Annotated in this window: 53 protein-coding genes and 1 tRNA gene (1 of these 54 cut by a window edge); 17 read left to right on the forward strand and 37 right to left on the reverse strand. The window is 63.5% G+C overall.

Annotated features, from left to right (window positions below):
• Nucleotides 1-92: 92 nt before the first annotated feature.
• From S4A8_RS17065 to S4A8_RS17100, 8 genes are all read right to left on the reverse strand, one after another.
• The gene (locus S4A8_RS17065) at nt 93-1,253 is read right to left on the reverse strand and encodes a sulfotransferase (protein ID WP_353221054.1); all 1,161 of its coding nucleotides are present in this window, start codon (nt 1,251-1,253) and stop codon (nt 93-95) included.
• Nucleotides 1,250-1,966, reverse strand: a complete 717-nt coding sequence (locus S4A8_RS17070; RefSeq protein WP_353221055.1) for a hypothetical protein — start codon at nt 1,964-1,966, stop codon at nt 1,250-1,252. The genes S4A8_RS17065 and S4A8_RS17070 overlap by 4 nt, the downstream gene beginning before the upstream one ends.
• A 57-nt stretch (nt 1,967-2,023) precedes the next feature.
• A complete protein-coding gene (locus S4A8_RS17075) occupies nt 2,024-2,323 on the reverse strand; it encodes a hypothetical protein (protein WP_353221056.1) in 300 nt (99 codons plus the stop codon).
• A gap of 10 nt (nt 2,324-2,333) precedes the next feature.
• Complete coding sequence (locus S4A8_RS17080) at nt 2,334-3,665, reverse strand: arylsulfotransferase family protein (RefSeq protein ID WP_353221057.1); 1,332 nt, start codon at nt 3,663-3,665, stop codon at nt 2,334-2,336.
• A gap of 175 nt (nt 3,666-3,840) precedes the next feature.
• Nucleotides 3,841-4,281, reverse strand: a complete 441-nt coding sequence (locus tag S4A8_RS17085; RefSeq protein WP_353221058.1) for a hypothetical protein — start codon at nt 4,279-4,281, stop codon at nt 3,841-3,843.
• Nucleotides 4,282-4,385: 104 nt separating this feature from the next.
• Nucleotides 4,386-5,087, reverse strand: a complete 702-nt coding sequence (locus S4A8_RS17090) for a 7-cyano-7-deazaguanine/7-aminomethyl-7-deazaguanine transporter (RefSeq protein ID WP_353221059.1) — start codon at nt 5,085-5,087, stop codon at nt 4,386-4,388.
• Nucleotides 5,088-5,152: 65 nt separating this feature from the next.
• The gene (locus tag S4A8_RS17095) at nt 5,153-6,442 is read right to left on the reverse strand and encodes an ABC1 kinase family protein (protein ID WP_353221060.1); all 1,290 of its coding nucleotides are present in this window, start codon (nt 6,440-6,442) and stop codon (nt 5,153-5,155) included.
• Nucleotides 6,432-7,847, reverse strand: coding sequence for an SDR family NAD(P)-dependent oxidoreductase (locus S4A8_RS17100; protein ID WP_353221061.1), 1,416 nt, complete (start codon nt 7,845-7,847; stop codon nt 6,432-6,434). Before S4A8_RS17100 ends, S4A8_RS17095 begins: the two co-directional genes overlap by 11 nt.
• Nucleotides 7,848-8,007: 160 nt before the next feature.
• Here S4A8_RS17100 and S4A8_RS17105 point away from each other — a divergent pair, with 160 nt between their 5' ends.
• From S4A8_RS17105 to S4A8_RS17120, 4 genes are all read left to right on the forward strand, one after another.
• Nucleotides 8,008-10,173 carry a bifunctional metallophosphatase/5'-nucleotidase gene (locus S4A8_RS17105; RefSeq protein WP_353221062.1) on the forward strand — a complete coding sequence of 722 codons (2,166 nt, stop codon included), beginning with the start codon at nt 8,008-8,010 and terminating at the stop codon, nt 10,171-10,173.
• A 384-nt stretch (nt 10,174-10,557) separates the two neighbouring features.
• Nucleotides 10,558-11,544, forward strand: coding sequence for a helix-turn-helix transcriptional regulator (locus S4A8_RS17110; protein ID WP_353221063.1), 987 nt, complete (start codon nt 10,558-10,560; stop codon nt 11,542-11,544).
• 94 nt (nt 11,545-11,638) lie between these two features.
• Nucleotides 11,639-12,316 carry a hypothetical protein gene (locus S4A8_RS17115; protein ID WP_353221064.1) on the forward strand — a complete coding sequence of 226 codons (678 nt, stop codon included), beginning with the start codon at nt 11,639-11,641 and terminating at the stop codon, nt 12,314-12,316.
• A 33-nt stretch (nt 12,317-12,349) separates the two neighbouring features.
• The gene (locus S4A8_RS17120) at nt 12,350-12,907 is read left to right on the forward strand and encodes a SprT family zinc-dependent metalloprotease (RefSeq protein ID WP_353221065.1); all 558 of its coding nucleotides are present in this window, start codon (nt 12,350-12,352) and stop codon (nt 12,905-12,907) included.
• A gap of 920 nt (nt 12,908-13,827) precedes the next feature.
• On the opposite strand, the gene S4A8_RS17125 is transcribed toward S4A8_RS17120, so the two are convergent.
• The 7 genes from S4A8_RS17125 to ettA form a co-directional block, all read right to left on the reverse strand.
• Nucleotides 13,828-14,721, reverse strand: coding sequence for an ATP-binding protein (locus S4A8_RS17125; protein ID WP_353221066.1), 894 nt, complete (start codon nt 14,719-14,721; stop codon nt 13,828-13,830).
• Nucleotides 14,722-14,913: 192 nt separating this feature from the next.
• A complete protein-coding gene (locus S4A8_RS17130; protein ID WP_353221067.1) occupies nt 14,914-15,252 on the reverse strand; it encodes a CRISPR-associated endonuclease Cas3'' in 339 nt (112 codons plus the stop codon).
• 105 nt (nt 15,253-15,357) lie between these two features.
• Nucleotides 15,358-15,669, reverse strand: coding sequence for a type II toxin-antitoxin system RelE/ParE family toxin (locus S4A8_RS17135; RefSeq protein WP_353221068.1), 312 nt, complete (start codon nt 15,667-15,669; stop codon nt 15,358-15,360).
• Nucleotides 15,657-15,842: a hypothetical protein gene (locus S4A8_RS17140; RefSeq protein ID WP_006915305.1), complete on the reverse strand. Its 186-nt coding sequence runs from the start codon at nt 15,840-15,842 to the stop codon at nt 15,657-15,659. The genes S4A8_RS17135 and S4A8_RS17140 overlap by 13 nt, the downstream gene beginning before the upstream one ends.
• Before the next feature lie 172 nt (nt 15,843-16,014).
• The gene (locus S4A8_RS17145) at nt 16,015-17,196 is read right to left on the reverse strand and encodes a zinc-dependent alcohol dehydrogenase (RefSeq protein WP_353221069.1); all 1,182 of its coding nucleotides are present in this window, start codon (nt 17,194-17,196) and stop codon (nt 16,015-16,017) included.
• A complete protein-coding gene (locus tag S4A8_RS17150; protein ID WP_353221070.1) occupies nt 17,193-17,948 on the reverse strand; it encodes an SRPBCC family protein in 756 nt (251 codons plus the stop codon). The genes S4A8_RS17145 and S4A8_RS17150 overlap by 4 nt, the downstream gene beginning before the upstream one ends.
• Nucleotides 17,949-18,488: 540 nt before the next feature.
• Complete coding sequence (ettA, locus tag S4A8_RS17155) at nt 18,489-20,150, reverse strand: energy-dependent translational throttle protein EttA (protein ID WP_353221071.1); 1,662 nt, start codon at nt 20,148-20,150, stop codon at nt 18,489-18,491.
• Between the two features lie 243 nt (nt 20,151-20,393).
• On the opposite strand from ettA, the gene S4A8_RS17160 reads away from it, so the two are divergent.
• Nucleotides 20,394-21,023: a phosphoadenosine phosphosulfate reductase domain-containing protein gene (locus tag S4A8_RS17160; RefSeq protein WP_293627772.1), complete on the forward strand. Its 630-nt coding sequence runs from the start codon at nt 20,394-20,396 to the stop codon at nt 21,021-21,023.
• Between the two features lie 200 nt (nt 21,024-21,223).
• On the opposite strand, the gene mltF is transcribed toward S4A8_RS17160, so the two are convergent.
• A complete protein-coding gene (mltF, locus tag S4A8_RS17165; RefSeq protein WP_353221072.1) occupies nt 21,224-22,702 on the reverse strand; it encodes a membrane-bound lytic murein transglycosylase MltF in 1,479 nt (492 codons plus the stop codon).
• Between the two features lie 182 nt (nt 22,703-22,884).
• Between mltF and S4A8_RS17170 the strand changes: the two genes are divergently transcribed.
• From S4A8_RS17170 to S4A8_RS17190, 5 genes are all read left to right on the forward strand, one after another.
• A tRNA-Ser gene (locus S4A8_RS17170) sits at nt 22,885-22,976 on the forward strand.
• Between the two features lie 31 nt (nt 22,977-23,007).
• Nucleotides 23,008-23,385 carry a DUF1820 family protein gene (locus S4A8_RS17175; RefSeq protein WP_353221073.1) on the forward strand — a complete coding sequence of 126 codons (378 nt, stop codon included), beginning with the start codon at nt 23,008-23,010 and terminating at the stop codon, nt 23,383-23,385.
• 22 nt (nt 23,386-23,407) lie between these two features.
• Nucleotides 23,408-24,196 carry an MBL fold metallo-hydrolase gene (locus S4A8_RS17180; protein WP_353221074.1) on the forward strand — a complete coding sequence of 263 codons (789 nt, stop codon included), beginning with the start codon at nt 23,408-23,410 and terminating at the stop codon, nt 24,194-24,196.
• Nucleotides 24,172-28,083, forward strand: coding sequence for a phosphoribosylformylglycinamidine synthase (purL, locus tag S4A8_RS17185; protein ID WP_353221075.1), 3,912 nt, complete (start codon nt 24,172-24,174; stop codon nt 28,081-28,083). Before S4A8_RS17180 ends, purL begins: the two co-directional genes overlap by 25 nt.
• A gap of 5 nt (nt 28,084-28,088) precedes the next feature.
• The gene (locus tag S4A8_RS17190) at nt 28,089-28,526 is read left to right on the forward strand and encodes a GNAT family acetyltransferase (RefSeq protein ID WP_353221076.1); all 438 of its coding nucleotides are present in this window, start codon (nt 28,089-28,091) and stop codon (nt 28,524-28,526) included.
• Here the strand turns inward: S4A8_RS17190 and S4A8_RS17195 are convergent.
• The 4 genes from S4A8_RS17195 to S4A8_RS17210 form a co-directional block, all read right to left on the reverse strand.
• Nucleotides 28,523-30,082, reverse strand: coding sequence for a class I adenylate-forming enzyme family protein (locus tag S4A8_RS17195; protein WP_353221077.1), 1,560 nt, complete (start codon nt 30,080-30,082; stop codon nt 28,523-28,525). The genes S4A8_RS17190 and S4A8_RS17195 overlap by 4 nt on opposite strands.
• Nucleotides 30,083-30,616: 534 nt before the next feature.
• Entirely contained in the window at nt 30,617-31,522 is a 906-nt protein-coding gene (locus S4A8_RS17200) for an HpcH/HpaI aldolase/citrate lyase family protein (protein ID WP_353221078.1), read from the reverse strand.
• Nucleotides 31,519-31,983 (reverse strand): MaoC family dehydratase, encoded by a 465-nt coding sequence (locus S4A8_RS17205; RefSeq protein ID WP_353221079.1) that lies wholly within the window; start codon nt 31,981-31,983, stop codon nt 31,519-31,521. Before S4A8_RS17205 ends, S4A8_RS17200 begins: the two co-directional genes overlap by 4 nt.
• 14 nt (nt 31,984-31,997) lie before the next feature.
• A complete protein-coding gene (locus tag S4A8_RS17210; RefSeq protein ID WP_353221080.1) occupies nt 31,998-33,197 on the reverse strand; it encodes a CaiB/BaiF CoA transferase family protein in 1,200 nt (399 codons plus the stop codon).
• A gap of 161 nt (nt 33,198-33,358) precedes the next feature.
• Between S4A8_RS17210 and S4A8_RS17215 the strand changes: the two genes are divergently transcribed.
• The 4 genes from S4A8_RS17215 to S4A8_RS17230 all read left to right on the forward strand — a co-directional run bounded on the left by S4A8_RS17215 (nt 33,359) and on the right by S4A8_RS17230 (nt 37,970).
• Entirely contained in the window at nt 33,359-34,096 is a 738-nt protein-coding gene (locus S4A8_RS17215; RefSeq protein ID WP_353221081.1) for an IclR family transcriptional regulator domain-containing protein, read from the forward strand.
• 46 nt (nt 34,097-34,142) lie between these two features.
• Nucleotides 34,143-35,345 carry an acyl-CoA dehydrogenase family protein gene (locus tag S4A8_RS17220; protein WP_353221082.1) on the forward strand — a complete coding sequence of 401 codons (1,203 nt, stop codon included), beginning with the start codon at nt 34,143-34,145 and terminating at the stop codon, nt 35,343-35,345.
• Nucleotides 35,346-35,378: 33 nt separating this feature from the next.
• Nucleotides 35,379-37,352: an acetoacetate--CoA ligase gene (locus tag S4A8_RS17225; protein WP_353221083.1), complete on the forward strand. Its 1,974-nt coding sequence runs from the start codon at nt 35,379-35,381 to the stop codon at nt 37,350-37,352.
• Nucleotides 37,353-37,718: 366 nt separating this feature from the next.
• Complete coding sequence (locus S4A8_RS17230; RefSeq protein WP_353221084.1) at nt 37,719-37,970, forward strand: hypothetical protein; 252 nt, start codon at nt 37,719-37,721, stop codon at nt 37,968-37,970.
• A gap of 494 nt (nt 37,971-38,464) precedes the next feature.
• On the opposite strand, the gene S4A8_RS17235 is transcribed toward S4A8_RS17230, so the two are convergent.
• From S4A8_RS17235 to S4A8_RS17310, 16 genes are all read right to left on the reverse strand, one after another.
• Complete coding sequence (locus S4A8_RS17235; RefSeq protein WP_353221085.1) at nt 38,465-38,764, reverse strand: STAS domain-containing protein; 300 nt, start codon at nt 38,762-38,764, stop codon at nt 38,465-38,467.
• A 24-nt stretch (nt 38,765-38,788) separates the two neighbouring features.
• Nucleotides 38,789-39,406 (reverse strand): MlaC/ttg2D family ABC transporter substrate-binding protein, encoded by a 618-nt coding sequence (locus tag S4A8_RS17240; protein ID WP_353221086.1) that lies wholly within the window; start codon nt 39,404-39,406, stop codon nt 38,789-38,791.
• 107 nt (nt 39,407-39,513) lie between these two features.
• Nucleotides 39,514-40,038 (reverse strand): outer membrane lipid asymmetry maintenance protein MlaD, encoded by a 525-nt coding sequence (gene mlaD, locus S4A8_RS17245; RefSeq protein ID WP_353180621.1) that lies wholly within the window; start codon nt 40,036-40,038, stop codon nt 39,514-39,516.
• Nucleotides 40,039-40,047: 9 nt separating this feature from the next.
• Complete coding sequence (gene mlaE / locus S4A8_RS17250) at nt 40,048-40,833, reverse strand: lipid asymmetry maintenance ABC transporter permease subunit MlaE (RefSeq protein WP_353180620.1); 786 nt, start codon at nt 40,831-40,833, stop codon at nt 40,048-40,050.
• Nucleotides 40,830-41,660, reverse strand: a complete 831-nt coding sequence (locus S4A8_RS17255) for an ABC transporter ATP-binding protein (protein WP_353180619.1) — start codon at nt 41,658-41,660, stop codon at nt 40,830-40,832. The genes mlaE and S4A8_RS17255 overlap by 4 nt, the downstream gene beginning before the upstream one ends.
• A gap of 51 nt (nt 41,661-41,711) precedes the next feature.
• Nucleotides 41,712-42,368, reverse strand: coding sequence for a lipoyl(octanoyl) transferase LipB (lipB, locus tag S4A8_RS17260; protein ID WP_353221087.1), 657 nt, complete (start codon nt 42,366-42,368; stop codon nt 41,712-41,714).
• Nucleotides 42,369-42,370: 2 nt separating this feature from the next.
• Nucleotides 42,371-42,637 carry a YbeD family protein gene (locus S4A8_RS17265; RefSeq protein WP_353221088.1) on the reverse strand — a complete coding sequence of 89 codons (267 nt, stop codon included), beginning with the start codon at nt 42,635-42,637 and terminating at the stop codon, nt 42,371-42,373.
• Nucleotides 42,630-43,475 carry a D-amino acid aminotransferase gene (locus S4A8_RS17270; RefSeq protein ID WP_353221089.1) on the reverse strand — a complete coding sequence of 282 codons (846 nt, stop codon included), beginning with the start codon at nt 43,473-43,475 and terminating at the stop codon, nt 42,630-42,632. The genes S4A8_RS17265 and S4A8_RS17270 overlap by 8 nt, the downstream gene beginning before the upstream one ends.
• A gap of 26 nt (nt 43,476-43,501) precedes the next feature.
• Entirely contained in the window at nt 43,502-44,647 is a 1,146-nt protein-coding gene (locus S4A8_RS17275) for a D-alanyl-D-alanine carboxypeptidase family protein (RefSeq protein WP_353221090.1), read from the reverse strand.
• A 76-nt stretch (nt 44,648-44,723) separates the two neighbouring features.
• On the reverse strand, nt 44,724-45,722 hold the full coding sequence (locus S4A8_RS17280) for a septal ring lytic transglycosylase RlpA family protein (protein WP_353221091.1): 999 nt from the start codon (nt 45,720-45,722) through the stop codon (nt 44,724-44,726).
• Nucleotides 45,719-46,738 carry a lytic murein transglycosylase B gene (gene mltB, locus S4A8_RS17285; RefSeq protein WP_353180613.1) on the reverse strand — a complete coding sequence of 340 codons (1,020 nt, stop codon included), beginning with the start codon at nt 46,736-46,738 and terminating at the stop codon, nt 45,719-45,721. Before mltB ends, S4A8_RS17280 begins: the two co-directional genes overlap by 4 nt.
• On the reverse strand, nt 46,735-47,853 hold the full coding sequence (rodA, locus tag S4A8_RS17290; protein ID WP_353180612.1) for a rod shape-determining protein RodA: 1,119 nt from the start codon (nt 47,851-47,853) through the stop codon (nt 46,735-46,737). Before rodA ends, mltB begins: the two co-directional genes overlap by 4 nt.
• A complete protein-coding gene (gene mrdA / locus S4A8_RS17295) occupies nt 47,850-49,733 on the reverse strand; it encodes a penicillin-binding protein 2 (protein ID WP_353221092.1) in 1,884 nt (627 codons plus the stop codon). Before mrdA ends, rodA begins: the two co-directional genes overlap by 4 nt.
• A 140-nt stretch (nt 49,734-49,873) precedes the next feature.
• Nucleotides 49,874-50,359 carry a rod shape-determining protein MreD gene (gene mreD / locus S4A8_RS17300; RefSeq protein ID WP_353180610.1) on the reverse strand — a complete coding sequence of 162 codons (486 nt, stop codon included), beginning with the start codon at nt 50,357-50,359 and terminating at the stop codon, nt 49,874-49,876.
• On the reverse strand, nt 50,356-51,279 hold the full coding sequence (gene mreC / locus S4A8_RS17305; protein ID WP_353180609.1) for a rod shape-determining protein MreC: 924 nt from the start codon (nt 51,277-51,279) through the stop codon (nt 50,356-50,358). Before mreC ends, mreD begins: the two co-directional genes overlap by 4 nt.
• A 106-nt stretch (nt 51,280-51,385) precedes the next feature.
• Nucleotides 51,386-52,426 (reverse strand): rod shape-determining protein, encoded by a 1,041-nt coding sequence (locus S4A8_RS17310; RefSeq protein ID WP_006915356.1) that lies wholly within the window; start codon nt 52,424-52,426, stop codon nt 51,386-51,388.
• 249 nt (nt 52,427-52,675) lie between these two features.
• Here S4A8_RS17310 and gatC point away from each other — a divergent pair, with 249 nt between their 5' ends.
• The 3 genes from gatC to gatB are packed head-to-tail and all read left to right on the forward strand — an operon-like array spanning nt 52,676 to nt 55,874.
• Nucleotides 52,676-52,963, forward strand: coding sequence for an Asp-tRNA(Asn)/Glu-tRNA(Gln) amidotransferase subunit GatC (gatC, locus tag S4A8_RS17315; RefSeq protein ID WP_353180608.1), 288 nt, complete (start codon nt 52,676-52,678; stop codon nt 52,961-52,963).
• Nucleotides 52,960-54,423: an Asp-tRNA(Asn)/Glu-tRNA(Gln) amidotransferase subunit GatA gene (gene gatA, locus S4A8_RS17320; protein ID WP_353221093.1), complete on the forward strand. Its 1,464-nt coding sequence runs from the start codon at nt 52,960-52,962 to the stop codon at nt 54,421-54,423. The genes gatC and gatA overlap by 4 nt, the downstream gene beginning before the upstream one ends.
• Nucleotides 54,423-55,874: an Asp-tRNA(Asn)/Glu-tRNA(Gln) amidotransferase subunit GatB gene (gene gatB, locus S4A8_RS17325; RefSeq protein WP_353221094.1), complete on the forward strand. Its 1,452-nt coding sequence runs from the start codon at nt 54,423-54,425 to the stop codon at nt 55,872-55,874. The genes gatA and gatB overlap by 1 nt, the downstream gene beginning before the upstream one ends.
• 233 nt (nt 55,875-56,107) lie before the next feature.
• On the opposite strand, the gene S4A8_RS17330 is transcribed toward gatB, so the two are convergent.
• Nucleotides 56,108-56,155: the 3' end of a hypothetical protein gene (locus tag S4A8_RS17330; RefSeq protein ID WP_353221095.1), read on the reverse strand. The gene runs 147 nt beyond the window's last position; only the last 48 of its 195 coding nucleotides appear in the window; its start codon lies beyond the right edge, outside the window; it ends in the stop codon at nt 56,108-56,110.

Consider the following 56,155-nt stretch of genomic DNA (forward strand, 5'->3'; position numbering starts at 1 on the left):
GACAGCGCCTACTTCTTCCTCAAGATCCGAGACGCATTTCCCGGTAATGTGCGATGAACCTTTTTTATGTCCGCGGTTGATGCCCGCGCGGGTCAGCGATAGCCGTAACGCGCGGCAACCGGGCCGGTTATATCGTGAATCAGGCGCAATTCGGCATCGCTGAAGGCCGGTTTGTAATAGCCCGGCAGGCGCAGGCGCTCGGCCGCGCGTTCGAACGTGCTGTTGTCGATATCCAGCCCGCAATGCGCATAGAACCGTTCGAGCACGGCGCGCGAATCGCCACATAAATCTTCATAGCGAATGACCAGCGCCGCGTCTGCGAGTTGTGGATCGCGCGCAAGGCGTGCATCGACATCGGCATAGATCATCGCCCAGTAGCGCGCCCAGCCCTCGACTTCCTCACCGTCGGCCCAGAGCTGACGGATATGGTCGATCGTGTCGTCGTCGCCGGTATGGATCGGGCGTCGGTCGAGGCCGAACTCGAAATGGCCGACACGTCGCATATGTTCCAGCGCACGCGGATGCGCGGTTTCGCCGGCTTCGAACAGGGTCTGCTGTTTCATCAGCGAGGCGATATGCCAGACCGGGTCGCGTATCGGCAGCACAAAGCGTGCATCGGCAAAAATCGATTGCAGATACTGCAGTCGCATCAGGTTGTAATTGCCCTTGGCGGCATAACGCGTACGCCCGCGAATCGCCAGTAGCTTGCGAATATGGTCGCGATAGAACTGTTCGAACTCGGGATTGCGGGTGTCGGCATCGAGCACGCTGCTATGCGCGCTATCGTGGATATGCTCGAAAAACGCCATCCACAGCACTTCCTCGAAGGCTTCCGGACTTTGTGAGGTCACCGCGATGCCGTCGCCATGCGCGCGTTCGGTGGCCGTTTCGGCGTTCTGCGGTACCCGTGCCAGCCAGCGATCCCACAGCCAGGGCGTGAACACCGGCGGGAAGTCGCGGTAGCGGTGGGTGGCCACCTGCGGGTGCTCGGCCAGCAATTCGAGCAGAATGGTCGTGCCCGAACGCGCCAGCCCGGCGACATAGATGGGTGCCACGATCGTGATGTCCTCGATCGCCTCGGCGGCCATGCGGGTATCGAAATTGCCCAGCTTGATGGCGGCACGCGGATGCCGATGTTGCCAGCCGCCCACGCGGTGCATCCAGGTGGGCACGGCAAAGCCGGCAATGGCGGCTTCGCTGGGCTGCGAGCGCGCGGTGCGCGCCGTGTCGTTTGTCTGTGGGATCGTGCTCATTCGATTTTTGCCCATTTGTAGATCGCGAGTGAGACGATGAACATCACGGGAATGAATACGAACAGCCAGGAATGCATCCAGGCCGGACCGAAGGGGATGACCTCCAATACGGGCAGATCGATACGAATCTGTTCGACCGGCGCGTCCTCGGGCAGATAGCCCAGGGGGTTCTCGGCCAGCCAGTGCCACCAGGGCTGTTTGGTGACGATGCCCACCGGCGCGGTCATATCGAATTGCGCGATCGGCGCGCCCGCGTCGCCGACGCTGAGTTTCGCCGGCTGGGTGCGGTCGTCCCAGTGCGTGGCCACGCCCTCGGGAACAGTCGTGATCGTCGGTGCCTCGCCAGGCGCGGGCAGGGTATGGCCGTAATGGGTTTCGGCCCAGAGCAACAGGGCCAGTAACGGCAGAATCGCCAGTAGCGTGCCCGGCACGACGAGCCCGACATGGCGGAACGCGGTCGTGAACTGCTTCTTGATCAAGGGCCCGGCGTCGGCGAAATCGCCGTCGAATGCGTTCAGGCGCTGACGTGCCGCCTTGGCGTCGCGCTTGGCCTGGCCGATGCGTGCCTGCGGCGAACACAGCTTGTACAAAAACATGGTCAGCACCGAGCCCAGAACGGCCCAGATCGCCAGACGCAGGGCGGCGGGCATAAAGCCCGCCATGGCTGCATCCAGGCTGTTGAACAACGGTGCCGGTAGATCGAATAGACCCATGTGCTGTCCTTTTCGTCATGGCCCGACCGCATTCGCGCGGCCGGGCCATCGCGATGGCTAAGAGCGGCCCGGGCCGTTGCCGGCTTCGTTGCCGTGCGTCGACGCGGTGGCCTGTTCGCTGCGGGCCGCGGCCTCGGCTTTCTTGCGCCGGCGCATGCGCCGTATCGGCCACAACACGACGAACAGCAAAGCGGCACCGATGGCGGCGACTACGCCCCAGAGCGCGCCCAGCAGACTCAGGCCCGCGCCGGGCCCGACATAGGCCTGGGCGGCGGCGAACGGGGCGAGCATGAGCGCTAGCGCCAGGCTCGAGCGCAGCAGCGGTGCGGTTGGGATACGGGTTTCGTGTTTATCCATGACAGACCTCCTAGGGCGTTTGGATGCTTTCGCGAAAAGCCGGCTCCAGATCTTCGGCGCGCAGCCGCTGACCGGAGGAGACGACCGGGATGTACTGGTTCTGGTCGCCCCCGCGTACCGGATTGATGAACTCCCACACGATGTCGCCGTTGGGCGCGACTTCGAACAGTCGGCCGCCGTCGGACTCGGTGATCAGACGATTGCCGTTGGGCAGGGTCGTCATCGCGCCGCGCAGGCGGCTGGCGAAGGGATGCTCGGCATTGCCCTCGTAGCGCCACACGATCTGTTCGTTTTCCGGGTCGACTTCGAGCGCCCGGGTCATGTTGTCGGCCTGGAAATGGCCGTAGTTGTCGAACAGGGTGAAGTGGCCGTTGGGCAGTACGCGGGCGAAATGCTGGCCCAGCCAGGAGCCGGCCATCGCCCAGGTCAGCTGCCCGGTATTCAGATCGATCAGCGCCGGCGTACCCGGATGTCGAAACGACACCAGCACCTGGTTGCCACGGCCCTTGGCCGGGGCGAAGTTCTTCGCCAGTTCGTCATCGATGAACTGCACGCTGTTGGTATGCAGCGGGTCTTCGAGGGCGAAATGGGCGATATTGGTCAGCAGCGGCTGATAGCGCGACTCGTAAAACGCCTCGAACAGCGGGATCTTGGCCTGTTCTTCGCCTGTGTTGCCGTCGAGCACCACCACGTAATCGTCGAGAAACGGCTTGGCCAGCGCCGGGAAATTCTCGAAGCGCTTTTCGCTGAAGGCGTGGGTGAGCACGAGCACGCGCCCGTCCGGGGCGATATCGATATCGTGATGGGTCGCGCCGTGGTATTTCCACAGGACATTGGAATCGGCATCGAGCTTGACCAGGCCATAGCCCCAGGGCGTATCGCCGGCAGCGATATAGATCGCCAGCAGATCGCCATTGGGGTACATGATGGCCTTGCGCCAGTACATGAGCGCGTCATCGCGCGCGCCGCGCCCGTCCGGCGCGGTGTCCCAGAGCTTGCTGTAGTCCAGCTGCCAGCGATGGACTTCGTTGCCGTCCATATCCACCAGCGACGCATAGGGCGCGCCGCCCGAGGTATACAGCGTATAGCCGTTATAGGCACGCGCGGGGTCGTTGATGGTGACGCCGCGCTTGTCGGTACGTGCGCTACGCCACTGGTCGGTCTGTGTGTACCGGTCGTGGATCGAGTCCTGAACGATAAGCGCATGACCGGCCTTGTAGGCGTCATTGAGCCATTCGTAAGGAAACACCTTGGCGAGCACGACCAGCGTACCGCCGAGAAAGGCGAGAAAGAGACAGGCCACGAAAAACGCCGCAAAACCGGCGCGATCCGCTTTATCCATTGTTGAACCCTAGCTAAGGGTCCCATACGAACGCTTCGACACTCGAAGCATCCGCCCTCGGCCTGACTAAGACCGTAGCACTTTCCTGAAGTTTCCGTCAGGACTGCATTAAATTATTTTCATTCCCGGATGCGGGGCGCTAAGTCTCTGAACGCGCACGCCCTGGTCGGTTCGATTAATTGCGATCCACGCGCACGAATACGGCGTCGGTGCCGGTATCCGAGTCGGTATTCACGGCGACGCGCTTCCACTCGCCCGCGCGCATGAGCAGTCGTGTCTGGGCATGGAGCTGGCCCTGGGCGATGGCATAGGTAAAGTCGACCGACAAGGCCATATCACCGGAATCGCCAGTCGCGTCGAACCAGTAATCGAGTACGGCGTCGCGGGTTTCTATATGTCCGCTATCGAGTTCGGCCACGGTGGTCTCGATACGTCGTGGCTTGGATCCACCCGTGACGGTGGCCGCCGGATCGGCGTTATTGCCGTAGCGAACCTTCAGCGTGAACGGTTTGTGCGTGTTTACGATCGCCGACTGGGCATGGGCCGCGATGGCCGCGCCGCCGACCAGGACCCCTATCGCCAGCCAGACAGCCAACACGCGATTGCGATTGAACATGGCGTTTCTCCCCCGACAAACCGTTTGTTGTGTGCCCCATGCCGGACGTGTTGTGGGTCTGCACATACTTATAGCACGTGGCCCTTCGGGGCAGGGCCCGCGGGCTAGCGGCTATAGCTTCCTGCGTGCGTCTGTCGCTGCGTCGTGGCGGTCGCGGCATTGGCCGTTGCCGTGAGCAGATAACGCGACAGCACGGCCAGTAATGCGCCGTAGAGCGGCAGGAACAGACACAGGCTGATCAGCAGCTTGAACGCATAATCCACACAGGCGATTTCCAGCCAGTGCTCGGCCATGAACGCATTCGACGAACCCGCGAATGCGATCGAGAAAAACAGCAGCGTATCCAGCGCGTTGCCGAATACGGTCGAGGCCGTGGGTGCAACCCACCATTGGCGTAGCGCCCGCAGGCGTTGAAATACGCCAATATCCAGCAACTGGCCGAACAGATAGGCACAAAAGCTCGCCAGTGCGATGCGCGCGACCAGCGTATTGAATTCGCCGAGCGCCTCGACACCGGCGAAGCGCCCATCCACATAGAGCACGGACAACAGATACGACACGACCAGTGCCGGGCCCATGGCCGCGGCCACCACGCGCCGCGCCGTGGGCGCGCCGAGCAGACGCACGGTCAGATCGCTGACCAGGAAGATGAACGGAAAACTGAACGCGCCCCAGGTCGTATGCCAGCCCAACAGCGTGAATGGCAGCTGCACCAGATAGTTGCTCGCGGCGATGACCAGCACATGCAGCCCCGCGAGTACGATCACGATCCGGCGCCACTGCGCCGCTGATAATGATAACGACATGCCTGCTTTTCCTTTTTCGTGACGGGGTGAGGGAACCCGTGGCGTGATCGGACCGCCTGAATCGCTCAGGCCGGCGGCTCGTTGACAGGCGGCGGATCGTAGTCGCCCGCCGCGATCTTTTGCAACTCGGCATGCAGATCGGCTTCGGCGTGGATATTACGCAATATCCAGTACAGCCCGCTGAGCGTGCGCATCAAGAACACCAGCTGCGGGGCGGCATTGAACAGTTTCCAGTGGCGTAGCGATGCACGCACTTCGGCGCGTATGGATTCGATCAGCCCGTCGTCGGTAAACACATAGGGCGATTGGTGGCGAATGGGTTCCAGCGATGCGGTGGCGTGGCTGGCATAGATCTGGGCATAGGTTTCGCCGTGCTGTGCCCAGCTGTCGGGTGGCACCACGCCCAGGCGTTCCAGCGCGTGATGCAGATCCTGCCAGCGGCCGTCGAGGGCGGCGGCCACGACGTCGCGCAGTCCGCGGCGGGTGTCGATATCCAGCGTTTTCGCACAGCCGAAATCGAACAGGGCAATGGAGCCGTCCGCGGTCACCCCGAAATTACCGGGATGCGGATCGGCATGCAGGATGCCGTGGGTAAACACCTGCAGGTTGATCGCCTGGACGATGGCATGACCGCGTTCGGGCGAGGCCTCGTCGACGGGCCGTGCATCGACATAGGTGGTCACCAATACCGCATCGGTGCATAGCTCGGGCACCGGCTCGGGCAGTACGAAGCCGGGCAGCTCGATCGCCCGCAACGTCTGCAGGTGGGCAAGCTCCTGTACGTAGTTGGTTTCCTCGATGAAGCGTTCGCGCAGTTCATCGAGCACGGCATCGATATCGCTGCCACGGATCGGTAGAAAACGCGACAGCTTGAGCAGGCGGCCGAGATTGTCGATATCGGCATCCACGGCGTCGGCCACGCCGGGGTAGCGGATCTTGACCACTACTTCACGCCCGTCCACCAGCCGTGCACGATGCACCTGGCCGATGGAGGCCGCGGCCATGGCTTGTTCATCGATCTCGGCGATCAGCGCGCGTTGTTCGTCGTTCCAGGCTTCATCGAGCACGGGTTCGAGCCGTTCGAATGCCCAGGGTTCGGCGTTGCGTTGCAGGCGCGAGAGCTGTTCGACCAGCGGTTCCGGCAGAAAATCGCGATACTGGGACGCGATCTGGCCCAGCTTCATGGCTGCGCCCTTGAGCCCGCCGAGGGTGTCGAACCAGTCCTGGCCGGTTTTCTGCCAGCTCTTGGCGCGATCGTAGCCGGGCATGGTCTGGAGCACGCCACGACCGAGGCTGCGCATGCCGGCGCCGAGAATGCGCCGACGCCGGGTACGTTGTTCGCGCTTATCCGACACCGTGAACCTCGATGCCCGTTTCGTTGCGCAGCCAGCCATAAAGCGTTTGCGCTTCGCTCGGGCGTACCGCCGTATTCGGCAATACGGCGGTGGGATGGGGGGTTCGATCGAGAAAGAACTGGCCCTGGCAATTACGCGCCGCGCGGGCCGAACCCAGCCACACGGCGGTATCGGCGCCCATGCGCGCATCGCGCAGCACGCGCCCCATGACCTTGTCGAAGCCCGGCAGCGATTCGGTCACCCCGGGCGTGGCCACCCAGCCCGGGTGCATCGCATTGAAGTGCAAGCCTGCATCGCCGTAGCGGCGTGCCCAGTGGCGGGTCAGGGCGACGAGGCCGCGTTTGGCACGGGCATAGGCCTTGTTACCGCTAAAGGTTTCGTTCTCGAAATTCAGGTCGTCGAGCACCAGCGGCTGCAGATACATGCCGCCGCTGGACATATTGATCACCCGCGCCTTAGCCGCAGCGAGCGCTGGCAACAGCGTTTCGGTGAGCACGAACGGCGCGACCAGATTGATCGCCAGGCTGCGCTCGAAGCCGTCGCCGGTCAGTGCATGTTCGTGGAATAGGGCGCCGGCGTTATTGACCAGCACATCGATTTTCGGAAAACGCGCGGTCAGCCGCTCGCCGAGCGCGCGCGTGGCCGCGACATCGAGCAGGTCGGCCTGTTCGGTATGAATACGTTCTATCGCCTGGCCGGCGAAGTCGTGTACATGCTTGCGCGATGCCGCGAGCTTGCCGGTATCCCGGCCCACCAGCACCACGGTCGCGCCCAGGCGCGCATATTCGGCAGCGATCGCTTCGCCAATGCCGCTGGTCGCACCGGTGACCACGGCCACGCGTTCGTCCATGAATTCGCTATGGGCCTTGTCGTCAAGCGCGAGATAGCCGCGTTCGGTAAACGCCGGAGCGGCCAGCAACAGGCTGCGATCGGCCGCATAGCTCACCCAACCCTGGCGCGGGGCTTCGGTATCAATCGTCAGCGCACTGGCAAGCCCGGCCACTGCCTTGCGCCCCATGCGCTTGAATACGGGCTTGAGCGCGAGTTCGCTGACCCGCAGGACGCCCGAGAGCGAAAAATCCGCGCGATAGTCGATCGTCGTATCGCCGGCGGGGCTCTCTTCGAAACGAATGGTTTCGACCGATGTAAGACCCGGGCCCCGCATTTCCAGCGCGATATGTTGGTCGGGGGCGAGTTCGGTGATCCGATAGGTCAGCGTGGTACGCCGGCCAAACATCTGCACGGTCACGTCGAATTCGCTACCCACGGCGGGTGCCCCCGGGGTGCGCTTGCGGGCGCGATAGACACCCGGGTCCCATTGCTCGCAGGTGGAGAAATCAGCCAGATAGCGATAGCAGTCGGCGGGGCTGCGCGCGACACGGACGGTTTCGTGGAGTCGGATCATGGAATCCTTAAGCTGCGACCAAAGTCGAGTTATACGCCAGTCTGGCCGTGGCGGTTGAGGCGTTGCAACCGTCACGGGTCTGTCAGTGAATTGTCATCGTGCCGCCTTATGCCCCCGCTAGCCTGCGCGTCGACTTTAACCGACACTTCCCGGGGGACCCATGAACAAGACGCGATCCGTCTGGCGACGACTGCTGCTGACACTCTGTCTGACCGCGGCGATTGCCGGCTGTTCCGACAGCGATTCCAACGACAACGACGACAACAATAACGGTGATGGCCAGCAAACGGCCGCCTATCGTCTTCAGCTATTGCATTTCGCGGATATGGACGGCTCCACCGCGGCGCTTGATTACGTCTCCAACTTTTCCAGTCTGGTCAACGCGTTCGCCATTGTCGATACGCTCGCGAACAATACGCTCGTGCTGTCGTCGGGCGATAACTTCATTCCGGGACCGCGATTTTTCGCTGCGGGCGCGCTGGCCGATGAAGACGTGCCCGAAGCGCTGGGCGCCGCCGGCAATGGCCGCGCCGATATCGTGTTCGTGAACCGTTTCGGCACGTCCGCCTCGGCACTGGGCAATCATGATCTGGATGCCGGCACGTCGGCCTTTGCCGGTTTGGTCGCGGGTGACGGCGAGAGCGATGGCTATGCCGGCGCCGCCTTCCCGTATCTGTCCTTCAATGCCGATTTTTCGGGCGACAGCAATCTGTCGGCCCTAGTCGCCGAGAATGGCCAGCCCTCGGCCCAGGTGGCCGGGCGTGTGGCAGGCTCGACCACGGTGAAGGTCGGCGGCGAAACCATCGGCGTGGTCGGTGCGACCACGCCGCTTCTGGCGAGCATCACCTCGACCGGCGGAATCGATATGTCGCCGGACGGGTTTGCCATGGACGATGCCGGCTACGACGCGCTGGCGGCAGCGATCCAGCCCGGCGTGGACGCGCTCGTCGCCCAGGGCATCGACAAGATCGTGCTGGTTTCCCATATGCAGCAGATCGCGATCGAAAAAGCCCTGGCCACCCGTTTGAACGATGTCGATATCATCATCGCCGGCGGCTCGAACACGCTGCTGGCCGACAGCAACGACGTCCTGCGCGACGGCGACAGCGCGGCTGACACCTATCCGCTGGCCTTCGCGGGCCCGGATGAGACGCCCACGCTGGTGGTCAACGTCGACGGCGATTACAAATACCTTGGCCGTCTCGTGGTCGATTTCGATGCCAATGGCGTGCTGCTGACCGATTCACTGGACCCGGTCGCCAACGGCGCCTGGGCCAGCACCGATGCCATCGTCGAGCAACTGGCCACCCGTGGCCTGAATACCCAGGCCGACTCGGATGTACTGGCCGTACAGTCCGCGCTGCAGAACGTGCTCGCCGAGCAGGACGGCAATGTCCAGGGCATTACCGATGTCTATCTCGACGGGCGCCGCACGCAGGTGCGTACCGAGGAGACGAACCTTGGCGACCTTACCGCCGATGCCAATCTCTACTACGCGCGCCTCGTCGAGCCGGGCGTGCAGGTGTCGCTCAAGAATGGTGGTGGTATCCGCGACGCCATCGGTCAGTCGGTTGTCCCGCCCGGCGGTACCGGTGAAGCCGAACTGCGCCCGCCGCAGGCCAATGAATCCATCGGCAAGCCGGAAGGGGGCGTGTCGCAGTTCGATATTGCCGGCGCGCTGCGCTTCAACAACAGTCTGACGATCATCAGCGTGACCGCGGCGGAGCTGCGCGACATCATGGAACATGCCGTGGCCGCCACCACCGATGGGGCTACGCCCGGCCAGTTCCCGCAGATTGGCGGTATGCGTATCGCCTTCGATGTGGACGAAACCGCGCGTACCGGCGGGCAGATGAATCTGGGTACGGCCACCACCGGTAACCGTATCCGCAGCCTCGAGCTCATCGATGCCAACGGCGATACCACCGATACGCTGGTGACCAACGGCGTCCTCCAGGGCGACGCCAGCCGCGAGATTCGTATGGTGTTGCTCGCCTTCACCGCAGCTTGTGTGCCGGGCGACAACTACGATGCCGGCAGCAATGATTGCGGCGATGCCTATCCGTTGAAGAATTTGTCCGATCCGCAGCGTGTCGATATCGACCCGACCACCGACGGCGTGATCGATGCTTCGCAGATCGGCACCGATTACGATCCGGGCCTGGCGATGTTCGCCGCCACCGGCACCGAGCAGGATGCCTTTGCCGAATATCTGCAATCGCGCTACAACCCCGACAACGGCGGCACGGCATTCGATATCGCCGAAACACCGGCCGCGCAGGACACGCGTATCGTCAATCTCGAGGCACGCCGCGCCGCGCCTTGATTGACTGATCGCAACGCGCAGGGAAAAGGGGCCGCGCTGGGGTTCAGCGCGGCCTTTTTCGTGGGCGGGTTTGAAACGAGGCGCCAGGCAAGCGCTGCATACGCGCTCGCGGATCGCGTTCGAGTCTTCACAGACGATGCGGCAAGGCGCCCTGCCGCAGCGCCTGCCTTGCTGGCAGGTCAAGCCTGGCAACGCCGCCGCGGCGTCTGTACGGCCGAACCGCTGAGCGGCCGGGGCTTTGCGCGCGCTTGATCGGCGTCAGTATTCGCGACCGTGCAACTTGTTATTGGCTTGGGCACGCTACGCTGTCACGTGTCTGTGAATCACGCGCAAAGGGCCCGGCGCGACCGTGACAGGTTGTGCGGAGCTTCCTAAACTCGTCGCATGAATGTCTTCGACCGTATCTACGCCCTGCACAAGCAGCTGGCTGGCGCGCGCCGGCCCATTCCCAAGGCCACGCTGGAAGCACGACTGGAATGCTCGCCGGCGACGGTCAAGCGCATCATTCGCGATATGCGGCTCTATCTCGATGCGCCCATCGAATACGACCGCGAATACAACGGCTACTATTACGCCAGCGCCGATGGCAGCACGCCCGAAGCCCAGTTCGAGCTGCCCGGGCTGTGGTTCAACGCCTCGGAGCTGATCTCGCTACTGGCCATGGACCAGCTACTGGAAACAGTCCAACCGGGCCTGTTGGCGGTGGACCTCGCGCCGGTACGTAAGCGTCTGGAACGCATTCTCGAAAGCCGGGCCATGGGTACCGGCGAGCTTGCCCGGCGCACCCGGATTCTGCGCGCGAGCGCGCGCCGACCCGGCCCGGCCTTTGCCGAGGTCGCCGGCGCCATGGCCATGCGTCGACGGCTGCGGATTCGCTATCACGGGCGGGCTCGCGATACCGAAAGCCAGCGCACCATCTCCCCGCAGCGGTTGGTCTATTACCGCGACAACTGGTATCTGGACGGCTGGTGTCACGATGCCGACGGCCTGCGCAGTTTTTCGCTCGACCGAATCCGCGCGGCCGAAACGCTCGACGAAGCCGCGATCGATATGGACAGCGACGCTCTCGAAGCCGAGCTGGGCGGCGGCTACGGCATTTTTTCGGGTACGCCCGAGAACACGGCAGTCATCCGCTTTTCGCCCCAGGCCGCACGCTGGGTGGCCGACGAGCAATGGCATCCCGATCAACAGGGCCATGCGCTCGACGATGGCGGCTATGAACTGCGGGTGCCGTATTCGGCCAGCGCCGAATTGCTGGCCGACGTGCTCGCCTACGGTCCGGAGGCTGAAATCATCGCGCCGGAATCGCTGCGCCGGGCCGCCGCTGAGCGCCTGCGTGCGGCGGCGGCGCACTACGCCGAATACGTTTAATGTAAATTCATACAGCCCAGGGTCGTTGTTTGACCCACCGCCACCGGCAAGCTCTCCCACGTTGACGACATCACGTGGACAAGGGGAGCGACCCATGAGCGAAACAATGGCCCAACGACTGATTCATCCGGCCCATGCCCAGCTGGTGGAGGCTGCACGCGCCGAGCGCCGTGCGCTCGTACGGGCACTGGCCATCGAAGCCGACTGGCGTTTCCACGACGGCCCCGAATGGGCGGCGCGCTACTGGGCTGCTTTCGGTGATCTGCGTCGCGACGTGGACAGCGCGCCGGAACTGCGCCTGGGCGCCGCGCTGGCGCCCCGCAGCGGCTGGTCGCCGCTGGCGCCGGTGGAATCCGACCAGGCCCGGGCCATTTTTCGGGCCCTGCTGGCCGCCTTGCATCCCCAGGTGGCCCCGCGTGCCGCGGCGGCGGATACCGAGGGGCTTTGGTCGCTTGCGGTGCGGGCCTATCGGGGTGGCGACGCGGCGCGTCTGCGCGAGCTGCTGGCGCGGGCACAGCCCAACGCCGCGGCGGCGCGGCTACCGGACGACATCGTCGCGCTTCGAAGCGAACATGATCGCCTGGTCGGCGCACGCGCGGCGGTCGATCGCCGCCTGGCCGAACTGAGCCAGAGCTTTCCCTTCAACCTGCGCGATCGACTCGACGACGCCGACTGGGTACGTCGCCAGCGTCTGGGGCTGCGCCAGGTACTCGAATTCGTGGCGCCGCCACGCCGCCGTTCTGCGCAGGGCGATCGCCAACAGGTATCCTGAGCCGCTTTCGCAACAGTCATCGAGGGTGGCCGTATGGCCCAGGCCCAACAGCATCGTCTCGATCTCGACGGCGAAGACCTGCAAACCCGCGTTGTCGAAGATACGGTGTACTGGATCGAGCGTGCACGCGAGATCACCGGCGCCAGCGCGCGGCGGCTGCCGGTACCCGCCGTCGCCTTCGATCTGCGGGGCCGGGCCGCCGGCCAGGCGATCTTCGCCCGTCGCAGCCGCGACTGCCGCATTCGGATCAACGCCGCGTTGTTAGCCTCGCATCCGCAGGAAATGATCGCCGAAACCGTGCCCCACGAAGTAGCCCACGTGGTGATCTACCGGCTCTACGGCCGCCGTGCCCGTCCGCACGGCAAGGAATGGAAAGCGCTCATGCGCGCCTTCGGCGTCGACCCGGCACCGTGTCATACACTGCCCGCCGAACCCGTACGCCAGCTCAAACGCTTTCGCTATGCATGTGGCTGCGACGAACCGGCGTTTCTCACCAGCATCCGTCACAAGCGTGCCCAGAAGGGCACCGATTATGTGTGTCGTGTTTGTGGGGAGACATTGCGGTTTGCCGACGAGGGGGCGGGTTCGTAGCGGTTGGTGGATTGCGCGTAGCTTTTGAATTTGAACCGCTCGTTTTCTGAATGAACTGTGCGGGTGAATTTTGGCTCGGGGTTTCGCGCTGCAGCGCGAAACCATGGGTTCGACAAACTCGTGAGTGATGAACGACGTGTAGCTTGAATCGCTCGCCGTCTGAATCAACAACGCGGGTTAATTTCTACTTGGGGTTTCGCACTGCTGTGCGAGTTACTTCTCTTGCTTGCCCCAAGAGAAGTAACCAAGAGAAGGGCACCCTGTCTTGCGCCGGCGCTTCGCGCCGATGCCCTCCCATCGCAGCCGGCAAGCGGGACGCCCGGAAACTCGCTGCGCTCAAACATCCGGCCGTCCCTAGGCAATTAACAAGGCCGCTTGCCGACCGCGCTGCTCGGCGCTACGCCTAAGGGGCCCAATACAGGCAAGCTCGCTAACGCTCGCTCAAGGTCACCGGTTTTGTAGGTCGGCTTAGCGAAGCGTAAGCCGACAAGAACGCAGCCAGTTGCCTTTATTTCGGTTGGTAGCCGCATCGACTCATCGCTATGGGCTACCTGCTGTATTCGGGCCCCGTGTGGAGCGAACGAGAAGCACAGGGCCGAAGGGTTCCCGGCGCACTGCGCCGGGGCGGCCAGCCTGTCTGAGGATCGCCAAAGCGATCCGAGTTCTGGCCGCACCCTTCGGCCCGCGCATCGCAGTGGTTCGGCGCGCTTCGCGCCGACGCGCAACCCGGGCGTCTTTTTCTTTGCTTCCTTTCATTTGGACGAGCAAACGAAAGGGAGTCGCACAGCAGTGCGAAACCGAGGGTTCGGTAAACTCGTGAGTGCCGATGGACCCGCGGTATGAGCGCTTCGCGCCCTGAATCAGTTCCGCGGAAAAATCGCGTTCGATCTCAACGCGCCAGCGTTCCAAGAACGATGTTTCTATTCGCCCGCCTGCGCCAAGGACTGTCGCCCCGCCCAATCGCGGGCGAACTGCTCGGCGGTACGCCCGCTACGGGTGCCGCGCGCCAGCGCCCACTGCAGGGCGGCCCGTTCCCAGGGCGCGTCGACGCCGATTTCGGCTTCAATACCGTGTGCGGCCAGATGCTTGACCGCGATGGCCAGATAATTTGCCTGGTCGAAGGGGTAGAACGACAGCCACAGGCCAAAGCGTTCCGATAGCGATATCTTTTCCTCGACCGCTTCGCCGTGATGAATCTCGCCGTCGACATGCTGGGCGGCCTGATTCTCGGACTGAAATTCGGGCAGCAGATGACGCCGGTTCGACGTGGCATAGATCAACACGTTCTCGGGTGCCGCGGCGAGCGAACCGTCGAGCACGGCCTTGAGCGCCTTGTAGCTGCCGTCGCCGGCCTCGAACGACAGATCGTCGGAGAAGACGATGAATTTCTCCGGCCGATCGGCCAGCGTGGCCACCAGATCGGGCAGGTCGACCAGACGGTGCGCCGGCACTTCGACGATACGCAGGCCGTCGTCCACGAAGGCGGGCAACAATGCCTTGACCAGCGACGACTTGCCCGACCCGCGCGAGCCCCAGAGCAGGGCGTTGTTGGCCGGCAGCCCGGCCACGAACTGGCGGGTGTTGGCGAGCAGGCGCTGTTTCTGGGTTTCGATGCCGTGCAGGCGCTCCAGCGGCAGCGCCTGCGGTGCGTCGATGGCCTGCAGGCGGCCGTCATCACGCCAGCGAAACGCGCTCGCCGACCAGTCGATATCGGCCCCGACGGCACGGCGCGCATCGGCAAGCCGCGCTTCCTGAACATCGGCAATACGTTCGAGCTGGGCCGCGATCCGGCCGAGGATGTCTGTATCTGGCATGGGCGGGAGTTTATGCAAGCAGCCGGGTTTCGTGAAGCATCGACGCGAAAGTGGCGCGATAAGCCTCTATCCGGGCGGCCCATGTGGAGCCGCGACCAATGTTGCCGACGAGCAGTTCGGCGTGACGATGTTTCTATCCGCGCGGGGTTGCGACTCGTACTTTCCTACATCAACACGGAGCGGCAGAAGTTTCTATCCGCGCGGCCCGCGGGGCCGCGACTTGGCTAGGCCCGCATGATGGCCTGCGATCGCATAGGCAAGCAGATGACCGAGCCCGTCGGGGAAACGGACCTTTGCTTCGAGTGCGCCCGCCGTTGAATGGTCGACGCGTTCGCCACTACCGTTCAGGCGCCGCTGAAAGGCCGGGCCGTATTTGCCCAGATCGTGCAGAAGCCCGGCCGCCCGCCCGGCATTCTCCCAGCCAAACCGTGCCGCGCGCCGGGATGCCAGATCGGCTACGGCCTGTAGATGGTCCGCCAGTCCCTGCCAGTCGCGGGCATCGCTGCACGCCGGGGAATGCGCATAGAACACGCCAGTCCCCCTATCGCCAACGCTCAGTTGCCGCCGGAGCAGCCGAAGGCCGCGGAGAGAACCCGAAGCGCGGCAGCGCTTTGGGCGGTCAACTGCAGCGCCTCATTATGTTCTATTCCCATCGAATAAATACCGGCTGATCTGCATGGCGCCATGAAAGACGCCTAATATGTCGATATCGCCATTGTGCTTGATCAAATAAACGATTCGATAGTGACCGTACAGTAGAATCCGAATATCTCGGTTTTCTACTCTTTCGTATCTATGCCCAATTTCTGGGTGCAATATCAGCACTTGCGCTCGTTCATATATCCCATTGACGACCGACGCTGCGGCCGATGGGTTATCTTGCGATATGTAGTCGTAGATATCACGTAGCCAAAGCCCGGCTTCGCGCGTCCAGTTTATTGTTGCCAAAACTTGATCCGATGCTGCATTTCATCGTTCGATATCGTTTTGCCGTCATCGGAATCGGCTATTCCCCGCTGCACCATCAACTCGAAAGCAAGCTCGCGTATCAGCTCTTCCTTAGACGTATCGGCCGGTTGCGCTGCAAGGAATTGCTCTAGGTCTTCTTTAGCGGTGGCCATTGCACACTCCGGTATTGAATCTCGACGAGCAGTTTAACTCCTAGCAACGGATAACATAACGCGTACTGATGGGGTGAAATTACGTGGCCGGGCCGGGCCGGTTTTGTCGAAGCGGCCTCTAAATTAAAATCCGCGTCGCCGCTCGACCAGAGCACGCGACCGCTGATCGGGCTCAAGGCTGCATGACCACCTTGATGCAGTTGTCGCGCCTAGCCTGAAACATTTCGTAGGCCTCGGGCGCTTCGTCCAGGCGCATGCGGTGGGTGATCACGAAGCTCGGGTCGATATCGCCGCGTTCGACGTGATCCATCAACGGCTGCAGATAGTGCTGCACATGGGTCTGACCGGTCTTGATGGTGAGCGCCTTGTTCATCAGCGCGCCGACCGGGATCTTGTCGGCAATCCCGCCATAAACGCCGGGGATGGATACGGTACCGGCCTTGCGACAGGCCATGATCGCCTGGCGCAGCACGATCGGGCGCGCGGTTTCCATCTGCAGGCTTTGCTTGACGTTGTCATACCAGTATTCGAGGCCCACGCCATGGGCCTCCAGGCCGACCGCGTCCACACAGATGTCCGGGCCGCGCCCGGCGGTCATGTCCCGCAGGGCTTCGACGATTTGCAGCGTATTGCCGACGTCGCGTGGATTGAGCGTTTCCGCCCCGTGTTGCCTGGCGGCCATGTCGAGGCGTTCGTTGACGGTGTCGATGGCGATCACCCGCGCCGCGCCGAGCATTTTGGCACTGGCGATGGCGAACTGGCCCACCGGGCCGCAGCCCCAGATGGCCACCGTATCGCCGGGCTGCATATCGCACTGGGCGATGGCCTGATAGCCGGTGGGAAAGATATCGGTGAGAAACAGCGCCTGTTCGTCGGACACCGATTCCGGCACGACCATCGGGCCGACATCGGCATAGGGCACGCGCACATACTCCGCCTGGCCGCCTGCATAGCCGCCGAGGATATGGGTATAGCCGAACAGCCCGGAAGGCGACTGGCCCCACATCTTCTCGGCGACGCCGGCGTTCGGGTTGGAGTTGTCGCACAGCGAGTGGTAGCCGCTGTCGCAGAAGAAACACTGACCGCAGGCGATCGTGAACGGCACGACCACACGCTTGCCGACGGTCAGGTTGGTGACCGCCGAGCCGAGTTCGACGACCTCGCCCATGAACTCGTGGCCGACAATATCGCCGGACTGCATGCCGGGCATGAAGCCGCCGTAGAGATGCAGATCGGAACCGCAGATGGCGGTCGAGGTCACCTTGATGATGGCGTCACGCGGATTGAGAATCTGCGGGTCGGCCACGTTGTCGACGCGCATGTCCTGCGCGCCATGCCAGCATACGGCTTTCATCGGATGACTCCTTCGCGCGGCGTGGTATGAATGGCGGCGGTCGGTACTTCGCCGGCCTCCATCACCTGTTTGAAATGACGCAGATCCTCGCGCACCGCCTCGCGCGAAAGCGCGTTGACGAAACCCAGCGGGGCGGCGGCCAGCAGGCCGTGCGGCAACTCGTAGCGCAGCTTGAGTTCGACCTGGGTGCCGCGTCCGCCCGGCGCCGGGACGAACCGAATCTCGCCGGTCTGGGGTACGTCCGAGCCTTCGATGCTGCGCCAGACGATCCGTTCGCCGGGCACGTCCTCGACGATTTCGGCCTCCCATTCGTAGGTGCCGCCCAGGGGTGTTTCCGCTTGCCAGCGCGAGCGGCCGTCAGCCAGATTCTCGACTGCGGTAATCGAGGTCATGATCGCGGGCAAACGGGTGAAATCGCGCCAGTACGCATACAGTTCTTCGCCCGGGCGGGCGATGGTGACGGCCGCCGAAAGTTCGAGCGGGCCGGCTCGATGGCCGGTCAGGGTGCGCTCGGCGCCTTGCATGAGCGAGCGTCCGGTGCCCTTGAGCCCGCGCCCGGTCGAGGCGCGATAGGCCAGATAGCCGCTGAACGCGCCCAGCGCCAGGCCGGAAAGGCCGCCGCGACGCATGCCCACCATGAGCGAACCCACGCTTGCGGCCAGCGCCAGTGCGCGCTGTTTTTCGCGCTCTCTTGCACTGTCCAGATGTGAATCGTCGTCGCTGCGATAGTCGATCGGCCGGTGTGAGGTCATGCGCGCGCTCCATGCGATTGGCGAGCCTCAATGTAGCGCGCTGCGCATGAGAACGCGTCGGTGGAAGTCCTGACATGATTTCGGCGTGGCCGGGGTTACACTCGGCTAGAGTTCGACTGGCTCACGCGTCGGTCGAACCACTCGAATACGGGCGGTCACGGCTTGCCGGGCGCTGGCCGGCGGGTGCGCCCGCCGATTTTGCAAAGGCTCTGAAGAGCTCTGGGAGAGGTTATGGATACGGGACTCGAACGCCGCAACGGCCGGCCGCTGGCTGCATCGCGTGTCGTGGATGAAGTCTGTCGGCATCCGGTGATTACGGGCGCAGCTGTTGTGGGTACGGCGGTCGTACTCGGCGCGCTGCTTCACTATGGCCCGGCGCCGCGCAGACGGCGCTCGCTTTTTGAACGTGTTCGCGCTTCCCTGCGCTCGCTGTTTGACTGACACGCCCCGGCTTCTGCCGTCCGCCTGAAGCCGAGAACGAAAAAGCCCCGGCCGAATAATCGACCGGGGCTTTTTTCGTGCCGTTGAGACAGCGGGCTATCAGGCCAGCTTGCGGTGCTTGGCCTTGGCCGAGCCTTCCGAGGCGCTGCCCAGCCGGCGCTTGCGGTCGGCTTCGTAGTCCTGGTAGTTGCCTTCCAGGAACACCACGTCGTCGTCCTCGAACGCCAGAATATGCGTGGCGATACGGTCGAGGAACCAGCGATCATGCGAGATCACCAGCACCGCGCCGGGGAACTGCAATAGCGCTTCTTCGAGCGCGCGCAGCGTTTCCACGTCCAGGTCGTTGGTGGGTTCGTCGAGCAGCAGGGTATTGCCGCCTTTCTGCAACAGCTTGGCCAGCTGCAGCCGATTGCGTTCACCGCCCGAGAGCTCCGACACGCGCTTCTGCTGATCCGAGCCCTTGAAGTTGAAGCGGCCGATATAGGCACGCGATGGGATTTCGTAGTTGCCGATCTGCAGGATGTCCTGCCCGTTGGAGACTTCTTCCCAAACGGTCTTGGACGAATCCAGCTCTTCGCGCGACTGAGTCACATAGGCCAGGTCAACGGTGTCGCCGACGCGGATTTCGCCGGAGTCCGGCTGTTCCTCGCCGTTGAGCATGCGAAACAGCGTGGTCTTGCCGGCGCCGTTGGGGCCGATGATGCCCACGATCGCGCCCTGCGGCACCTTGAGCGATACGTCTTCGTAGAGCGTACGGTCACCATAGGATTTGGTGACGTTGTTCATCTCGAACACGAGATCGCCCAGGCGCGGGCCCGGCGGGATATAGATCTCGTTGGTCTCGGAGCGCTTCTGGTATTCCTTGGACTGCAATTCCTCGAACTGCTTAAGACGCGCCTTCGACTTGGACTGGCGGCCCTTGGCGTTCGAGCGCACCCATTCCAGTTCGGCTTTGATCGCCTTCTGGTGCGCGTCTTCGGATTTCTGCTCCTGTTCGAGGCGTTTTTCCTTCTGTTCCAGCCAGGAGGAATAGTTGCCTTCGTAGGGAATGCCGTGGCCGCGGTCGAGTTCGAGAATCCAGCCGGCGACGTTGTCGAGGAAGTAGCGATCATGGGTGACCGCCACGACCGTGCCGGAGAAATCCTTGAGAAAACGTTCCAGCCAGGCGACGGATTCGGCGTCCAGATGGTTGGTGGGCTCGTCGAGCAACAGCATGTCCGGCTTGGACAGCAGCAGCCGGCAGAGCGCCACACGACGGCGTTCACCGCCGGAGAGCTTGGAGACGTCGGCGTCCCACGGCGGCAGGTTCAACGCTTCGCCAGCGCGATCGAGCGTGTTGTTGATCTCCCAGCCGTCGGCCGCATCGATGGCTTCCTGCAGCTCGGCCTGTTCGGTGAGCAGGGCATCGAAGTCGGCATCCGGGTCGGCGAAGGCTTCGCTGATTTCGTTGAAGCGGGCCAGCTTGTCGGCGATATCGCCCAGGCCTTCCATGACGTTGCCGCGCACGTCCTTGGATTCGTCCAGCTGCGGCTCCTGCGGCAGATAGCCGATATTGATGCCGGGCATCGGCCGTGCCTCGCCTTCGATCTCGGTATCGATACCGGCCATGATGCGCAGCAGGGTGGACTTGCCGGCGCCGTTGTAGCCGAGCACGCCGATCTTGGCGCCCGGGTAGAAGGACAGATAGATATCCCGAAGGATATGTTTTTTCGGCGGCACGACCTTGCCGACGCCGTTCATCGTGTAGATGTACTGAGCCATGGTTTCGCGGGCCTGTGTCAAAGGGTCGTCAGTGTAAGCCAACACGCGGTGCGACTGAATGCCGAATCAGCGCAATCGCGCGGGGATTATGTGTCCGGGCAAATATCCTTATTCCGGATCAGTCTAAGAAAGCGTCTTTAAAATAACGCAATCACGCTTATCATAAGCGCCATTCGTAGTCGCGCGCTGCGATGCGCCGCTTGTGGCGTGCGTCGCGCGAACCAATTCAAACGAGGTAGCAGCATGCAAGTCGATGTCGCCAAAGCCAATGCCGAACTCGCCGGCAAGCATCCCAAGGAAATCGTCGAATGGGCGGTCGGCCTCGGTGGCAAGACCATCGTCACCACCAACTTCGGCCCGGACGAGGCGGTGATCCTGCATCTGGCGACCCAGGTCCAGCCGGATATGGACGTGGTCTGGATCGATTCCGGCTATGCCACGCGCAAGACCTACCTGTTCGCCGAAAAGCTCATCGAAGACCTCAAGCTGAACATCCACGTGTTCAACCCGCTGTCCTCGGCGGCCCGTCGCGATGCGCTCATGGGCATTCCGGACGTGGACGATCCGCAGCACGAAGAGTTCACCCGTCAGGTCAAGCTGGAGCCGTTCGGCCGGGCCATGGAAGCGATGGCGCCGGACGTGTGGCTGACCGCCGTACGTCGCGACCAGACGGAATTCCGCAAGAACATGGATATCGTCTCCCAGGACAAGCCGGGCGGCGTGGTCAAGGTCGCGCCGGTGCTGGAATGGACCGCCGACGACATGGCCGCCTATCGCGAGAAGCACGGCCTGCCCAACGAAACCAACTACTACGATCCGACCAAGGTGCTGGGCAACCGCGAATGCGGTCTGCATAACCGCTTTACGGCCTAGTCGGGTCTTTAAAGCGCCGCTGTACTAGCGGCGTACAACGAAAAAGGTCGCAGGCATTTCGCCTGCGGCCTTTTTTGTGCGCACTCGATCAGGGATACAAACCGGCACGTGTGTTGACGCGCCGATTCCGTCAGCTAATCCGTCTTTCGTGCGTCTACGCGTTTCGTCGCGTCCATTTGCGGACTGTCGTCTGCAAGCGATCAGAACGCAGGCGAATCGATCGAGATCGTTTCCGTATTCTCGGCCTGGGCCTCGCTATTGGGCACGGTGGGTGACTTACCTTCATCCAGTGCCGGCGGCTCCTGGGCGGTGCGGTTGTTGGTCATCCAGGTCAGGATGTCGAAATAGGCGCGAATATTGCCCACATAGGTTGCCGCCTCATGCCCGCGCGCATAACCATAGCGCGTATCCGAGATATAGCGTTCCTGGGTGAGCCAAGGCAGTGCATCGCGCAGGTTCACCCACAGATTCGGGTCGCGACCGCGATCTTCGAGCAGGCGGCGTGCGTCCATCACGTGCCCGTAGCCGATGTTGTAGGCGGCCAGGGCGAACCAGGTGCGATCCGGCTGCTGGATTTCATCGGGCATGCGTTCGAGCATGCGAATAAAATAACGCGCGCCGCCGTCGATGCTCTGGGCGGGGTCGCGTCGATTGGTCACGTTCATGTCGGATGCGGCCGCGCGGGTGAGCATCATGATGCCGCGTACGGTGGTGGGGCTGACCGCGTTCTTGTCCCAGTGTGATTCCTGATAGCCAATCGCGGCGAGCAGGCGCCAGTCCAGGCCGTATTCCTCGCCGGCGCGCTTGAAATAGTCTTCCCACAGGTGCAGGCGGTTATCGACCTGGCGGGCGAACTCGTGCCCGCCGACGAAACCCAGGCGCTTGACGTGACCGAAGTAGCGATCGCGCAGGATATGCAGCCGACCGTTGGCCTTGACCTGTTCGAGAAAGGCGATGGCCTCGTTGTAAAGCGTGTCGTCGTCGGCCATGTCGCCCTGGTCGGGCATGGCCCAGGCGGTGTGCTGGCGTACGTCATCGAGGCTGAACGCGACGCGCAGATTGGGGTAGTAACGCTGGTTCATGTCGACGATATCCTCGCTGGCGATCGTGGCGGTGAGATCGCCGGAGGCCACGCGGTCCATGAGCTCTTCGGTATTGGCCTGGTCGTCGACACTGAATTCGATATCCGGGCGGTTCGCCCGCAGCCAGTCGGCAAAGGCGGTATGCGCGGGCAGCACGAGATCGCCGGACAGATCGGCCAGTTTCGTCGGTTTATGCTTGTAGACGCGGTAGACGACCTCCAGCGCGGCTTCGTCGTAGGGTGGGGTAAAGCGCACGCGCTTACGGCGCGCTTCGCTCACGGCCACGCCCACGCCGAGATGCGCATGCCCCGAGGCCACGGCATCGATAACGGCCTGCTGATCGGGCATGACCACCATGTCGAAGCGCAGGCCGAGCGATTGCGCGAAGTCGCGGATCAGATCGTATTCGAAGCCGGTGGGCCCGTCGGCATCCAGATAGTAGGTGCTCGCGGAATTGACCGTGGCCACGCGCAGCGTGCCGAGGGTGTCGATCTGTTCGAGTAGCCCCGGGCGTTCGATGCAGGTAGCCAGCGCCAGCGTGAGCGCAGCGATGGTAATCAGCTGCAGAATGCGCAGCAATTCGCGCAATCCGGTCATTGCGCGGGGCAGGGCAAACGGCGTCGAAACGCGCTTCGGACGGGTGTCATGGTCATGGCATCAGGCTATCTTGCACGCAAGTGTTGGGAAAGCCGTCGTTATCCTTTAACATACGCGACTTCGCAATAAGCCGGCAGCGAGCGTAGCCCGCAAAAGCGCCGCCAGGCTGAACGAGTTTTACAGGAGAGGTACCGAAGCGGTCATAACGGCACCGACTCGAAATCGGTTGGGGGCTAACCGCCCCACGTGGGTTCGAATCCCACCCTCTCCGCCATCTTTCTTGACCCCCTGGACCCGGCCCTGCCATGTCGTCAGCAGACTCCAAGCAGCGTCTCTACCGCGTGGCCTTCTTCAACCAGGGTGAAGTCTACGAAGTATTCGCGCGCTCCGTATCGCAGGGCGCGCTGTTCGGTTTCGTCGAAATCGAGAAACTGGTCTTCGGCGAGCGCTCCTCGGTCGTCATCGACCCGGCCGAGGAAAGGCTCGCCGACGAGTTCGCCGACGTCGAGCGTTCCTATATCCCCATGCATTCGGTGATTCGTATCGACGAGGTCACCCGGCGCGGCACGGCCCGAGTCACGTCGGCCGACGGCGACAGCAAGGTGCGTCCGTTCCCGGTGTACACGCGCCAGGGGCCGGCCGGCGGCAACCCGGGGCCCGGCGGCGGGCAGGGCGGTCGCTAGTGCGGCGCTGCATGAAGCGCGCATGAGTTCGGCCAACGCAGGCATGCGATTCGCGCTGCTCGGCAGCGGCAGCAAGGGCAATGCGCTCGTCGTGGAATATGGCCAGACGCGGCTGCTCATCGACTGCGGCTTTTCCGCCCGCGAAATGGAGCGTCGCCTGGCCCGCCTGGAACTTACACCGGCGGATATCGATGCGCTGGTGATTACCCACGAGCACGACGACCACTGGCGCGGCGTGTCGCGTTTTTCGCGCCGCCACGAGATCCCCGTGTGGCTCACGCCCGGCACCCAGGCGGCCAAGGCCACCGACGCGCTCGCCGCCACCGAGCTGTATTCCCCGCACGAGCCGTTCGCGATCGGCGATCTCGAACTGTTTCCCTATCCCGTGCCCCACGATGCGCGCGAACCCGCGCAGCTGATCGTGGGCAACGGCGACAAGCGTCTGGGCATTCTTTCCGACAGCGGCTATGCGACCCCGCACGTGCGCGAGATGGTCGATGCCTGCGACGCGCTGGTGCTCGAATGCAATCACGACCCCGAGATGCTGGCCACGGGCCCGTATCCGGCGTCGCTCAAACGACGGGTGGCCGGCAAGCTCGGCCACCTGAGCAATCAACAGGCCGCCGAGCTGTTGACGCAAATCGATGCCACGAGCCTGCAGCAGCTGGTGGTGGCGCATATCAGTGAATCCAACAATCGCCCGGAGCTGGCCCAGGCCGCGCTTGCACAAGCGCTGTCGACCACGGCCGACTGGGTGCATGTGGCCAATCAAAGCGAGGGTCTGTCGTGGCGCAGTCTGGTCAATCGGTAGGCGAACACGAAGTCGCAGCCGTTGAAGTCATCGTCGGCGCGCCGGCGCTGGCAGAATTCGAACTCGAACGCCTGCGCGGCGGCCTGGCCGGCGCGGGCATCGACGTGGCCAGCCTCGTGGCCCGCGAAGTCTTCGTTGCCGCCTTCAACCGCGCGCCGAGCGACGACGATCGCGCGCGCCTGCAGGCATTGCTCGGCGTCGATGCCAACGACGACGTGCCCGAGGGTGTCATCGCGATTCCGCGCCTGGGCACGGTTTCGCCCTGGTCGACCAAGGCCGAGGACATCGCCCGCAACAGCGGCCTCGATGCGCTGTCGCGCCTCGAACGCGGCGTGGTGTTCTCCTTCGGCAGCACGCCCGATTTCGAAGCGCTGGCGCGCAGCGGCGTGCTGCACGACCCGATGACGCAATCGCTGCTCCCCAACGCCGAACGTCTGCCGCGGCTGTTCGACACGCTGGCCCGGCGCGGGCTACGCCGCGTGCCGCTGGCCGATCAGGGCGTGACCGCGCTGCAGACCGCCAATCGCGACTGGGGACTGGCGCTGGCCGACGAGGAAATCGAATACCTCGCCGAACAGTATCGCGCGCTCGATCGCGACCCCACCGACGTCGAGCTGATGATGTTCGGCCAGATCAACTCCGAGCACTGCCGGCACAAGATCTTCAACGCCGAATTCACCATCGACGGCGAAACCCGCGCCAAGTCGCTGTTCGACATGATCCGCGATTCGCATCGCGCGGCCCCGCAGGGCGTGCTCTCGGCCTATCGCGACAACGCGGCGGTTGTCGAAGGCCATGTCGCCACGCGCCAGCTGGTGGGCACGGATCGCGTCTATCGCCTGCACGAAGAGCCGGTGCACGTGCTCATGAAGGTGGAAACGCATAACCACCCGACTGCGATCGCCCCGAACCCGGGGGCGGCCACGGGCGCGGGCGGAGAGATTCGCGACGAAGCCGCCACCGGGCGCGGCGGCAAGCCCAAGGCCGGGCTGACCGGTTTTTCGGTCTCCGATCTGCGTCTGCCGGGCGATATCCAGCCATGGGAAACCGACGACGCCCGTCCGGCCACGATCGCCACGCCGCTGGAGATCATGCGCGAAGCCCCGATCGGCGCGGCGCGCTACAACAACGAATTCGGCCGGCCGGCGCTGGGCGGCTATTTCCGGAGCTTCCAGTACGAATCCGAAGCCACGGGCGTACGCGGCTATCACAAGCCCATCATGATCGCCGGCGGCATGGGCAACGTCCGCCCCGACGACGTGGAAAAACATGCCGTGCCGGTCGATGCCGCACTGATCGTGCTGGGCGGCCCGGCCATGCTCATCGGCCTGGGCGGCGGGGCGGCTTCATCCATGGCCAGCGGCACCTCGTCGGCCGAGCTGGATTTTGCCTCCGTGCAGCGCGCCAATCCGGAAATGGAGCGCCGCTGTCAGGAAGTGGTCGAAGGCTGTATTGCACTCGGCGCGGCCAACCCCATCGCCTCCATTCACGACGTGGGCGCGGGCGGGCTGTCCAATGCGCTGCCCGAAATCATCGATGCCGACGATCGCGGTGGACGTATTCGCCTGCGCGACGTGGACGCGGCCGACGTGAGCCTGTCGCCGATGGAGATCTGGTGCAACGAATCGCAGGAGCGCTACGTGCTGGCGATCGCGGCCGACCAGCTCGATGCGTTCGAAGCGCTCTGTGCCCGCGAGCGCTGCCCCTATGCCGTGGTCGGCAGCGCTACCGCCGAGCCCCAGCTGACCGTCGAAGACGAAGAAGCCGACAGCGATGATGCGCGCTATCCGGTAGACATGCCCATGGGCGTGCTGCTTGGGCGCACGCCGCAGATGCAGCGCGACGTTGCGCACCAGAATCTCGATCTGGCGGCCTGGGATCACAGCGCGATCGATATCGCCGAGGCCGTCGAGCGCGTGCTGCGCGTGCCGAGCGTGGCCAGCAAGGCGTTTCTGATCACCATTGGCGATCGCAGCGTGGGCGGCATGACCGCCCGCGACCAGATGGTGGGGCCCTGGCAGGTGCCGGTCGCTGATGTGGCCGTGACCACCACCGGTTTTACCGGCGACACCGGCGAAGCCATGGCCATGGGCGAGCGCACGCCGCTGGCCCTGATCGATGCCCCGGCGTCGGGTCGCATGGCCGTGGCCGAAGCGGTGACGAATATTGCCGCGGCGCGTATCGACAAGCTCACCGATATCCGCCTCTCGGCCAACTGGATGGCGGCCTGCGGCGAGCCGGGCGAAGACGCTCGGCTATACGACACTGTGCAGGCGGTCGGCGAACAGCTCTGCAGCGAACTGGGCCTGGCGATTCCGGTGGGTAAGGATTCGCTGTCCATGCGCAGCGTCTGGCGCGACGACAACGGCAACGAACGCCGCATGAGCGCGCCGCTGTCGCTGATCGTATCGGCCTTCGCGCCGGTAGGCGCGGCCCGTGCGACGCTCACGCCGCAGCTCGTCGCGCCGAGCGAGGCGAGAACCGCGCTGGTGCTCGCCGATCTGGGCAACGGCCGGAATCGCCTCGGCGGCTCGGTCTTCGCCCAGGCGTATGGTGCGCTTGGCAACGTCGCCCCCGATCTGGATCAGCCCAAGCAGCTGCGCCAGTTCTTTGGCGTTGTCCAGCGGCTGGCGAGCGAGGATCGCATCAAGGCCTATCACGACCGCAGTGACGGCGGCCTGCTGGCCTGTGTCGCCGAAATGGTGTTCGCCGGCCGCGTGGGCGCAGATATCGCCCTCGACGATCTCGGCGACGACGCGCTGGCGGCGCTGTTCAACGAAGAACTGGGTGCCGTGCTGCAGGTGGGCGCGGACGATGCCTCGGTCGTCGTCGGCGAGCTGCGCGCTGCCGGTTTGACCGCGCATGCGATCGGCACCGTCACCGCCGAGCCGGGCCTCGTCGTACGTCATGCAGGCCAGACGATTTACCAGAACACGCGCGCCGCGCTCGAACGCTGCTGGGCCGCAACCAGTCATGCCATGGCCCGACTGCGCGACGACCCGGCCAGCGCCGATGAGGCGTTTGATGCGCTACTCGACGACGCCGATCCGGGCCTGGCCGCCGAGCCCGCGTTCGACTTGAGCGACGACGTGGCCGCGCCGTTCGTGAATACCACGCGTCCGCGGGTCGCCATCCTGCGCGAGCAGGGCGTGAACGGCCATAATGAAATGGCCTGGGCGTTCTCGCGGGCCGGCTTCGAGGCCGTCGACGTGCATATGAGCGAGATCGCGGCCGGTCGCGATCTGTCGGATATGCAGGGTCTGGCCGCCTGTGGCGGTTTCTCCTATGGCGATGTGCTCGGCGCCGGCCAGGGCTGGGCCAAATCCATACTGTTCAACGCCGGTGCGCGCGCGGCCTTTGCCGATTTCTTCGAGCGGGAGGAAACCTTCACCCTGGGCGTGTGCAACGGCTGCCAGATGCTGGCCGCACTGGCCGAGATCATCCCCGGCACCGATCACTGGCCGCGTTTCGTGGCCAACGCCTCGCGCCAGTTCGAAGGGCGGACCAGCAGCGTGGAAATCGTGGACTCCAAGGCTGTGCTGCTCGACGACATGGCCGGCACGCGCGTGCCGATCGCGGTGGCCCACGGCGAAGGCCGGGCCGAGTTCGCGGATGCCAACGATCTGGATATGCTCGCGGCCAACGGTCAGGTGGGGATGCGCTATATCGATGGGCGTGGTGCGCCGGCGAGCACCTATCCGGCCAACCCGAACGGCTCGCCGCAGGGCGTGACCGGCCTGTGCAACGCCGATGGGCGTGTGTTCATCACCATGCCGCACCCTGAGCGCGTCACCCGCAGCGTGAATCTGTCCTGGGCGCCAAAGGGCTGGGGCGAGCTCAGCCCCTGGGCACGGCTGTTCGGCAACGCCCGGCGTTTCGTCGGCTAGGCGGCATGGCGCCCGAAGCGCAGGTGTCGTTGCGTGCCTTTCGACGCAGCGACACGGATGCGCTGGTGGCCCTGTGGCACGCCTGTGGCCTGACACGCCCCTGGAACGACCCGTATCGCGATATCGAGCGTAAGCTGGCCGTCGATCCTGAGCTACTCGTTGTCGGCGAGCGCGGCGACGAAATCGTGGCCAGCATCATGATCGGCTATGAAGGCCATCGTGGCTGGATCAACTATCTGGCGGTCGCGCCGGGCTGCCAGCGCCAGGGCATCGGGCGCCGGCTCATGGCGCATGCCGAAAAGGCGTTGCGCGAGCGCGGCTGCCCGAAAATCAACCTCATGATCCGCGACGGCAATACCCAGGCGATGGCGTTCTATCGTCGCCTGGGTTATGTCGAAGATGCCGCGACTGCGCTCGGTAAACGCCTCGAAGCCGACGGTTAGGCGTTTTCGCTGTAGATGCGGCGCAAGTCCTTGCGCGACACCTTGCCGATCGCGTTGCGTGGCACCGCATCCACCACCCGGGTATCGCTCAGACGCTGGAACTTGCCCAGCCGTGCGTTGGCCCAGGCCTGAATCGATTCGGCGTCGATATCCGCGCCCGGGGCGAGGGTCACGAAGGCCACGGGCGTTTCGCCCCACTGTGCGCTGTCCACGCCGAATACGGCCACGTCGGCCAGGGCCTCGTGTTCGCGCAGCACGGCCTCGATATCGCTGGGAAAGATATTGAAGCCGCCGGAGATGATGGTTTCCTTGGCGCGGCCGACGATATTCAGGAACCCATCCTCGTCGAAATAACCGATATCGCCGGTCCGAATGAAGCGGGCGCCGGTCTCGGGCTCGTACCATTCGGTCGCCCGGGTACGCTCGGCGTCGCCGTGGTAGCCGCGCATGATGAAGCCGGAATGGCCGACGATTTCGCCCACGCGGCTGCGCTCGATCTCGATGCCGTCTTCGTTGATGATGCGAAGCTCGTGGCCCGGCATGGGCTGGCCCACGGTATGCAGCTTGTCCGGATGCTCGTGGGCGACCAGCATGCAGCTGCCGCCACCTTCGGTCATGCCATAGAACTCCAGCAGCCCGCCCGGCCAGCGTTCGAGCACTTCGGCCTTCACGTCGGCGCCGAACGGCGAGCTGGTACAGCATTTGATCTGAAAGCTCGACAGATCGGTATGGTCGAAGTCGGGATGATCGAGCAGGCGCCGGTACTGCACGGGCACGAGCATGGCATGGGTGGCATGGTGCTGTTCGGCGAGCGCCAGAAAACGCCCGGCATCGAACTTGGGCATGAGCACGAGCGTGCCGCCGGCGGCCAGTGCGGGCATGAAGCTCACCAGCGTGGTATTCGAATACAGCGGCGTGGAGACCAGCGTGACCGAGCTTTCGTCGTAGAGCTTGACCACGCCGCCCGCGATCTGCGGCCAGCGCAGGCGGTTGGTATGCACGATGCCCTTGGGTGCGCCCGTCGTGCCGGAGGAATAGATGATGTTGAAGATCGTGTCCGGGTCGGGCTCGACCGGCTTGGGTGTTGCGCTCGTATCGGCGAGCCAGTTGTCGATCGGGGTATAGGCCCCATCATCATTGATGCCGACCGGGCGAATCGCCGAACGCGCGGCGAGCGCCTCCTGCGCGTTGCGGCCGTAGTCGTCGACAAAGGCGAAGGTCGCGCCGCTGTTGTCGAGCATCAGCCCCAGGGCCTCGGACGTGCTTGAGGGCGCCAGCGGCGCAAACGAGCCGCCGGCACGGAGCGCGGCGAGCATGGCCACGACATAGTCGATGCTGTTTGCGGCGCACAGGGCCACGACGTCGCCGGGCGTGAAGCCATCGCGCTGGAGCGCGGCGACCGCACGATCGACAAGCCCGTCCAGTTCGCCGTACGTAACGCTGTTTTCGGGGTCGATCAGTGCAACGGCGTCGGGCCGGGCACTCGCGTGTTCATGCACACGGCCGGGCAGGGTGCCGAATTCGTCGATGGCCGTGGTCGGGGCGTAGGTCGACATGGAATCTCCTCTTGCAGCAACGTCTGTCTATGGCCGCTGGGTTGTAATCGTTGTGCTGCGAAGTCTTGCACGGGGCACGCATCGTCGCAATTCGAATGAAACGACGTTTCAATCTGGCGTGCCGCGTTATGCCTCGGTGCCACCGCAGGCCGGCGAATGGCCCGCAAACGAAGCTCGGTTTATTTGCATAGCCATACAGGGAAAGCGTTGCGTCACAAGATCTTTGTCCGCGAATAAACGCCAATAAACGCGAATGTCACTCGGCGTTGGCAGGCTTGGCGGCATCACTGTTTCAAGCGCCACGCCGATACAGCGGCGCGGAATACGGCCGTCTATGTGGCTGTCACGGCGATACCACGCCGCGTGTCGCTGACTTGCATTCGCGTGTCTTCGCGTTCATTTGCGGACAACCTGCTTGCTTGAGGGCGTCCCACTGAGTTTCATACATGCTCAGCGTTATTTCGCGGACAAGATTCTTTTCGTGAGCGAAGTCGAGTAAAACGCAGACGTCAGCGATTCGATTCGCGCGTGGCGCTATGCCGACGATCCGCGCGCACGGGCGAGGATACGGCGGGCCACATCGAAATGCGGCTGGTCGACCATGCGTCCGTCGAGTTGAAAAGCCGCCGTATCGGGATTTTCATCGACCAGTGCCTGAACTCGTGTCGCCCAATCCAGGGCGGCCGCGCTGGGCGCGAGGCCGCGGTGCAGCGTGTCGAGCTGGGCCGGGTGGATGGCCATCTTCGCGGTAAAACCCAGTTCGCGGGCATAGTCGCATTCGCGTTCCAGGGCGTCGAGATCACGAAAGTTGGCGCTGATTGCGTCGATGGGCTCGACACCGGCGGCCGTGGCCATGAGCAAGCAGTGGCGCTGCATGGCGGCGGTGAGTGCGGCATGGGCGTCGGTCGTGCCGGCAATCGGCGGTCGTGCCAGCGCGGCCGACATATCCTCCATGCCCCAGCTATAGCCACGTAGCCGTGCATGACCACGGGCCAGGCTTGCGGCCTGTTCGCCCACGACCGCTGCCGGACTTTCGGTGATGATGCCGACGATGCCGATCGGGTCGCGGTCCAGGGCGTCGCGTGCTTCCAGCGCGTCCAGCCAGGTGCCCATGCGTTCCAGCTGTGCGTGGCATTCCAGCTTCGGATGGACGATACCGGCAACGCGGGCCAGCGGTAGGCCTGCAAGCTCGGTTAGCGCTTGCGCCGGATCGCTGGCGTTCACCCGTACCCAGAGCGCGGGGCCGCTCGCGTGCGAGTCGCGAGATTGAAGAAATTCGACCGTGGTTGCCAGCGCTTCGTGCTTGCGAGCGGGCGCGACCGAATCCTCCAGATCCAGAATCAGCGCCTCGGCGCCCGATTCGACCGCCTTGGCCATCTTGTGCGCCGAATCACCCGGTACGAACAGGTACGAGCGCGGGCCGATCATGGGCGTGTTCATGTCGAGGCCTGCGTGGGGGCGCGACGCATCATCGCCTGGCGCCGACAGTTGGCCACTTCCGTGCCGTCCTGCTTGAACGCGCGGTGGATGAAATCGACGATGCCGACTTCGGGGCGCGAACGGCTTTCGCGCAGACCGGCGACTTCGGTGACCACGTGCACGGTATCGCCATGAAACAGCGGCGCCGGAAAACGCGTGTCGCTCATGCCGAGATTAGCCACCGTGGTGCCCAGCGTGGTGTCGTTCACCGAAATGCCGATCATCAGCCCGAGCGTGAAGAGGCTGTTGACCAGCGGCTGGCCGAATTCGGTCTGCGCGGCGAAGTCTCGGTCGATATGCAGCGGCTGCGGATTCATGGTCATGCCGCAGAACCACATGTTGTCGGCCTCGGTCACGGTGCGGGTGAGTTCGTGCTCGAAACGCTGGCCTTCGTGAAACTGTTCGAAATACAGACCGGGCATCAGGCTCTCCTGGCTTATTCGTTGGGCAGACGCAGCGCGCCGGCGACCACCAGCGCATCGATCGTGGCATCGTCCATGCCGTAGTCGTGCAGTACCGTACGGCCATCGATGCCCAGCTGCGGTGCCGGGGTGTCGGGCCGGGTGGGGGCATCGATGAATCGTAACGGTTGGCGCAGGGTATTGATGGCCCCTTCGCTGGGATGCGCGACCCGCTGGAAAAAGCCGACCGCGGCCAGATGCGGATCGTCGAGCAGATCTTCCAGGCGGTTGACCGGCCCGCAAGGGATGTCCAAACGTCGGAACTCGGTCAGCCATTCGGCGGACGTGCGTGCGGGCATGGCATCGGCCAGGACGGCATACAGTTCACCGATGCGCTCGCTGCGTCGGGAGGCATCACATACCCAGTCGGCCTCGGCGAGATCGTCGCGGCCGATCAGGCGCAGAAATCTTACCCAATGACGAGTCGAATACGGCAGCGCCGCGATGTGACCGTCTGCGGTGCGATGCGGACGCCGATGCGGCGAGGTGAGGCGGTCGTAGCGCAGCGTGCCCTCGGGCGGCTCGAAGATGTGCCCGGATAGATGCTCGACGAGCATGAACGACGCCAGGCTTTCGAACATCGCCGCCTCTACGGCCATGCCTTGGCCGGTACGTTCGCGCGAAAGCAGCGCGCCGAGAATACCGGCCAGGGCATACAGCCCGGCGACCTTGTCGGTGAGGATCGTGGGTAGCAGCTGCGGTTCGGCGTCGGGGTCGATATTCATCGAGGCAAAGCCGGTCATGGACTGGATGACATCGTCGTAGGCCGGATCGTTCGCATACGGGCCGTCGCTGCCAAACCCCACCGCTGCACAATAGATCAGCCGGTCGTTAAGTGCGCCAAGGCGCTCGTAGCCCAGATCGAGTTTTTCGATCGCCTGCGGGCGCATGTTGTGCAGGAAAACATCGGCATCCGCGACCAGCCGATCCAGCGTCGCCTGCCCCTCGGCGGTCTTCAGATCCAGGGATATCGAACGCTTGTTGCGATTGAGGTTGAGATAACCCGCGCCCATGCGGGGGCTGCGCGCCGGTGCGGCCGCACGAAAGATATCGCCATCGGGCGATTCGATCTTGATCACGTCGGCGCCGAAGTCCGCCAGCATTTGCGAGGCGAATGGGCCGAATACGACCGTGCTCAGGTCGAGCACCGTAATGCCTTTCAACAATTCGAACATTCGAAGTCCCTGCGATTCGATCGGATCGGGCGAGGAGCAGGTAGGCGCCCGCACGAGGTGTTCTACGCGCCGAGTCTTGCACGCCGGGTTTCGGGCTGCAATAATTTTGGAACGATGGTTCACTAGGTGAAACTTTGGCGTACGCGCCCGTCACGGCACTGATGCGAGGATTGACAATCCTTGAGACGGTTAATCGACTAGGACCGGTACGATTGACGGATATCCAGGCGGCCACCGGTTTGCCCAAGGCGAGCGTTCTGCGCGTGCTGGATACCCTGCGCCATGGCGGTTATGTAACCACCACGCCCGATGGGCGGGGCTATCTGGTGGCCGCGCGCACGTTGGCGCTGTCCAACAACTACGAGGCCGACGAAGCGCTGATTGCCACCGCCGCGCCCATTCTTCAGGAACTGCGCGACGCGACCGGCTGGCCCTCGGATCTGGCGTTCTATCAGGCCGGCAAGATGGTGATTGCCGATACCAACCGCCAGCCGGGCAGTTTCTCGGTCAATCGCAAGATCGGTACACGCGTTTCGGTCATGCTGACCGCGATCGGGCGGGTGTATCTGGCCTTCTGCGAAGCCGACGAGCGCAACGCGATCATCGACACGCTGGTTGCCGGTGACGATCCGGACGAGCGCAGCGCCCACGACCGATCGGCCGTGAACGCATTGGTGGCCCGCACACGTGAATGCGGCTACGCGGTCAACGAGCGCGAGTCGGTTTCCACCATCCGCGCCGCCGCGGTGCCCGTGATGCACCAGGGCCGCGTACTGTGTGCGTTCAATGTCATCGCGCAGGCCCAGGCCGTGCCCATGCCGATTTTCGAAAAAACATATATTCCCATGCTCATGCAGGCGCGTGCGCGTATCGAAACCGCGTTGGCCGAGGGCGGCTGATGTCTCGCGGATGTTCGAAGGCCGCGCCTGTGCCTAGGAGAGCCCGATGGACTTCGATCTGCCCGAAGAACTGGTCGCGCTCGGCGACGCGGTCGCCGATTTCGCCCAACGGCGGCTGACCGCTGAGGCCGAAGCATACGAACGTAGCGGCGAGTTTCCCTATCCGTTGATACGAGAAATGGGGGAGGCGGGCTTTTTTGGCGCGCCGTTTCCCGAGTCGCTGGGGGGCAACGCGGCGGGTTTCATGGCGGTGTCCATTATTGCCGAGGAAGTCTCGCGTATCGCACCGGCCTACGGCTATGCCATGAACGTGCAGTGTGCGACCTGCCCGTACACGATCTACAACTGGGGCACGCAGGAACAGATCGAACGCTTCGTGCCCGAACTGATCGGCGGCCGTGCGATCGGTATGTTCGCGTTATCCGAGGCTGGGGGCGGCTCGGACCCGGCCGGGGCCATGCGCACGACCGCACGTCGCTCGGGCGATCACTACCTGCTCAACGGCTCGAAGATGTGGATCACGTTTTCCAACGCGGCGGATGTGGGCGTGCTGTTCGCCAAGACCGACCCCACGGCGCAGCCGGCACACAAGGGTGTGACCGCGTTCATCGTCGAGCCCAAGAAGTTCGAAGGCTATAGCGCACAGCCGATCGATATGCCGGGGCTGTCGAAAAGTTTGCGCTCCTGCACGGTCTTTCTCGACGACTTCGAGGTGCCGGTGGAGAATCGCCTCGGCGAAGAGGGCAAGGGCTTTGCTATTGCCATGAACGCGCTGGAGTTCGGCCGGCTGACTGTCTCCGCCCGGTTGACCGGTCTCGCCCAGGCCGCGCTGGATGCCAGTATCGCCTACGCCAACGAGCGTGTGGTCGGCGGCGGCCCGATCGCGCGGCATCAGCTCATCCAACAGCGTATCGCCGATGCCACCGTGCATGTGGAGGCCGCGCGGCTGATGGCCCGTCGTATTGGCTGGACGATGGATCAGGGTCGTACGTCCACGCGTGTCGCCTCGCGCGGCAAGTATTTCGCCACGCAGGCCGCGCGTCTGGCCGTGGATGTCGCCCGCGAAGTGTTTGGCGGCAATGCCTTGACCGCGGAATATCCCGTTCAGCGATTGCAGGCCTATATCGACATGCTCACCGTGGGCGAGGGCTCGGAAAACGTGCAGCGCGTGCTCATCGGCGAGGATGCACTCGGTATCAAGGATGCGGCGCGGCATACGATGCGCAACCGTTTCGCGGGTGTAACCTGAACGCGACCGCACGCCGTCAGAAAGGATCGACGCATGAGCGAAACCAATCCCGTTGTCTATCAACCCAGTGCCGAGCGCATGCGCGCCAGCCGCATGTACGACTATATTCAATGGCTCGCGCGCGAGGGCATCGCCGAGGTCGCAGACTACGATGCCCTGCATGCCTGGTCGATCGATGCGCTTGAGGATTTCTGGACCAGCATCTGGGATTACACGGGCGTGATCGCCGAGGCGCGCGGCAATACGGTCCTTGATAGTCGCGCGATGCCCGGTGCGCGCTGGTTTGGCGGCGCCCGGCTGAACTTTGCCGAGAATCTGCTGCGCGAGGCGATCCATGGCGATGCCGACAAAACCGCGATCGTCGGTCTGTCGGAATCACGCGAAACGACACGCCTGAGCTACGGCGAACTGCTCGCCCAGGTCGGTGCGCTCGAGGCATGGCTGGTTGCACACGGCGTGGGCGCGGGCGATCGCGTGGCCGGGGTGGTCGCGCATACGCATGAGCCGATCGTGGCCCTGCTGGCCTGTGCGAGCATCGGTGCGATCTGGTCTTCGGCATCGCCGGATTTCGGCGTCGCTGGGCTGGTGGACCGCTTTGCCCAGATCGAGCCGCGCGTATTGATTACCGTCGATGGCTATCGCTACGGCGGCAAGGATTTCGACCGCCGCGATCGTATCGATGCACTCTGCGAACGCATTCCCTCGATTAACCATGTGCTCGTCACGCCGAACTGCGGACTCACGCCGCCTGACGATAGTCGGGTTACTGCCTGGGCCGATGCGCTGGCTGCGCATCGCGGCGCGACGCCATCGTTTACGCCGCAGCCTTTCGAGCACCCGGTGTATATCCTGTTTTCATCGGGCACGACCGGCGCACCCAAATGCATCGTCCACGGCGCGGGCGGCGCGCTGCTTCAGCACAGCAAGGAGCTGATGCTGCACGGCGATATTGGTCGCGACGACGTGTTTTTCTACTTCACCACCTGTGGCTGGATGATGTGGAACTGGCATGTCTCGGGACTGCTCACCGGTGCGCAGTTGGTGCTCTACGACGGCAATCCTGGGCACCCGGATATGAACATGCTCTGGCAGGTGGCCGAGCACGAAGGTGTGACTCATTTCGGCACCAGCGCGAAATGGCTGGCTGGCTGTCGTAATGCCGACATCGCGCCAGGCGCAAACCACGATCTATCCGCGTTGCGCGTGCTGTTTTCCACCGGTTCGCCCCTGCTGCCGGCCGACTACGACTGGGTCTATGCGCAGGTGAAAGCGCACGTGCTGCTGGGCTCGACTTCCGGCGGCACCGATATCGTGTCGTCGTTCGTCGGCTGTGCGCCGTTATTGCCGGTACGCCGCGGCGAAATCCAGTGCCGCCTGCTCGGTGTCGCGGCCGCGGCTTTCAATGAAGCCGGCCAGCCGGTTATCGACGAATGCGGTGAACTGGTGTGTACGCTGCCATTGCCGTCCATGCCCGTGGGGTTCTGGAACGATGCCGATGGCAGCCGTTATCGTGAGGCCTATTTCTCCCGTTTCGACGGCGTCTGGTCGCATGGCGATTTCGTGCTGTTTACCGCCGCAGGCGGGGCGATCATCTATGGACGCAGCGATGCGACCCTCAATATCGGCGGCGTACGGATCGGCACGGCCGAAATCTATCGCCAGATCGAGCCGATGGCCGAAATCGCCGATGCGATGGTCGTCGCCCAGCCCCACGGCGACGATGCCCGTATCGTGCTGCTGGTCGTGCTCAATCGCGGCTATACGCTCGACGACGCACTCAAAGACGACATCCGGCAGCGTCTGCGCGAAAACGCCAGCCCGCGTCATATGCCCGGTGTGATCGAAGCAGTCAGCGCCTTGCCGTATACACGCAGCGGCAAGAAAGTGGAAATCGCGGTCGCGCGCCTGCTGCGGGGTATGACGATCGACAATACCGAGGCCATCGCCAACCCTGATGCGCTCGACGAAATCCGCGACATCGAAACGCTGGGTATTTCGCGCGACTAGTGCCAAGGGATTCGCTAAGCGGCGCGAAACAGTCCGCAAATGAACGCGAAAAGCGCAAATGAAGACGAGGTGGGCTGTTTCCGCCTCGTTTTTTTGTTGGTCCGCGAATGAACGCGAATAAGGGCAGCTTGGCTGAGCTACGGGTAGGCCGGACATATCGAATAGCCCCCGCAGGGTGCCGCCGGCTGTGCTAGCTAAAAAACGTTCGCGTGCGTTGGCGTTTAGTCGCGGCCCGGCCTTTTATGAAGCAACGCGGCGACGGGACGTGCCAGCGAGCACGGCCTGAGCCCGTGGGGCGAGATTGGCGGGCAGCGCTTTTTGGCACTCGGCGGCGATCGCGTCGGCGTGGTCCGCCAATGAACGCTAATGAACGCAAATAAGGGCCGCGAACAGACGGGTCTTGTCGGTGCGGCACGCGGCAGGCTATTCGTACGTCGCCTTCCGGCCCAAAAAACATTCGCGTTCATTGGCGTTTATTCGCGGACAGGCGTTTTGCCAAACAAGGCCGCAGCCGGGTATGGCCGCGATGCCCGCGATGCCCGCGCTGGTGACGGGTCGTCGGCTGTGCTTAATCCGCAAATAGACGCGAAAAGCGCAAAGATCGATGTGAGCGCGTAACCATATAAGGCGATAGATGGACCGCGTTGCATTCGGCCCGGACGTCGTTTCCCAGGTTGTTGTCCGCGAATGAACGCCAATGAACGCGAATATGATCAGGCGCTGGCAGGCTTCGTACACATAGCAACCATAAGTGCCACGCAGCCGCAGCGTCGTTCATCCATAGGTTCATGTGCAGATCAATCGCAGCCGATCATCTGCGGCTGTCGATAGACGACAGCACACAAACCAAACACAACGGGGGGAGTACGAGCACGCAGCTACGTCAGCCGGCGCGGCGCCGCACAAAATCCTTCCCCGTAAATAAACGCGCACGTTTGGTGGCCAGGGCAACAGCGCATTTTTAAACGCAACGCCGGTACGGCGGCCGTCCTGCGGCGGGCTATTTAACGTGTTTGGCCCACTGCTTGCCGGGCCATCCCGCCTTTATTTGCGTTCATTGGCGTTCATTCGCGGACAAACGAACGTTGGGGCCTTGGGGCGCCCAAGGCGGTTCAATCCGTAGCGCGTAGCCGAATGACGTCGTTGAGCGCGCAGAAGTCGATGATCGCGCGCATCTGGGCGGGGGCATTGATAAAGCTTAGCGTGGCGTGGCGGGCATGGGCATCGCGTACCCATTCCAGCAGCAGCGCGACCCCGGCGCTATCGACGCGTTTGACGCCCGACAGGTCGATCACGGTTTCCTGACCGCTTTCGAACCAGTTTTCGGACTCGCGCAGGCGCCGGGGCACGGTGGCCGCGTCCAGTTCGCCGGACAATTGGATATGCCCGGCGTTGCTGTCTTGCTCGTGCATCTTCGAACGCAGCCTGATCCGCGATTAATTACTGGTGTTGTAGCGCGCTTCCATGCGCTCGATGAGCTGTTCGAGGCCGCCGTTTCGGATCTGCGAATTGAACTGGCCCCGATAGTTGGTCACGAACGACAGATTGCCTACGCTGCCATCGTAGATTTTCCATTCCCCGTCGACGACATGCAGCTGGAAGGTCACGGGCGTCTTCTGGCCGTCGTCGGTGGTGACGGTGGCGCGGAAGGTTACGTCCTCGGCGCCTTCGGGCGCGCGTACCGGCTGGTATTCGATTTCCTGGCTGTCGTCGAAGCTCAGCAGGCCGTTACCGTAGGTCCGGATGAGCATGTTCTTGAAGGCGGTCTGAAAGCGCTCGCGCTGCTCGGGTGTGGCTGTGCGCCACGCGCGCCCGAGCACCAGCTGCGACATATAGGGCAGGTCGACCAGCGGTACCAGTTCCTTGTCGATCAGGGCATAGAGCTCCTGCGGATTCTGGCGCAGTTCGTCGCGCCGTCCTTCCATCTTGGACAGTACGGATTCCACCGTCTGGCGCGCAAGCTGATCGGGCGGCGTCGGGGCGGCCAGCGCCAGAGCGGGCACGAGCAGCGCCAGGGCGATGGTAGTGATGAAAGAGCGGGTCATGCGTAGCATTGCGAATCCTCGCAGGTTGTTCTTGCCATGGTTATCAGTGGCATCGAGTATCGTGCAGGGCGATTAATCGCCCCTGAATTGATTGTGCACAAGCGAGCGCCCGTGCCTTAGGGCGCGGGCAATGCGTTGTTGTTATTGCCGCCGCCGGTCGCGCCACTGTTGCCGTTGTTGCTGTTGTCCGAACCCATGCTGGTCATGAACTGGCCGATAAGGTTTTCGAGTACGACCGCGCCCTGGGTGATGATGAATTCGTCGCCGTCCTTCATGTTCTTGAGCGAACCGCCGGGCCCGATGCCCACATACTGTTCGCCCAGCAGACCGGAGGTCAGCACGGAGGCGTCCGAATCCTTGGGAATCTTGTATTCGCCGCCGATACGCAAGCGCGCTTCGGCACGATAGGTCTGCTGATTGAGCGAAATATCGCCCACGCGACCGACGCGCACGCCCGCCAGATTGACCGGCGCGCCGACCTTGAGCCCGCCGATGTTGTCGAAAGCGGCGACGACGGTATAGCCGCTGTCGACATCGCTGGTATCGGCGAGGTTGCTCACGCGCATGGTCAGAATGAAGATCGCCGCGATACCGAGGCAGACGAAGAAACCGACCAGAAGCTCAACTGCACGAGACTGCATAGACGAACCCTAATTACTGCCGAAAAGCACGGCAGTGAGCATGAGATTGGCGCCGAGGATCGCCAGCGAAGCGATCACGACCGTATTGGTCGTTGCCCGCGACACGCCCTCGGACGTAGGCGGCGCATGATAGCCCTGGTAGACCGCCACCCAGGTAATGATGGCACCGAAAACGCCGCTTTTCAGAAATATGTTGATGATGTCTTCGCCGAAATCCACGTTGGCCTGAATGCCCGACCAGTAGGAGCCCGCGTCCACGCCGAGCATGTCGACGCCGACGAAATAGCCGCCGCCTGCACCGATGGCCATCACGCAGAATATCGAGGTCAGCAAGGGCAGGGCGATCACGCCGGCCAGAAAACGCGGGGCGATGATGCGCTTGACCGGATCGACCGCCATCATTTCCATGCCGGCGAGCTGGTCGGTGGCTTTCATGAGCCCGATTTCCGCCGCCAGCGCGCTGCCAGCACGTCCGGCGAACAACAGGCCGGTGACCACCGGCCCGAGCTCGCGCACGACCACCAGTGCGACCGAGGTGCCCAGCGCTTCTTCCGCGCCGAAGCCGACCAGCAGACGATAGCCTGACAGGGCCAGCACCATGCCCACGAAAATACCGGCGACCACGACGATCACCAGCGACAGCACGCCGACCGAATAGATCTGCTCGATCAGCAGCCGTGGCTTGAACACCAGCGACGGCAGGCTCATGAGGATACGCAGCAGAAATATCGCGCCGCGCCCCAGGTCGGCGACCCATGACGTGGCCGTGGTCAAACCGCGTTGCAACGAAGTCATGAGCGATCGGCCTCGAGCAGGTCGTCGGCGTAGGCCTCGGCGGTCTGATAATGAAACGGCACCGGTCCGTCGGCTTCGGCATGGATGAACTGTTGCACCCATTTCGAACTGGAATCACGAATCTGTTGTGGCGTGCCGTGGTCGATGACCGCGCCGTCGGAAATCACGTACACATAGTCGGCGATGCCGAGCGTTTCCTTGACGTCGTGGCTGACCACGATCGCGGTCAGGCCGAGCACGTCGTTGAGCCGGCGAATCAAGCGCAGCAGCACACCCATGGAAATCGGATCCTGGCCGGCAAAGGGCTCGTCGTACATGATCATCTCGGGGTCGAGCGCGATCGCACGCGCGAGCGCAACGCGTCGGGCCATGCCGCCGGACAACTGGGCCGGATAGAGATTGCGCGCCCCGCGCAGCCCAACGGCCTCGAGCTTCATGAGTACGATGTCGCGGATCAGACGTTCGGGCAGTTTCGTATGTTCGCGCAGCGGAAAGGCCACGTTGTCGAACACCGACAGATCGGTCAGCAGCGCGCCGGACTGAAACAGCATGCCCATGCGCTTGCGTTGTTCGAACAGATCGTTCTGCGACAGCCCGGCCACATGCTGGCCGTCGAAATAAACCTTGCCCGACGCCGGGCGCCACTGACCGCTGATCAGGCGTAGCAGCGTCGTCTTGCCGGTACCGCTTGGACCCATGATGGCGGTAATACGACCACGGGCGATATCCAGATCCACCGATTCGTAGATCAAGCGCTGGCCGATGCGAAAATGCACCGCGCGCACTTCCACCAGGTTGTCGGACACCGGGTCGCGAGAGTCAGCCATGGACGAGTCTGGATTCATTGGAGCGTAGGCACTTAACTTGCGCGCAGCCTATCAGATCGGCATGGCGTCGAGCGTCTCGCCGGTACGAACATTGAGCGTGCGGCATAGCTGGGTGCTGAGGTCGGTGGCGACCACATCCAGCGAGCTCGGCCCGCCGAGGTCGGCGACCTGGGTCATGGCCAGCCCGTGATAGCCGCAGGGATCGATACGCGAGAAGGGTTCGAGGTCCATATCCACGTTCAGCGCCAGGCCGTGATAGCTGGTGCCGCGACGCACGCGCAGACCGATGGAGCCGATCTTGGCTGCACCCACATAAACGCCGGGGGCATCGGGTTTGGCGAAGGCGTCGATATCGTAGCCGGCGAGCGTGGCGATCATCGCCTGTTCCAGCGCCGTGACCAGACTGCGAATGCCAATACCCAGACGCCGAAGGTCGACCATGACATAAGCCATGATCTGACCCGGGCCGTGATAGGTCACCTGGCCGCCGCGATCGATCGGCACCACGGGAATATCGCCCGGGGCCACCACGTGTTCGGCACGGCCGTTCTTGCCCTGGGTGAATACCGGTACATGATTGAGCAGCCAGAGCGCGTCAGGAGTGTCGTCGTTGCGGGTGTCGGCGAAATCCTGCATCGCCCGCCACACGGGTTCGTACGGCTGTGGCGCCCAGCCGAAGCGGGTGATGTCGATCACGGGCTCAGCCATCGCTAGAGGGCCATCAGCACGGCGTCGTCGTTGCTCAGATCGCCGTAGATGGCATCCAGATGGGCCTGGCTGCGTGCGGTGATATGCACGGTGACCGCCAGATACTTGCCACCGCGGCTGTCACGCGCGGTTACCGCGCTGCGCTCGAGTTCGGGCACATGCGCCTGGACGAGCGCATAGATATGCGCTTCGAAATCGTCGGCGTGCTTGCCGAAGGCCTTGATCGGAAACTCGCAGGGGAATTCGAGTAGGGTCGTTTGTTCAGTCATGGGCCATAGCTTGCAGCGCCGATTGCATACGCGTCCAGAGCGGGCCGGGCTTGCCGCTGCCTACGGTTTCGCCATCGAGCGAGGTAACGGCAAATATTTCGCGAATCGACGATGTCACCCAGATTTCGCTGGCCTTACGCAAGGCGCCGACCGACAGGCTGTCGACCTCCGCATGGTCGATGCCCTCGCGCGCCGCGAGTTCGAGCACGGCAGCCCGGGTGATGCCCGGCAGGATCGTATCGGTCAAGGCCGGGGTGACCAGTTGCCCGTCGATCACCGCGAAGACATTCGATGAGGTGCCTTCCTGCACGGCGTCATCACGTACCAGCAGGGCTTCGCCGGCGTCCTGGCCGCGGGCCGCGTCCGCGGCGAGCACATTAGCCAGCAACGAGGTCGATTTGATCGTGCAATAGCGCCAGCGCGTGTCCTCGTGGGTGATTGCAGCGATTCCGTTTTCCAGTATCGCCGGGTCGACCGGGGCGCGACTCTGGCAGAACGCGACCACGGTCGGGGCGACATCGCGCGGAATACGATGATCGCGCCGTTCCGGGGCACCGCGGCTGACCTGTACGTACAACGCCAGATCGCCGCTGCCGTTGGCTTCGACCAGCCGCGCGATCATCTGGCGCCAGCGCGGCCGGTCGTAGGGGTTGGTCATGCGCAACAGCGCCAGGCTGCGCTCCAGGCGTTCCAGATGCGCCTCCAGGCGAAAGCCGTGCCCGGCATAGAACGGCACTACTTCGTAAACACTGTCGGCAAACAGAAAGCCGCGATCGAGCACGGAGATACGCGCTTCTTCGAGGGGCAGGAATTCCCCGTTTACGAATGCAGTGGTCATGGGCAGCTCGCTGGCCGGAGGGCCGGTTATTCGAACATCATCATCACTTCGTCGGTGAGCTGGCGGAAGATACCGCCGCGCTCGATATCCTTGCCGGCATAAAGTGGCACCTGGGCCAGGGTCTTCGTGTCGTACTTGATTTCCAGCGTGCCCAGCCGTTCGCCTTTCTTGATCGGCGCGAGCAGGGTGGAGGGCAGCTCGGCGCTCGTGGTCAGCGCATCGCGCTGGCCGCGCGGAAAGGCCACGTCGACCGCGCCCTTGGCCACCACCGGCAGCATGGTGTCGTCGCCTTTCCAGACACGGACTTCGGCGATCTGCTTGCCGGCATCGAACAGATGCCCGCTTTCATAGAAGCGGAAGCCGTAGTTGAGCAGGGCCGCGGTCTGCGATTTACGGGCGTTGTTGGAGTTGGTGCCGGTGACCACCGCGATCGTGCGCATGCCGTCGCGCTTGGCCGAGGCCGACAGGCAATAGCCGGCCGATTCGGTATGCCCGGTCTTGCCGCCGTCCACGCTGTCGTCCGACCACAGCAGCGAGTTGCGGTTGTACTGCTCGATACCGTTGTAGGTGAATTTCTTTTCGTTGAAATACTGTTGATACAGCTCGGGGAAGTCGCGAATGATCGCGCCCAGCAGGCGGGCGATATCGTGGGCCGACATGTAGTGGTTTTCATGCGGCCAGCCGCTGGCATCCACGAAATGGCTGTTTTCCAGCCCGATTTCGCGGCCGTACTGGTTCATGTAATCGGCGAAGGTGGACTCGGTGCCGGCCACGTATTCGGCCAGTGCCACAGTCGCATCATTGCCCGAGGCGGTGATCATGCCGTGCAGCAGATCATCCACCGATACCTGGGTGCCGACCTCGATGAACATCTTCGAGCCGCCCATGCGCCAGGCTTTTTCGCTGATCGTGACCTTGTCGTCGGGCGAGATATTGCCCTTCTTGAGCTCGTCGAAAACGATATAGGTCGTCATCAACTTGGTGATACTGGCCGGTTCGACACGCTGTTCGGCGTTCTTGGCAGCCAGCACCTGGCCCGAATCGAAATCGATCAGGATATAGCTGCGCGCATCCAGGCTCGGCGGCTCCGGGATCGGCAGCGGCTTGGCCAACGCGCTGGCCGTAACCATGAGAAGAAAAACGAAATAAAGCAGGCGTTTCGCGTGGCTCATCGACTTCGGCTCTTTGACAGGACAAATTTGGACAATCGCCAGGCGCGGCAGTTTAGCGCTTTGGCAGGGTTTCGGGCTAACGATCGACCTTCTGGGCAGTAAAACCCTGCTCGCGCAGGATCTGCCCGTTCAGCGCGCGGGTGCGTTCATCGGCGTAGGGGCCCAGCTGGACGCGATAGATCGTGTTGGCGCCGTCGGATTCGACCACCGACACACCGGCAAAACCGGCATTCTGCAGGCGTTTACGCAGCCGCTGCGCATTGGATGGATCGCCAAACGCGCCGGTCTGCAGATACAGCGTGCCCTCGGCGTTGCCGGCACCCGGCGAATCGATGCGATTGGCGACCTTGATCGCGCGTGCCGGTGGGCTAGCAGCGGCCGCACTGCGCGCGTTGGCGGCCGGCGTGGCGCGCGGTGCACTGGCGCTCGGGCGCCGCGGCGGGGTAGCTGCGGCTGTTTGCGTGTTAGGGCTGCGCTCCCGTTGTTCTGCGCGCATGCTCGCCGGGGTGACGGTTTCGATACGTACCGGCACGCTGCCATGGGCGACCACGCCCAGACGCCGGGCGGCAACATAGGACAAATCGATAATACGTCCGTCGTGGAACGGGCCGCGGTCGTTGACGCGCACGATGGCCTGTTTGCCGTTATCCAGATTGGTCACCCGCACATAGCTGGGGATCGGCAGGCGCTTGTGCGCGGCAGTCATCTTGAACATGTTGTATGGCTCGCCGCTGGAGGTGCGCCGGCCATGAAACTGCTTGCCGTACCAACTGGCGCGCCCGGTCTGGGTAAAGCCGGCGGCGCTGGGCAGCACGTAGTAGGTCTTGCCCAGCGCTTCGTAGCTGGCCGGGTTGCCATAGCGCGAATAAGGCTCGTCACGCGGCACGGCATCAGGAATCGAATCGATATCGATGTTCTCGTCGTCCGGCGGGCCGTCGTTCTGGTAGTAACCGCCACCCTTGCTGGCCTGCGGGCTGGACGCGCTGGTGTTCGAACTGCCGCGCGGCTGACTCGCGCAGCCGGCTACGATCAGTGCCGCGCAGGTCAGGGCCAGGGTGGGCTGCCAGCGCATCATTGCGACGACTCGCCGTCGCTGGCGTCGTGCTGACGCGCGTAGGCGATCTCCTGGCCGAGTTGGTAGACCGCCATGGCATACAACGGGCTGTGGTTGTAGGTGGTGATCACGAAGAAATTATTCAGCCCGAGCCAGTATTCGGTGCCGTGGGCGCCGGCGAACTCGAGCAGCCCGACCTGGGCACTGTCCGGCGGCGGGTCGTCCACGCGTACGCCCAGACGGTCGAGCGCGTCCCAGCGATAGGCGGGCTTGCGCTTGCTGCGTTCGATTGCATCGAGGTTTTCATCGTCGCCGATCCAGGCCGGCAGGGCCACGCGCGCACCGCGCTGCCAGCCGTGTTCGGCCAGATAGTTGGCGACCGAATAGATGATATCCGCCGGCTCTTCCCACAGATCGCGCTTGCCGTTGTCGTTGCCGTCCACGGCATAGGCGCGATAGCTCGACGGCATGAACTGGGGCAGGCCCATGGCGCCGGCATAGGAGCCGATCTCGCGATCGCAGGCGAGGTCTTCCTCGACACAGAGCACGATGAAGTTCTCGAGTTCCTTGACGAAATAAGCCGAGCGTTCGGGATAGTCGAAACCGAGCGTGGCCAGCGCATCGAGCACACGATCGCGGCCGATGAATGCGCCGTATTTGGTTTCCACGCCCACGATCGCGGCGATGATGTTCGCCGGCACGCCGTATTCGGCCTCGGCGGCGTCGAACAGTGCGCGATGCTTTTCGATATAGGCCGCGCCCTTGCGCGCGCGTTCGGGCTGCAGAAAGATCGGCCGGTAATCGGCCCAGGTGAGCGTGCGCTCGGCGGGCTTGCGCATCGTGGCCACGATCTTGGGCTGGTATTCAGCGTCTTCGAGCAGGGCGCGTGCGGCGTCGATATCCACACCGTCGGTGTCTTGCAGGCGCTCGAGCAGGGCCTGGCCTTCCGGGCGCTGGGCATAGTTGCCGGTCGCCGCGGTCGCGATCATGGGCGCACAGGTCACAGCCAGTGCGAGCGCAATCAGGGAACGTGTCATGTGGCGAGCAGTTTCCGATGGGTGTGGATAGACATGAGAATGCCGAACGAGGCCAGCAGGATCACCATCGAGGTGCCCCCGTAGCTGATCAGCGGTAACGGCACGCCGACCACGGGCAACAGCCCGGCGACCATGCCGATATTCACGAATACATAGATGAAGAATGTCAGGCTCAGGCTGCCCGCGGCCAGACGCTGAAACGTATCCTGGCTCTTGAGGGCGATATACAGCCCACGCGCGACGATGAAGCAATACAGCGCAAGCAGCGCGATCACGCCGAACAGGCCGGTTTCTTCGGCGAATACGGCGAATACGAAGTCGGTATCCGACTCCGGCAGGAAATTCAGATGCGCCTGGCTACCGTTGAGCCAGCCCTTGCCGAATAGCCCGCCCGAGCCGATCGCGATCTTGGATTGCGAGATGTGATAGCCGGCGCCGGTGGGATCACGCGCCGGGTTGAGGAAGGTGAGCACCCGTTCCTGCTGGTAGTCGTGCATGTTGTACCACAGCAACGGCGCTGCGGCGGCGGCCACCAGCACCAGCAGCAGGATGATCCGCCAGCGCAGCCCGGCAAAGTATAGCGCAAAGCTGCCGGCCGCGGCGATGAGCAACGCCGTGCCCAGATCCGGCTGGTCGGCCACCAGCAATACCGGCACCGCGATCAGCAATGCGCCGACGCCGACATCCTTGAGATTGGGCGGCAGACTGCGATCCCGAAAATAGGCGGCCACGGTCAACGGCGCGGCCAGCTTCATTAGCTCCGAGGGCTGAAAACGCACCACGCCCAGATCAAGCCAGCGGCGCGCGCCCATGGCCGTATCGCCCAGCAGTACCACGAGTACGAGCAGAAACACGCCAAAGCCGAATACCCAGGGCGCGGCCACGCGAAACCATTCCGGCGGTATCTGGGCGACCACGATCATGCCCAGCAGGCCGATGCCCAGGCGGATGGCCTGATTGATGACCACCGAAGTCGATTGACCCGATGCGCTGTAGAGCACGAACAGCCCCAGCGCGGCGCAGCAGGCCAGGGCAACCAGCAATTGCAGGTCGATACGCCAGTAGACCAGCCATTCGGAAAGTGTCGACGGGGTGTTGGTGGCGTTCGCGCTCATCCGCCCGTCCCCGTGGAGGCCTGCAACACCGGTGGCTGACTACGAAAGGCATCGATGACCTTGCGCGCGACCGGACCGGCCACGCTCGAGCCGCCGCCGCCGTGTTCGACGAGCACCGCAACCGCGATCTCCGGGTCCTCGATCGGCGCAAAGGCAATGAACAGGGCATGGTCGCGAAACTGATGCTCGACATCTTCGAGATCCGGCGCGGCCTGGTTCTGGGCGAGCTTGGTGACCTGGGCAGAACCGGATTTGCCGGCAATGCTGTAGTCCAGGTTCTTGCCCACATAGTAATGGGCGGTGCCGCGCGGATTGCTGATCACCTGCTGCATGCCGCTGATCACGACATCCCAGTGCGCGGGATCGTTGAGCGTGATCGGGCGCAGGGGCGTGGGCTTGGACTGATGCATTTGGCCATCGATTGGATCACGCCAGCTACGCAGCACGTGCGGTTTGTAGCCGCCGCCGCGTTCGGCGATGCGGCTGGTCATCTGGGCCAGCTGTAACGGCGTGGTCGTCATGAAGCCCTGACCGATGATCGTATTGAGGGTTTCGCCGGGAAACCAGGGTTGATTGCGGGTGCCGTTTTTCCAGGCGCGAGACGGCATGATGCCGGAATTCTCGCGCGGCAGGTCGATGCCGGTACGCGAGCCCAGCCCGAACAACGCACCGTAGCGATGGATGTTGTCGATACCCAGCTTCAGGCCGAGCTTGTAGAAATACACGTCCGACGATCGAAAGATCGCCTCGGGCATGTCCACCCAGCCGTGGCCGGAACGCTTCCAGTCGCGATAGCGATGGTTGCTGCCCGGCAGGGTGATAAAGCCGGGGCACCAGACCTGCTTGTCGGCCGCGATCTGGTCGGTTTCCAGCCCGGCGAGTGCCATCACCGGCTTGACCGTGGACCCGGGCGGATACTGGCCTTGCAGGGCGCGGTTGAACAGCGGCTTGTGCGGGTCGGCAATAAGCTGCTGATAGTTCTTGTGGCTGATGCCGTCGACGAACAGGTCCGGGTTGTAGCTGGGCTTGGATACCAGAGCCAGCAGGCCGCCGGTCTTCGGGTCCATGGCCACCACGGCGCCGTCCTGATCGCCCAGGGCTTCGTAGGCGGCCCGCTGCAGCCGGGCATCGATAGTCAGAAACAGGCTTTCGCCGGCGACCGGGCGATGCATTTCCAGCTCGCGCAGTGCCCGTCCGCTGGCGTTGGTTTCCACCACACGCGAGCCGGGTTCGCCGTGCAGGCGTGATTCGTAGCTGTATTCCACGCCGGATTTGCCGATGTGATTGGAGCCGCGATAGCGCTTTTCGTCGACCCGGCGCAGATCCTGCAGGGTGATGCCGCCGACATAGCCGACCAGGTGGGCGGCCACGTCGCCCAGCGGATAATGCCGGGTCAGCCCCGCGCGAATCTCGACCCCGGGAAAGTCGCCGCGGTTGACCTCGAAGCGTGCGACCTCACGCTGGCTGAGGTTGAGCCGGATCGGCACGCCGCGAAAACGCGGTGTCTTGGCCACCCGGTCGCGAAAACGCTGGCGGTCGGCATCGCGTATTTCCACGATCGTGGACAGCCGGTCGAGCGTGGCATCGAGATCGTCGACCTGTTCGGGCACGATTTCCAGGCGATAGGCGGGCAGATTATCGGCAAGCACGACACCATTGCGGTCGTAGATCAGCCCGCGTACCGGCGGCATCACCTGCACGCGCATGCGATTGTCCTGCGAGCGGGTTTCGTAATAGCCGTGGCGCAGAACCTGCAGAAAACCCACGCGAAACAGCAGTACGCCGACGAGCACCATGATCGCCGCGCCCGCGATCGCGGTACGCAGTAAAAACATGCGCCGTTCGGCAGCATGATTCTTGATGGCGTTATCGGTGACCATGCGGCGTTAAAGACTCCCGTGCCCCTGTGTGATGTGTCGGTATGGCGCGAACCGGCTGCGGCGTCGGTTCGCACGGCGGGCAGCACAGGGCTTTACCCGTCGCATCAGGCGCTTAGCGCCGATATCTTGAATTCCCTGGACTATCCGACCTCTAATTCGGCGATGCGTTCCAGCAATGCCGCCCAGAATGGCCAGACCAGAACCGTCGTGGCCACGGGTAGCCAGCGCCACCACTGATCGACTTCGGCGCCGGCCACGCCGTCGATCCAGAACAGCGCGAACTCATAGAGTATGAAAACCGGCAGCAACAGGATGCCCTGTTGCCAGATCGGCAAGGTCCACAGCAGTTCGCGCATGCGAATGACCGCATAACCGGCCAGCGCCAGCGCCAGACCATGTTCGCCCAGCGGCGTGCCGTAGATGACATCGATGAGGATACCGCAGGCCCAGGCTGCGAGTAGACCGAAGCTGGCCGGCTGCATGAGCACCCAGAACAGTACCGTGGCCGGATAGATCGCCGGGCGGATCGCCGAGAGCGTGTCCGGCAATGGCAACAGGGCAAGAAGCAGCGCGCCGCCGAGCGTGGCGAGAATCAGCAGGCCGCTGACGCGGCGCTCGATAATCATGGAGCCGGTGTGTCGCCGCGCGCATTGCCATCGGCCGCGGCCGCGCTGTCAGCCTCGGGCTGAGCGGTCGGGTCGGTCGTATTGTCGGTCCAGACCAGCAGCACTTCGCGGCCACGATTGAGATGGGCGGTCGGCGTAGCGACGACATCCAGGAACTCGTCGCCCGGCTGGTGCACGACGCTGGTGACCTCGGCCACCGGATAGCCGGCCGGATAACGTCCGCCCAGGCCCGAGGTCACCAGCAGATCGCCGACCTGGATATCCGCGTTGTTGGCCAGAAACGGCAGGCGCAGTTCGTTGGTCTTGCCGCTGCCCTGGGCAATGGTCTGCAGGCCGGTCCGATTGATTTCCACCGGAATGCCGTGGTTGGCATCGGTAATCAGGATCGCGCGCGACCCCATGGGGGTCACATCGGTGACCTGGCCCATGATGCCGTTGGCATCCACCAGCGCCTGACCGACGAATACGCCGTCGGTCGAGCCCTTGTTGAGCTTGATGTAATGCCGGTAGGGATCGGGGCTGACCGACAGAATACGCGCGATCAACACGTTCTGATCCAGCGAGCTGGCCGAGGCGAGCAGGGCGCGAATACGCTCGTTCTCGGCCTGTAGCGAGGCCAGGCGCTGCAAACGCGCCTGTAGCAGCAGTACTTTCTGCTCCAGGGCTTCGTTGTCGGCGATGAGCTGGCCGCGATCGAAATAGCGACCCATATAGTGGGCCACCTCGCCGGGCAGTTCAGCGATCATCTGGATCGGCTGGGTCGCGACCGCGAGCGTGCTACGAATCGGCGAAAGTGAGGTCGTGGCGTGGTCGACCATCATCAGGATAATGGAGATGACCACGATCGCGACGATTCGAAGGCCCGGCGTGATGCGGCGACCCAGCAACGATGATTTGTCGTCCTCGGCGAGTCCGCGCACTCAACGCCCCTGAAACCGTGGAATAAACCGAATTATCGCGCCAGATTAGGCTGGCGCACGGGCCTTCGCAACTGTCGTGGCAGCCAGAAGGCCACGAACCGCCGTCTTATTCGAGCGCGAGCAGCTGGCCGGTCTTGCGGTCGATCATTTCCAGCAGAATGCCGCCGCCACGGGCCACACAGGTCAACGGATCGTCGGCGACGATCACCGGCAGGCCGGTTTCCTCGGAAATCAGCTTGTCCAGATCGGCCAGCAGCGCGCCGCCGCCGGTCAGCACGATGCCGCGCTCGGCGACGTCCGAGCCCAGTTCCGGCGGGGTGGACTCCAGCGCCAGCTTCACCGCGCTGGTGATGTTCGACAGCGGTTCCTGCAACGCATCCAGCACTTCGTTGGAATTGAGCGTGAACGCGCGCGGCACGCCTGCCGACAGATGACGCCCGACCACCTCGATTTCCTTGACCTCATGGCCCGGGAACGCGGTGCCGATCTGCTGTTTGATGGATTCGGCAGTGGATTCGCCGATGAGCATGTTGTACTGGCGGCGTACGTAATTGACGATCGCCTCGTCGAACTTGTCGCCGCCGGTGCGTACCGATTCGGCATAGACGATGCCGTTGAGCGAGATCACCGCCACTTCCGAGGTGCCGCCACCGATATCCAGCACCATCGAGCCGCGTGCCTCGCCAATGGGAATGCCGGCGCCGATCGCTGCGGCCACCGGTTCCTCGACCAGATACACACGGCGTGCGCCGGCGTTGGAGGCGGACTCGCGAATCGCGCGGCGTTCCACCTGGGTCGAGCCGTAGGGCACACAGACCAGCACCCGCGTCATCGGCCGCAACATGCGCTTCTTGTGCACCTTGCGGATGAAGTGCTGGAGCATCTTCTCCGTGACCGTGAAATCCGCGATCACGCCGTCCTTGAGCGGACGAATCGTGGTGATGTGGTTCGGCGTACGGCCGAGCATGCGCTTGGCGTCGTGGCCGACGGCCTCGATACGCTTGCCGCCGCGCGCGTCCATGCGCACGGCCACCACCGAGGGTTCGTTGAGCACAATGCCCTGGTCGCGCGCATAAATCAGCGTATTGGCCGTACCCAGATCAATCGAGAGATCGTTGAGAAACAGGCCGCGAAAGTTGTCGAACATGTGAAGCACACCCGAGGGCAAGTACAAAAAAGCGCGTGATCAACACGCGCGGCGGGCACCGCGAAGTTGCATGGCGGCGCGCAAGCGACCCTGTGAATAGGTCACAGGTTCTTCAGGAGCGCAATGCTAGCAACGGGCTTGCGTAACGGCAACGCTGACGACGGTCGCCATGGCACTTATGCTAGTTTTAGCCCCGCGCGGCGGGTGCCCGCTGTGTTTTCACGCCATGTACTACTTGGAAGAATTGCTGTGAGTCTGAGCGAAGATCAGGTCCGCAATGTGGCTCATCTGGCCCGTTTGGGGCTCGATGACGACCAGATCGCCGAATATGCGGGTGAGTTGTCGAATATTCTCGACGTGGTCGCGAGCCTGGAAAAAGCCGATACCACTAATGTGGAACCCATGGCCCACCCGCTGGATCTGGCCGCGCGTCTGCGCGCCGACGAGGCGGTCGAGGTGACCACGCGCGACGCCTTCCAGGCGATCGCGCCCGCCGTCGCCGATGGTGTGTATCTCGTGCCGAAGGTGATCGAATGAGCGATATCCGCAGTATTCGCGAACTGGTCGCCGATCTGGCCGCCAGAAAAATCGGCGCGCTCGAACTGACCGACCATTTCCTCGCGCGTATCGACTCCCACGACACGGCGCTGAATACGCTGATCAGCCGTAGCGCCGAGCCGGCGCGTGCGCGTGCCGGCGCGATCGACAACGGCGAAGCGGCCGGCGCGTCGCTGGCTGGCCTGCCGATCGCGCACAAGGATATTTTCTGTACCCAGGGGGTGCGTACCAGCTGCGGCTCGCGCATGCTCGACAACTTCGTCGCACCCTACGATGCCGGCGTGGTCGAGCGTCTGGCCGGCGCGGGTACCGTGACGCTCGGCAAGACGAATATGGATGAGTTCGCCATGGGCTCGTCCAACGAAACCAGTTTCTATGGTCCGGTGCGCAATCCCTGGAACACGGACTACGTGCCGGGCGGCTCTTCGGGCGGGTCGGCTGCGGCCGTGGCGGCGGGCCTCGTGCCGGCGGCCACCGGCACCGATACCGGCGGCTCGATCCGTCAGCCGGCGGCGTTGTGTGGTGTGACCGGCATCAAGCCCACCTACGGGCGCGTGTCACGCTACGGCATGATCGCCTTTGCCTCGAGCCTGGATCAGGGCGGCTGTTTCGCGCGCTCGGCCGAGGATTGCGCCGCTGTGTTGCAGGCCATGGCCGGCTTCGACGCGCGCGATTCCACCAGCGTCGAACGCGCGGTACCCGATTACAGCGACGCGCTGGCCGGCCAGGGCGATGATTTTCTTAAGGGCATGAAGGTCGGCCTGCCGAGAGAGTATTTCGCCGAAGGGCTGGACGCGGCCAGCCGCCAGGTCATCGATACGGCGATTGCCGAATTCGAGGCCCGCGGCGCCGAAATCGTGGAAATCACGCTGCCGCATACCGATCTGGCGGTCTCGACCTACTACGTGCTGGCGCCCGCAGAGGCGTCTTCCAATCTCGCCCGTTACGACGGCGTGCGCTATGGCTATCGCTGCGACAACCCGGTGGATCTGGAAGATCTGTATACCCGTTCGCGTGGCGAGGGCTTCGGTCGCGAGGTGCAGCGCCGCATCATGATCGGCGCCTATGTGCTCTCCGCAGGGTATTACGATGCCTATTATCTCAAGGCTCAGAAGACGCGCCGGCTGATCGCGGGCGACTTCATTCAGGCTTTCGAGGGGGTCGATCTGATCGCCGCGCCCGTGACCCAGGCGCCGGCCTTCAAGCTGGGCGAAAAACTGGACGATCCGGTGTCGATGTATCTCAACGACGTCTACACACTGCCGGCGAGCCTGGCCGGGTTGCCCGGCATGTCCGTTCCGGCGGGCTTCGTGGATGGACTCCCGGTGGGCCTGCAGCTGCTTGCGCCCTGGTTCGAGGAGGCGCGGCTGCTCGGCGCGGCCCATGCCTACCAGCAGTCCACCGATTGGCACACCAAGCGTCCGGCAGGGTTCGAATAATGGCCTGGGAAACCGTGATCGGGCTGGAAGTGCATATCCAGCTCGCGACTCGTAGCAAGATCTTTTCCACCGCGCCGACCGCTTACGGGGCCGAGCCGAACACGCAGGCCAGCGCGGTGGATATCGCGCTGCCCGGCGTACTGCCCGTCATCAACAGCCAGGTCATTCGCATGGCCACGCTGTTCGGGCTGGCCATTGATGCAGACATCGCGCCGAAATCGGTGTTCGCGCGCAAGCACTATTTCTATCCCGACTCGCCCAAGGGCTACCAGATCAGCCAGTTCGAGCTGCCGATCGTGGCCAATGGTCACTTGGATATCGTGTTGCCGGATGGCACGGAAAAGCGGGTGGGCATCACCCGTGCGCATCTGGAAGAAGACGCCGGCAAGTCGCTGCACGAAGCTTTCGATCGCGAAACGGGCATCGATCTCAACCGCGCCGGCACGCCGCTGGTCGAATGCGTATCCGAGCCGGAGATGCGCAGCGCGGCCGAGGCAGTGGCCTATGCGCGCAAGCTGCATGCGCTGGTTCAGTATCTGGGCATCTGCGACGGCAACATGCAGGAAGGCTCCTTCCGCGTGGACGCCAACGTATCGGTACGCCCGGTCGGCTCGACGGAGTTCGGTACCCGTACCGAAACCAAGAACGTGAACTCCTTCCGCTTTCTGGAAAAGGCGATCGAGTTCGAGGTCGAGCGCCAGATCGACGTGCTCGAATCGGGTGGCACGATCGTGCAGGAAACCCGGCTCTACGATCCGGACGCCGACGAAACACGCTCAATGCGCAGCAAGGAAGAAGCCCACGATTATCGCTACTTCCCGGACCCGGATCTGTTGCCGGTGGTCATCGACGACGCGTTCGTCGAGGCCGCGCGGGCGGATCTGCCCGAGCTGCCGGATGCCAAGCGCGAACGCTTCATGGCCGAGTACGCGCTCGGCCGCGACGATGCCGCCGCGCTGACCCAGTCGCGTGCACTGGCGAACTATTTCGAGGCCACGGTGGCGGCCGTGGGTGGCGACACGGCGAAGCACGGCAAGCCGGCGGCGAACTGGATCATGGGCGACCTGTCCGGCGCGCTCAATCGCGAAGGGCTCGCGATCGTCAATTCCCCGGTGAGCGCCGAACAACTGGGCGGGCTGATCGCCCGCGTGGCGGATAACACCATCTCTGGCAAGATCGGCAAGGACGTATTCGAAGCCCTGTTTCAGGGTGAGGGCGAATCCGCCGACGCCATCATCGAAGCCAAGGGCCTCAAGCAGATCACCGACAGCGGCGAAATCGAAGGCTTCGTCGATCAGGTGATCGCCGACAACCCGGATCAGGTGCAGCAGTACCGCGAAGGCAAGACCAAGGTCATCGGCTTCCTCGTCGGCCAGGTCATGAAAGCCTCGAAAGGCAAGGCCAATCCGAAGGAAGTCAATCAGATGCTGGCGGCCAAGCTCGCGGAATGAGAGCAGCGCGGTCGTTCCCGCCGCGAATGAACGCAGAGCCGTACAGATCGACGACGCGAAAAGCGAACCTCGTCAGCCTTACTTGGCGATCGCCGGTAGTTTGCTCGCGTGGTCCGTCGGCATCCGTCAAGACAAACCGCAGATTACGCAGATTGCGCAGATTAATTAAGAGAAGCGATTAGCGTACGCAGACGCACGTGAATGGGCGCGCCAAAAACACACAGACAGCAAAATCAGGTCGTTTCGATGCGTTTTGTAGCGACGCCGCCCGCAGAAGACCT

Origin of the sequence: Salinisphaera sp. S4-8 (genome assembly GCF_040361235.1) — a bacterium.
In the GTDB taxonomy this organism is placed as follows: domain Bacteria; phylum Pseudomonadota; class Gammaproteobacteria; order Nevskiales; family Salinisphaeraceae; genus Salinisphaera.

Excerpts from the sequence above, each read along its gene's own strand:
- S4A8_RS17065 (WP_353221054.1), bottom strand. The coding sequence starts at position 1,253 with ATGAGCACGATCCCACAGACAAACGACACGGCGCGCACCGCGCGCTCG.
- S4A8_RS17070 (WP_353221055.1), bottom strand. The coding sequence starts at position 1,966 with ATGGGTCTATTCGATCTACCGGCACCGTTGTTCAACAGCCTGGATGCA.
- S4A8_RS17075 (WP_353221056.1), bottom strand. The coding sequence starts at position 2,323 with ATGGATAAACACGAAACCCGTATCCCAACCGCACCGCTGCTGCGCTCG.
- S4A8_RS17080 (WP_353221057.1), bottom strand. The coding sequence starts at position 3,665 with ATGGATAAAGCGGATCGCGCCGGTTTTGCGGCGTTTTTCGTGGCCTGT.
- S4A8_RS17085 (WP_353221058.1), bottom strand. The coding sequence starts at position 4,281 with ATGTTCAATCGCAATCGCGTGTTGGCTGTCTGGCTGGCGATAGGGGTC.
- S4A8_RS17090 (WP_353221059.1), bottom strand. The coding sequence starts at position 5,087 with ATGTCGTTATCATTATCAGCGGCGCAGTGGCGCCGGATCGTGATCGTA.
- S4A8_RS17100 (WP_353221061.1), bottom strand. The coding sequence starts at position 7,847 with ATGATCCGACTCCACGAAACCGTCCGTGTCGCGCGCAGCCCCGCCGAC.
- S4A8_RS17105 (WP_353221062.1), top strand. The coding sequence starts at position 8,008 with ATGAACAAGACGCGATCCGTCTGGCGACGACTGCTGCTGACACTCTGT.
- S4A8_RS17110 (WP_353221063.1), top strand. The coding sequence starts at position 10,558 with ATGAATGTCTTCGACCGTATCTACGCCCTGCACAAGCAGCTGGCTGGC.
- S4A8_RS17115 (WP_353221064.1), top strand. The coding sequence starts at position 11,639 with ATGAGCGAAACAATGGCCCAACGACTGATTCATCCGGCCCATGCCCAG.
- S4A8_RS17120 (WP_353221065.1), top strand. The coding sequence starts at position 12,350 with ATGGCCCAGGCCCAACAGCATCGTCTCGATCTCGACGGCGAAGACCTG.
- S4A8_RS17125 (WP_353221066.1), bottom strand. The coding sequence starts at position 14,721 with ATGCCAGATACAGACATCCTCGGCCGGATCGCGGCCCAGCTCGAACGT.
- S4A8_RS17140 (WP_006915305.1), bottom strand. The coding sequence starts at position 15,842 with ATGGCCACCGCTAAAGAAGACCTAGAGCAATTCCTTGCAGCGCAACCG.
- S4A8_RS17145 (WP_353221069.1), bottom strand. The coding sequence starts at position 17,196 with ATGAAAGCCGTATGCTGGCATGGCGCGCAGGACATGCGCGTCGACAAC.
- S4A8_RS17150 (WP_353221070.1), bottom strand. The coding sequence starts at position 17,948 with ATGACCTCACACCGGCCGATCGACTATCGCAGCGACGACGATTCACAT.
- ettA (WP_353221071.1), bottom strand. The coding sequence starts at position 20,150 with ATGGCTCAGTACATCTACACGATGAACGGCGTCGGCAAGGTCGTGCCG.
- S4A8_RS17160 (WP_293627772.1), top strand. The coding sequence starts at position 20,394 with ATGCAAGTCGATGTCGCCAAAGCCAATGCCGAACTCGCCGGCAAGCAT.
- mltF (WP_353221072.1), bottom strand. The coding sequence starts at position 22,702 with ATGACCGGATTGCGCGAATTGCTGCGCATTCTGCAGCTGATTACCATC.
- S4A8_RS17175 (WP_353221073.1), top strand. The coding sequence starts at position 23,008 with ATGTCGTCAGCAGACTCCAAGCAGCGTCTCTACCGCGTGGCCTTCTTC.
- S4A8_RS17180 (WP_353221074.1), top strand. The coding sequence starts at position 23,408 with ATGAGTTCGGCCAACGCAGGCATGCGATTCGCGCTGCTCGGCAGCGGC.
- S4A8_RS17190 (WP_353221076.1), top strand. The coding sequence starts at position 28,089 with ATGGCGCCCGAAGCGCAGGTGTCGTTGCGTGCCTTTCGACGCAGCGAC.
- S4A8_RS17195 (WP_353221077.1), bottom strand. The coding sequence starts at position 30,082 with ATGTCGACCTACGCCCCGACCACGGCCATCGACGAATTCGGCACCCTG.
- S4A8_RS17200 (WP_353221078.1), bottom strand. The coding sequence starts at position 31,522 with ATGAACACGCCCATGATCGGCCCGCGCTCGTACCTGTTCGTACCGGGT.
- S4A8_RS17205 (WP_353221079.1), bottom strand. The coding sequence starts at position 31,983 with ATGCCCGGTCTGTATTTCGAACAGTTTCACGAAGGCCAGCGTTTCGAG.
- S4A8_RS17210 (WP_353221080.1), bottom strand. The coding sequence starts at position 33,197 with ATGTTCGAATTGTTGAAAGGCATTACGGTGCTCGACCTGAGCACGGTC.
- S4A8_RS17215 (WP_353221081.1), top strand. The coding sequence starts at position 33,359 with ATGCGAGGATTGACAATCCTTGAGACGGTTAATCGACTAGGACCGGTA.
- S4A8_RS17220 (WP_353221082.1), top strand. The coding sequence starts at position 34,143 with ATGGACTTCGATCTGCCCGAAGAACTGGTCGCGCTCGGCGACGCGGTC.
- S4A8_RS17225 (WP_353221083.1), top strand. The coding sequence starts at position 35,379 with ATGAGCGAAACCAATCCCGTTGTCTATCAACCCAGTGCCGAGCGCATG.
- S4A8_RS17230 (WP_353221084.1), top strand. The coding sequence starts at position 37,719 with ATGAACGCAAATAAGGGCCGCGAACAGACGGGTCTTGTCGGTGCGGCA.
- S4A8_RS17235 (WP_353221085.1), bottom strand. The coding sequence starts at position 38,764 with ATGCACGAGCAAGACAGCAACGCCGGGCATATCCAATTGTCCGGCGAA.
- S4A8_RS17240 (WP_353221086.1), bottom strand. The coding sequence starts at position 39,406 with ATGCTACGCATGACCCGCTCTTTCATCACTACCATCGCCCTGGCGCTG.
- mlaD (WP_353180621.1), bottom strand. The coding sequence starts at position 40,038 with ATGCAGTCTCGTGCAGTTGAGCTTCTGGTCGGTTTCTTCGTCTGCCTC.
- mlaE (WP_353180620.1), bottom strand. The coding sequence starts at position 40,833 with ATGACTTCGTTGCAACGCGGTTTGACCACGGCCACGTCATGGGTCGCC.
- S4A8_RS17255 (WP_353180619.1), bottom strand. The coding sequence starts at position 41,660 with ATGGCTGACTCTCGCGACCCGGTGTCCGACAACCTGGTGGAAGTGCGC.
- lipB (WP_353221087.1), bottom strand. The coding sequence starts at position 42,368 with ATGGCTGAGCCCGTGATCGACATCACCCGCTTCGGCTGGGCGCCACAG.
- S4A8_RS17265 (WP_353221088.1), bottom strand. The coding sequence starts at position 42,637 with ATGACTGAACAAACGACCCTACTCGAATTCCCCTGCGAGTTTCCGATC.
- S4A8_RS17270 (WP_353221089.1), bottom strand. The coding sequence starts at position 43,475 with ATGACCACTGCATTCGTAAACGGGGAATTCCTGCCCCTCGAAGAAGCG.
- S4A8_RS17275 (WP_353221090.1), bottom strand. The coding sequence starts at position 44,647 with ATGAGCCACGCGAAACGCCTGCTTTATTTCGTTTTTCTTCTCATGGTT.
- S4A8_RS17280 (WP_353221091.1), bottom strand. The coding sequence starts at position 45,722 with ATGATGCGCTGGCAGCCCACCCTGGCCCTGACCTGCGCGGCACTGATC.
- mltB (WP_353180613.1), bottom strand. The coding sequence starts at position 46,738 with ATGACACGTTCCCTGATTGCGCTCGCACTGGCTGTGACCTGTGCGCCC.
- rodA (WP_353180612.1), bottom strand. The coding sequence starts at position 47,853 with ATGAGCGCGAACGCCACCAACACCCCGTCGACACTTTCCGAATGGCTG.
- mrdA (WP_353221092.1), bottom strand. The coding sequence starts at position 49,733 with ATGGTCACCGATAACGCCATCAAGAATCATGCTGCCGAACGGCGCATG.
- mreD (WP_353180610.1), bottom strand. The coding sequence starts at position 50,359 with ATGATTATCGAGCGCCGCGTCAGCGGCCTGCTGATTCTCGCCACGCTC.
- S4A8_RS17310 (WP_006915356.1), bottom strand. The coding sequence starts at position 52,426 with ATGTTCGACAACTTTCGCGGCCTGTTTCTCAACGATCTCTCGATTGAT.
- gatA (WP_353221093.1), top strand. The coding sequence starts at position 52,960 with ATGAGCGATATCCGCAGTATTCGCGAACTGGTCGCCGATCTGGCCGCC.
- gatB (WP_353221094.1), top strand. The coding sequence starts at position 54,423 with ATGGCCTGGGAAACCGTGATCGGGCTGGAAGTGCATATCCAGCTCGCG.